Origin of the sequence: Mesorhizobium sp. B2-4-19 (assembly GCF_006441315.1) — a bacterium.
In the GTDB taxonomy this organism is placed as follows: domain Bacteria; phylum Pseudomonadota; class Alphaproteobacteria; order Rhizobiales; family Rhizobiaceae; genus Mesorhizobium.
Map to the genome: position 1 here is coordinate 1 of NZ_VFUV01000018.1, position 57,671 is coordinate 57,671.

The window sequence follows — 57,671 nt, forward strand, 5'->3', positions numbered from 1 at the left end:
GCAACTGGCGATACGGGTGCCACAGGTTCGACTGGAGCAACAGGTTCAACTGGGGCTACAGGCTCAACTGGCGCGACCGGCGATACAGGCGCAACGGGCTCGACCGGAGCAACTGGAGCCACAGGTGCGACCGGTGCCACAGGTGCAACTGGCGATACCGGAGCAACAGGTTCGACTGGAGCAACCGGCGCCACCGGAGCGACTGGCGATACGGGTGCCACCGGAACGACCGGTGCCACTGGTGCAACCGGTGATACCGGAGCTACGGGCTCGACTGGAGCCACAGGTTCGACCGGAGCTACCGGCGCCACTGGCGATACGGGCGCCACTGGTTCAACCGGAGCCACAGGTGCGACTGGCGATACGGGCGCCACCGGTTCGACCGGAGCAACCGGTGCTACGGGTGCGACTGGCGATACGGGTGCCACGGGTTCGACTGGGGCAACCGGTGATACGGGCGCCACGGGTTCCACCGGTGCAACGGGCTCGACCGGAGCTACCGGCGATACAGGCGCAACTGGCTCTACTGGAGCTACAGGTTCCACTGGCGCAACCGGTGATACCGGCGCCATGGGTTCCACCGGCGCAACGGGCTCGACCGGAGCTACCGGCGCCACAGGTGCGACTGGCGGTACGGGCGCCACTGGTTCAACCGGCGCGACTGGCTCGACCGGTACAACCGGAGCCACTGGCGCAACCGGTGATACCGGAGCCGCGGGCTCGACCGGAGCAACTGGAGCCACAGGTGCGACCGGCGCTACAGGTGCAACCGGCGGAACCGGGGCAACGGGCTCGACCGGTACAACCGGCGCTACAGGTTCGACTGGTGCAGCCGGCCCGACCGGCGCAACCGGAGCCTCGGGCTCGACAGGAGCAACAGGCGCGACCGGCTCAACCGGCGGAACCGGGGCAACGGGCTCGACCGGTGCCACAGGTTCGACCGGACCTAAGGGCGAAACTGGACCGAAGGGCGCGACAGGTGCCACCGGCGCCACGGGCTCAACCGGTTCGACCGGACCGAAGGGCGACACCGGACCCAAGGGCGCGACAGGTGCCACTGGCGCAACCGGCTCGACCGGAGCAACCGGACCGAAGGGCGATACCGGACCGAAGGGTGCCACGGGTGCAACCGGCGCCACGGGCTCGACTGGCGCCACTGGTTCAACCGGAGCAACCGGACCGAAGGGCGATACTGGGCCGAAGGGCGCCACGGGTCCGACCGGCGCAACCGGTCCAACCGGACCCTCGAGCGGTCACAACGACTCGATCGTTCCGTCGACCACAACCCTGGTGACGACCACCCAGAAGACCGCCAATGTCACGTCCGGCTCGCTCGGTCTCAAGGATAGCTGGCAATTCCTGCAGCCGGGCTCGACCGGCAATGGCGGCCAGCCGTCGCTACACCACCTGATCGGCCTGGCGGCCGGATCAGTGACCACCGATCTCCTGAATATCCTCAATACGATCAAGGGATTTGGTCACCAACAGAACCAGCCGTCCGGCGCGAGTACGGACCAGACCTTGGATGCGACCAAGCACGGTACCGGCTACGCCAGCACCGACCACACCGCCAAGACGACCCTGAAGGATCTTCTGAAGCCGCATGAGTGAGCAAGACTGGCGAGAGACCACCGAACGGAAACGCGCGAACGTCGCGGGAGAGCGAAGTTCGCGCGTTAAACATCCCGGGACACGGTTTGGCGGAAGAGTCGCGCGGCCGATCAATTCGGAGTACGATAGTGGCATGATCGAAACCCTCGGCAGAGGCACTTCGGCCCGGGAACTGTCGAGTTCGCTTGCCTGTCGGAAGACAAGTCCATGGTGAACATCCCCGTGAACGCCGAAATCCAAGCGGTCCCGATCCAAGCCGGTTCCGCGCAAGGCGACGCGGCGGGCGGCGAGAGTACTATGGCGCGGATCCCTGGCGGCCCGGCCGAATTCGACAAGATCGGGCCGCGCCTCAAGGCGATGCTGCGAGCCGCCCGCTATCACGGTGTCGAGCTCGACCCGAACGAATTCAGGGCCGCGAGCGCGGCTCCGGTCGCCGCCGATCTGTCGCAGTGGGCGCAGGACGCCGGCATGTGGTCACGCGCCGTGCGCATACGCTGGTCCCACCTTCTGCGCTTCCAGGACGCCGGCCCGGTCGTCCTGTTGTTCAACGATGGCGGCGCGGCTCTCCTCACCGGGGCGAGCGCCGAGCGCAACGTCGTCTTCCTGAAAAGTGCCGATGCACCCGACGATGGTGAGGCCGTCGCCATCGACGAGCTGCGGCTGTCGCAGGTGTGGACGGGCGAGGCACTGCTGCTGCGTGCCACGCGATCCTATGTCGCGGCGGACGCGCCCTTCACCCTTCGCTGGCTCGCCGAACTGGTGCGGCTCGAAAGCCACGCCCTGCGCGATATCACCATCGCCTCGTTCACGCTGAGCGTCCTTACCATCCTGCCGCCGCTCATCGTCATGACGGTGGTCAACAAGGTGCTGCAGTTCAACAGCATCTCGACGCTGGTGCTGTTGTCGGCGGTGATCGCCGTGGTTTTCGCCTACGAGACGCTGCTTGGCCATGCCCGGCGGCTGATCATCAATGTCGTCGGCGCCCGTCTGGACACCAAGCTGCAGCTGCACGTCTTCAGCCGGCTGCTGCGCCTGCCGCTCGACTATTTCGAGCGTCATCCGGCCGGCGAGACGATGTATCATCTCGCCCAGGTCTATCGCATTCGCGAGTTCTTGACCGGAAAACTCCTCAGCACGTTCCTGGATATGATCACGCTGTGCGTGCTGGTGCCGGTCATGTTCTACATCAACGCCGCCCTGGCCTGGATCGTGCTGGCCTGCGCGGTGGTGATCATGCTGATCATCCTCGCCTTCCTCCGGCCGCTGCGCCGCAGATACCAGCGGGTGGTCGACGCCGAGACCTGGAAGTCGGCGGCACTGGGCGAGACTGTCGTCGGCATCAAGACGGTGAAGGCGCTCGGTCTCGAGCCGCAGCGCAAGGCGCTCTGGGACGAGCGGGTGGCCGAAGCGGGAAAGGCGCGTCTCGCCTTCGGACAGCTGGCAAGCTGGCCGCAGACCCTGGTCACGCCGATCGAACGCGTGATGGTGCTCGGCACCATGCTGATCGGCGCCTATCTCGCGATGAACGACCGCACCGGCTACATGGTTGGCGGCTTGTTCGCCTTCATGATGATCGCCCAGCGCGTGGCGCAGCCGCTGGTTGGCCTCGCGCGACTGGTTGAAGACTACGAGGAGGTCGGTGCGGCGATCGGCGAGGCAGCGTCGGTCCTCAACCGGCCGCTGGAGAGCAGTTCGAATTCCACCGGCCTGAGACCCAGGCTGGTCGGCGAGGTCGTGTTCAGCGACCTGACCTTCAGCTATATCGCCACCAAGACGCCGGCGCTCGACCGGGTCAGCTTCCACATTCCGGCCGGCAGCATGTTTGGCATCGTTGGGCGCAGCGGGTCGGGAAAATCGACAATCGCGCGCCTCCTGCAGGGGATCAACCGCGACTACAGTGGTTTCCTCAAGCTTGATGGCGTCGACCTCAAGGAAATCAACCTGCGCCATCTTCGCCAAGGGCTCGGCGTGGTCCTCCAGGACAACTTTCTGTTCCGCGGGTCGATCCGCGACAACATCATCGCCGGGCGCCCAGGCCTGACGCTTTCCGACGCCATGCGCGCCGCGCATCTCGCCGGTGCCCAGGAATTCATCGAGCGGATGCCGAATGGCTACGACACCTACATCGAGGAAGGTTCGCCCAATCTGTCAGGCGGTCAAAAGCAGCGGCTGGCGATCGCGCGCGCGCTCATCCACGATCCGACCATTCTCATCCTCGACGAAGCGACCAGCGCACTCGACCCGGAGAGCGAGGCGGTTGTCAGCGCCAACCTCATGCGCATCGCCAGCGGGCGCACGATGATCATCGTTTCGCACCGGCTCGCCTCGCTGACCGAGTGCGACAACATCCTCGTCATGGATCAGGGCAAGGTCCTCGACGTCGCGCCGCACGCGACCTTGCTCGAACGATGCGCGCTCTATCGCCAGTTGTGGTCGCAGCAGAACCGGCACCTCGACGGCCGCCACGGCCGCCCGGTCGCTGTCCCGCCCCGGTTGGTTTGATCATGTCGCGCGCCTCATATTCGCATCAGGTCCGGTAACCCATGAGCAGCACCTCCCTCACCGCCCCTCCCGCTCGGTGGCACCGGATGGAAACGAAGGATCCGACGACGCCGGCCATACTCGAGTTCCAGTGGCCGTCGACGGCTGTCGCCAATGCGCCTATTCCGCGGGCGGCGCGCGGCATCGTCTGGATCGTTTCCAGCCTGGTCATCGCGCTGATCACCCTGGCGGGACTGATACCGGTCGATCAGGTGGTGACGACCAGAGGGCTGGTGGTCTCGCAATCCCCCAACATAGTCATGCAGCCGCTGGAAACAGCGATTGTCCGCTCGATCGAGGTGCGGGAAGGACAGCGCGTCAAAGCTGGCCAATTGCTTGCCCGCCTCGATGCGACCTTTACCTCAGCCGACCAAACGGCACTGGCGATGCAGGTCTCGACGCTTGAAGCAGAGGTGGCGCGGTTGAAGGCCGAGGCCAGCGGCCAGACGTTCACCTACAAGGGCCTCGACCCGAGTTGGACCCTGCAGGTGTCGATATTCGAGCAACGTAAGGCGGTCTACGACGCCAAGGTGGAGAATTTCGAACGCCAGCGTGACGAACTCAGCGCGGTGATTTCGCGATCGCAAGCGGATGCCGACGGCTACCGCCAGCGGCTCACGGTCGCCGACTCGATCGAGCAGATGCGTAAGCAGCTCGAGGCAAGGCAGGTTGGGAGCCGCCTCAACACGCTCCTGGCCGAGGACAACCGGGCGGAAATGTCCCGGGCACTGGGCAATGCCGAGCAGACCGCGGAAGCAGCCAAGCGCCAACAGGCAGCGGTGGCCGCCGAGCGCGACGGCTACATTCAGGGCTGGCGCGCCGAAGTCTCGCAGAGCCTGTCGGAGGCGAGCTCGCGGATCTCGGACGCCCGCGAACTTCTCAACAAGGCAAAGCTTCGAAACCAGTTGGTCGAGTTGAAGAGCCAATCAGACGCCATCGTTCAATCGGTGGCAAAAGTCTCTGTCGGCTCGGTCATGCAGTCAGGGGAGCGCTTTATCACGCTGGTGCCGGCCGACGCGCCGCTCGAGATCGAGACGAACATCGTTGGCAGGAGCAGCGGTTTCGTGCATGTCGGCGACCCGGTGGTCATCAAGTTCGACACCTTCCCCTATTCGCAATACGGCCTCGCCCATGGAACCGTGCGGGTGCTCAGCCCAGATTCCTTCTCGGCACAAGAGCAAGCGCGCGATCCGAACAGTTCCTTGGCCATGCTGCCTTCCGATGCCGAGCCCTTCTATCGCACGCGGATCTCCATCGACCAGGTCGCCCTCCACGGCGTGCCCGCCGGTTTCGCCGTCAGCCCCGGCATGCCGGTGACCGCAGACGTAAAGGTCGGCCGGCGCACGATACTCAAGTACATTCTCGGCGTCATGCTCCCGATCGGCCAGGAGGCGATGCGGGAGCCTTAGAGTACCGGAGGAATCAGAGGCTCGGATCGATGACAATCCTGGATCGGCTGACTGGTCTGGCCTTCCCGTCGGCGGTGTTGCGTCGGGCGATCCAGCTTGCTGACAGCGGCAAGGCCGCTGAAGCCTTTCCGCTTATGGCGAAGGCGGCGCGCGCGGGGATCGTTGACGCCGAGTACCGGGTCGCGCGTTGCTATCTGGAAGGCGCCGGTGTGCCACCGAGCCGTATGGAAGGCGCGCGATGGCTGCTGCGGGCAGCCAACCACGGGAGCGCGGATGCGCAGGCGCTCCTCGCCGCGCTCTACGTCACCGGGCTGGTGACGACGGAAGCCGACGGCAAGGGGCCCTCGGAGCACTTGTTTAAACCTGATGCCCCGGGAAAACCAGACTTCACGGCCGCTTTCGACTTTGCCACCAAGGCGGCCGAGGCAGGCTCGGCCACGGGACAGGCGATCCTCGGTTATATCCTTACCAGCGGCCCCCCATCGATGCGCGATCCCGATGCAGCACACCGGTGGTACGAGAAGTCGGCTTCTGCCGGCTGCGCCGAAGGGTGCCTTGGCTTTGCGCTGTCGCTGGCTCGCCGCGGCAAACGCGAAAACAGGGTTCGGATTGCGGAAGAGGTAAGGCGTGCAGCCGACGCCGGCCTGCCGACCGCGACCTATCTTCTTGCGGTCCTTACCGAGCACGGGCTCGGCGTAGCACGCGACATGGCAGCAGCCGCTCAACTCTATCAGGCTGCGGCAGAGAAGGGTCTGCCCTCCGCCCAGTTCCGATTGGGATTGGCACTGATTGACGGTGCGCTCGTCGGCCAAGATGTCGCTGCCGGGGAGGCGTGGATGCGGCGTGCAGCCTTGGCCGGCAATATCGAGGCGGCCTATATGCTGGGCGATCGCTATGCGAAGACGCAGCGGCCGGATTTTGCAGAAGCCGCGAATTGGTATCGGCGGGCGGCCGAAGCGGGCCACCAAGACGCCGCCCGCGCTTTGGCCTCGCTCTATTTGACGGGAAATGGTGTGGCTGAGGATGTCGAGGAAGGAGCACGCTGGCTGCGCTCTTCCGCAAATGGCGGCAATCAGCAGGCACAGACAGACCTCGCCAATCTTATCCTCGGCGGAGCCGGCGAGCCGGATGACGGTGCAAGCGTTGCCGGATGGTTCGAGGCGGCCGTATCATCGGGCGACCTCATCGCGGCATTCAACCTTGGGCTCTGCTTCGCCAAGGGCGTCGGCGTTCGCCAGGACGAAGGGCAAGCGGCACACTGGCTGCGGCGCGCTGCCGAAGGCGTCGCCGAGGCGCAATATATGTATGCCCGCCTCCTCCAGGATGGACGCGGCGTGGCGGCCGACCCAACTCAGGCCCGTGCGTGGTTTGCGCGGGCGGCCGACGCCGGCGTGCTCGACGCACGCGTGGCCCTCGCCGAGATGCTACTCAATGGGCGCGGCGGCATGCCCGAGCCCGAGGCTGCAATGCAGCTATTTGAGCAGGCCGCCGACGACGGTCACGCCGGGGCGATGTTTGCGATTGGCGCGCTGTACGGAGCCGGCCACGGCCTGCCGGTCGATCACGCAGCAGCGCAGAAATGGTACGCCGCCGCTGCCGGACGCGGGCATGGCCAAGCCCAATTCATGCTCGGACGTTATCTCTTGAAAGGCCTCGCCGGGGAGCGCGACCCGGTGGCAGGTCGCCTTTGGCTCGAACGTGCGGCTGCGCACGGTATCGGTGAAGCGGCAGAGGAACTCGCCAAGTTCGCCTCTCCACGCTAAAACGGCTATTTCGCCGAATTTATCAGGTTTCACCATACTCCCACTCAATTGTTTTTAGCCCATCTAGGTTATTGATCTGGCTGGACTTTTTCTTGGCTACCGCGCCGAAAGAGCGATTTTGTCGGAGCAAGCCCAAAGAGAAAGCGGTAGTTTGGGCCCGAGATCGCTCTTGGGCGAGGATTGCATTCTCCAGGGGACGGTGGACGAATGAGGTAGGGGCAACCTTTCGGGTCGCGAACCCCAAGGCCAACGCGGTCCCGGGCTCATTGATGATGATGGATCGCACGGAGCGGGCAGATCAAACAGCCAATCTTAGGATGCGACGAAATCACGGTACATCGACTTGGGTGAGCGCTACCGGTTTCCGACGAGAAGACGTCTCGTGCCGCATGAGAAAGCGTTCAATGACGCGGACAATCGCGATCAGTAGCAGGTTGATCACCAGGTAGAGTACCCCGGCAATGGCGAATATCTCGAAGATCGCGAAGGTCTGGCTCATCAGCCGCTTGGCGTAGCCGGTGATTTCGAGCACCGTGATCGTCGAGGCGAGGCTGGTGCCTTTGACGACAAGGATCAGCTCGTTGCCATAGGCCGGCAGCGCTTGGCGGATGGCGAGCGGGAACTCGATGCGGCGGAACCGCAGCATGCGCGACATGCCGCACGCCTGGGCCGCTTCGACGAGACCGACCGGAACCGACATCAATCCGCCGCGCAGGATTTCTGACGTGTAGGCGGCCGTATTCAATGCAAGCGCCAGCACGGCGCAGCGCGCGCCGTCGCTGATCACCCACCACAAAGCCGCATTGTCCTTGATCAGCGAAAGCTGGCCAAGCCCGTAGTAGAACAGGAATATCTGCACCAGCAGCGGAGTCCCGCGAAAAACATTGCTGTAATATTTGGCGAAAACTGACAACAGCCAGTTCGACGACAGCCGCATCAGTGCCAGACCGAGGCCCAGATTGAAGCCGATCAGCACCGAAACGAAGGTCAGCGCCGCCGTGACCCATAGGCCCTTCAGCAGAACGGGAACCGCAAGTTGGATGAGGTCTATCATACTGCTTTTCTCGTCCGCAGCCTGAGCAGGCGTTCGATCCCATCGAAGCCGGCCTGGCTTACCAGGGTGATGAGCAGATAAACGGCCGCCGCGATCAGGTAGAAAATAAATGGATGGCGCGTGGAATTCGCGCCGATGAAGGAAACGCGCATCAACTCCTGAAGACCGACTACGGAAACCAGGGCGGTATCCTTGATCGTCGTCTGCCAGACATTGTTGATGCCGGGAACCGCGATGCGCAGCATCTGCGGTGCGATGATGCGGCGAAAGATCCGCCAACCTGACAGTCCCAGCGCGCGAGCGGCCTCGATATGCCCATCGGGGATCGCGCTGAGCGCCCCGCGCACGACCTCGGTCGAATAGGCGCCGGAGATCGCGCCGATGGCGATGACCGCGATGACGAACGCATAACCGCTCTCCGCGACACCCGCATAGCCGAACGCTGTCACGACCTTGGTCACGAATTCAACCGAACTGAAGAACAAGAGATAGATAATGAGCAATTCGGGCACGCCACGCACCAGCGATGTATAGGCATCGACCAACAGTGAAAGCGGAAATATCCGGGCCCATTTGATGAGACCGCAGACGATCCCGATCACCAGACCGGCCGCCATGCTGACGAGACCGACGAGGATCGTTGTCGACGCGCCGCGCAGGATGGCGGTGACCCAACCCGCTTCCCAAACCTGCCAGAGACCGAATTCCATCTGAGTTGCCCTAAATGTGCTGCGTGAATGACGCATGCGCCCGGCAGCCCGGACGCATGCGAGCTTTTCGGCGTTTATTTGCAGGGCCGGGAGATGTCGGTCTTGAACCATTTCTGGCTGGCCTTGCCGACCGAGCCGTCGGCGATCAACTCGCAAAGCGCCTTGTCGATCTTGGCCTTGAGTTCGGTGTTTTCCTGCGCGATGCCGACGCCAATGCCTTCGCCGAGCGTCGGATCGAAGGTGCTCTTGATCTCGACGCCGACCAGCTGAAAGTTCTTCCCATCGGGCTTGTCCAGGAAGTCCTGCAAGGCGGATTGATCGGCGAAAGCGGTATCGATGCGGCCGCTCGCCAGGTCGATCTGCATCTGGTCGAGCGTGTCATAGGTCTTGAGATCGGCATTCGGTGCGCGCTTCTCGAGGAAATGTGCGTGGGTTGTGCCCGCCTGCACGCCCACCTTCTTGCCGTCCAGCGATTTCAACAGCGTGTCGACATCAGTGATGGCGGCGAGATCCGAACCCTTGGCGGCCACGAACATGTTGGCCAGTTCGGCATAGCCGACGCTGAAATTGATCTCTTTCTTGCGGTCGGCGGTGATCGACATGCCCGAGATGATGACATCGAAGCGCTTGGCCTTCAGTGCCGGGATCAACCCGTCGAACGCCTGCACGACGAAATGGCACTTCACTTCAAGCTTGGTGCAGAGCAAGGCGCCGACATCGGCGTCGAAGCCGGTGACATTGCCGTTGGCGTCGGACATGCTCCATGGCGGGTAGGCGCCTTCCGTGCCGATGGACAGCTCGCCTTCGGCCGCCAATGCGCTGCCCATGGTTCCCGTGAGAAAGGCGAGCAGCGTCAAGACTTTCAGTTTCATGTCAGTTCCCCTTGTTGTTGGTCTTCATTGCAGTTGTCCGATCTGAACCGGACGCTTCGAGGATGCGGCTTCCTCACAGTGTCCGGGCCAGGAATTGGCGCAGACGCTCCGAGCGCGGACTGCCGAACAGCTCCGCTGGCGCACCCTCTTCCTCCACCTTTCCCTGGTGGAGAAACAGAACCTTGTGGGAGACCTCGCGCGCGAACTGCATCTCATGCGTCACGAGGATCATGGTGTTGCCTTCCTCCGCCAGCTGGCGAATCACCCGCAGCACCTCGCCGACCAGTTCAGGATCGAGCGCCGAAGTCGGCTCGTCGAAGAGGATGACCTTGGGCCGCATCGCCAGCGTGCGGGCGATCGCCGCCCGCTGCTGCTGGCCGCCGGACAACTGACCGGGATAATGGGCATGCTTGTCAGCGAGCCCGACCTTCTTCAGCAAGGCGTGCGCGTGTTCGATGGCTTTCTCGCGCGGTTCTTTCAACACGTGCCGTGGTGCCTCGATGATATTCTCCACCACCGTCATATGCGGCCATAGATTGAAGTTCTGAAACACCATGCCGACGCGCGCGCGGATACGCTCGACCTGCGCCATGTCGGCCGGGCCAAGACGGCCGCTCGACAGCGGCTTCATCTTGATTACCTCGCCGTCGATGGCGACCTTTCCGCCATCGGGCTGTTCCAGAAGATTGATGCAGCGCAGGAATGTGCTCTTGCCCGAGCCTGACGAGCCGATCATGGAAATCACTTCGCCGGCGTGAGCGGTAAGATTGACGCCCTTCAACACCAGAAGCGAGCCGAAGCTCTTGTGAAGCTCGTCGATCTGCACGGCCGGCGTCGTGATTTTCGCTTCGTCAGCGGGCGCCGGATCGGCAAGCTCAGCGCGAACGGTGGGCGACGGTTGGCCTTTGATGGCTTCGTCCTGATCCAGCTCGACAGCCTTCAGGTCCGCCAGCGCGCGGTCGAAATGGCGCAGACTGGTGGACAGGCAGGCGCGCTGCCAATCCGGATCATCCGGAATGAAGGCCGAGCGCAGCGTCTCCCGGATCCGCTTGCCGAGCGGCGAATCGAGCTTGCCGAACAGATGCAGCCAGTTGTCGGCCTGCACCGCTTCCATGACGGCCGGCCCTTCCAGGGTGCCGCATTCGACGACAAGCGGCAGCACGCACGCGTTTGGCATTGCCTTGCGCACGGCGTCCGAGACATAGCCGGTCGCCGTTGCCGCGATGCCGGTGCCTGTCTTGGCGCCCGGGCCTGTCAGCACGGTCGTCAGCGCTGGCCCGAAGATGGATTTGCCCCAGGCAAGACCGGCATGCTCGGAACTCGCCACCGAAAGCAGCGCCGGATAGCCGTAGGGCCCGGCACCCGTGTGCAGGTCGAAGACGATGACCTGACGCGCTGCGCCCGCAAAAGTCCTCAGGATCTCGTTCAGCGTCCGGTTCGACCAGACAGGGCCGCCGCCGCCATAGAACATCCCGTCGGCGAACTCATATTGCCCTGCCTCGACAATCGCCGCCAGCCCGGCGTGCCCAAGCCTCTTGCGCGCCGCGGCGAGCTTCTCGTCAGCCGCTATTCGATCCGGCCCTTCCCACTCGCGGTATGCCAAGGCGTCGTGGAGACCGGCATAGCCGTTGTTGACCGGAGCACTCGCCGACCAGTCGATGAAGTTGCGGTTGAGGTCGACATTGTCTTCGTTGACGCGCCGCGACCACGCCGTGCCCCAGGGATTGATGAGATGGATGGCAAGGATCGCGGTGTCGTCAGGCAAACGCCGCAGGTTCTTCTGGCCGAGCCACGCGGTCTGGCAGGTAGAGCCGAATGGCCCCTCGACACCATGCGTTCCGGAGATGAGCACGATCAGTTTCGGCGCATCGCGGCGGCCCAGCAGCGCCACATCGGTCGCCAGAGCCTCGCCATCGGGTCCGTTCAGCGGATGAATATATTCGGACAGTTCCGCGCCCGCCCGTTTGGCCGCTTCGCGAAATCCCCGGCGCAAGCGGGCGAAATCCGAGGCATAGGGCGCCGGCTCTTCATGGCGTACCATTGGTCCCGCCGGGCGACTGGCAGCTGCGGTTAATCCGTTCATTCCCTGTCGTTCCGCCGTGGGGCTATTCATCGTTGAGATCGCTCGCGTTCTTAAGGGGCAATCGGCGCTCGCTGCCGGAAGGGAGTGGCCTGGAGGACCGGACGAACCAGGCATCGCAGGCAAGCACCTTGTCGGGGTTCATGATCGACTGATCGTCCAGGGCTCTTTTCACCCGCTCCATCGCGGCGAGCTTCGTCGGGTCGGCTGTCGCCAGCAGGGAATGGATGCGCTTCGACCCAACGCCATGCTCGGCGGAAAAGGAACCGCCAATCTCCCGAAGCTGTTGATACAGGACGTCCTCGACCGCCTTCGCCATGTGAGGAGCGAGCGGACCCTGGCGGTTGAGCACGATATGCAGGTTCCCATCGGCCAGATGCCCGAAGACATAGGGCGCGAGACCCGATTCGATCGCGGCAAGGCCGGGTACGATCCTTTCGAGATAAGCTGAAATCTCCGACAATGGCACCGATACGTCGAAGGAAGGCGCATTGGGATGAGCGCGGTAAAGCACGCCGGTGTCCTCGCGCAGCCGCCACAAATCATCCTCCTGCCGGCGTGAGCCGGCAATGATGCCGGTCGCTTCGGGATGACACTCCATCGCTTCCGAATAAATCCGCTCGAAATCCTCGCGAAGCGCATCCTCGCGGGCCCCGCCAAGCGACAGCAGCAGAAACAGGGGCTGCTCGGGCGCCACGCCGGCTTCGGACCATCCATGCGTGGCGGCGGCCAGCCTGAAATACGAATTCCACATCGCCTCCGCCGCGCGGAGATGCCCGACATCCGATTCCAGTGCCATGCGGATGATCTGCAAAGCTGCCTCGACCGACGGCAGGCCGAAAAGCGCGGTGGCGGTCGCTCGCGGCGAAGGATCGAGCTTGACGACCACGCGGGTGACGATGCCGAGCGTGCCCTCGGCGCCGATGAAGAGATGCTTCAGGTCGTAGCCGGCGGAATTCTTCACCACCCGGGTCAGATCGAAATAGATCGATCCGTCTGCCAGCACGGCCTCGAGGCCAAGCACACGATGGCGCATGACGCCGTTGCGAAAAGCCATTACCCCACCGGCATTGGTGGACACCATGCCGCCGATCGTCGCCGAGCCGCGCGCGGCAAGATCTATGCCCGGTTCCAGCCGATGTTCGAGCGCGGCCTCCTGCAGGGCTTCCAGGGTGACGCCGGCGCCAACCACCGCCACGCGTTCGACCGGATCGAGCCGCTCGATGCGGTTCATGCGTGCCGTCGAGAGGACGATCTCGCCCGGCCGCGAAATACTGCCACCGACCAGGCCGGTCCGTCCGCCTTGCGGCACGATGGGAATCTCGTTCAGGCGGCAGATGCGCACCACCGCCGCGACCTCCTCCGTCGATGAAGGCGTGACAACAATGCCGGCGCCGCAATCCATACCGTCCGACCCAAGGTCGATCGCCCCGGCATCATCGCCGGTCCGCACGTTCGAGTCGCCGACGACACCGCGGATGCTGTCGACGACAGGCAATGGCACCGCCTGGTGGGTCCAGTTCGTTTGCCCTGGGGAAGCGAGCCCGGTCATTGTCCCACCAATTCCTGAAGTGCCGCGATCAGCCGGTCGTTGTCCGCCGGAGAGCCGATGGTGACGCGCAAAAAGCGCTCATAGCCGGCCTCACGCCACGCCTTGACGACAATCCCCTGCTTTAGGAGACCAGCGGCAAGGCTCGAACTGTCGCCCTTGCCGTCGAAGAACAGGAAGTTCGTTTGCGACCGCGCAACCTGGAGGCCAAGGCCGGCAAGTGCTGCGGCTGTGCGGATACGCTCGGCTCTGATGCGCGCCACCGACGCCGTCATCCAATCTGCGTCGGCAAGGGCAGCGACAGCGGCGGTCTGCGCCGCGGCGTTGACGTTGAACGGCGTCTTCGCGACGGCAATCACTCTCGCCAGTTCGAGGTCGGAACAGACGGCGTAACCCACGCGCAGTCCCGCCAGGCCATAAGCCTTTGAAAACGTTCGCAGCACGACATAGTCGATAGAACTGTCGCGCAGAATCTCGATGCCGTCCGGCGCGCCGGGATCGGCAAACTCGAAATACGCCTCGTCAAGGACGAGAAGCGTGCCGGGCCGAACGGCGCCGATCAGCCTTTGCAAGCTGGAACGGTCGAGACCCGGGCCGACCGGGTTCCAAGGCGAGGATATGAAGACCACCCGCGGCCCGGCGGCGATCACCTTTTCGAGCGCGGCAAGGTCGAAGCCCATCTCCGGCGTCATGGCAATCTTGACTACATTCGCACCGACCGCCAGCGGTTCGATCTCGTGCAGCCCGAAGCTCGGCACCGTCGTCACCACCGAGGCGCCCGGAACCAAGACGGCGCGCGAGACGGCAGCGATCATCTCCTCGGAGCCATTACCGACAACGATCAGGCTAGGATCGACCGTCAATCTCTCGCCAAGTGCCGCCCGCAACGCCGTGCAAGCCGGATCGGCATAGCGCCATGGCTCGAAGGATGAGGAGGCCAGTACGGCCATGACGGCAGGAGAACAACCGTCAGGGTTTTCGTTGCTGGCAAGCCGGGCGATGTCGTTGCGGCCACTCAGCGCCCGCGCCATCGCGATGTTCATGCCGGCATTATAGGGCGGCAATGCCGCGATATGCGGATTGAGAGGCAGGCTCGACATTGGTTTGACCGGCTGTTCCAAATCCCGACTTCCGTTTCCCCGCCCACGCGCGACACGACGATCTTGTCAAATATCCAGGACGACTGATCCGCTCGGCCTGGAGCAGCACAGCAGCACTTCGCCTGCTCCCAGCTCGTCCAGCGGTTCTTCGAAATAGGCGACTTCACCCGAAACCAGCCGCGACTTGCATGTGCCGCAGATGCCGGACCGGCAGCTAAATTCCGGCGCCAAACCCTGGTCCTCGGCAAAGTCGAGCAGTGATGCCGCTTTGCCATCCCAGACCGCTGTCAAGCCCGATTTTCGGAACTCCACAGTGGCCACCTCGCCCGCCGGCTTGATCCGTGCCGGCTGCGCCAGCGCGGCAGAGGCTCGGGCGGCATCAGGCTCCAGCACTGTTGCCGGGCCGAAAAATTCGTAGGCGATGCGATGCTTCGGCACACCAAGCTTGCGCAGCAGGGCGTAGATCGCCTGCATGAAAGGCGGCGGGCCGCAAAGGTAGAAATCATAGTCGTCGATCGGCAGCAGACGCTGCAACACATCCTTTGAAATCATGCCTTCGCTGTGGAAGTGCCCGTCGGCCCTGTCGCGCTCCGACGGGGATCGGTAACAATAGTGGGCGCTCAGGCCAGGCCGTGTCGCGAGAAGGCCCGCGACCTCATCGCGCAAGGCATGTACGTCGCCGTTCTCGCAGGCGTGAACGAAGACAGCACGGCGATCCGGCATGGCCGCCAGCGCATGCAGCATCGACACCATCGGCGTCAGCCCGACGCCGCCGCTGAGCAACACCACCGGACGGCTGCTGGCCTTGTCGAGCACGAAATCGCCGCGTGGCCCTTCGGCCTGGAGTACATCGCCAACGTCGATCCGGTCATGCAGGAAGCACGAGCTTATCCCGTCGCGAAGCCCCGGCGCGGGTGCGACTTCGCGCTTGACGCTGATGCGGTAACGGCCCTCGCTGGCCGGCGAACAGGAGACGCTGTAATTGCGCAGCACATATCCCCGTTCGCCGGCGCCACTCCCCGGCGCCGGAATGCGGAACACCAGGAACTGGCCCGGCTCGAATGCGCGCCAGTCCCGTGGGTTGACCGGTTCGATATGGAACGACGTGATGACAGCGCTTTCCTTCACCTTCGCGACCACCTTCAGGTCACGAAACCCGCTGCTTGCGATAGTGTCGCGGGCGGTGAATGCGTTCATTCGGCGGCCGCCAATTCTTGGCTCTCGCTGGCGATAAGCTTGGCGAGGTTGCGGCGGAAGCGCAGCGGACCGACATCGATCTTGAGATCGAGATTGGGCGTGCGCTTGTTGGCCATGCCCTTGTGCACGGCATTGAGCACGACGCGATCCTCGTCGAATGCGCCACGCACGGATGTGGCGAACTGGCGCGAAACTTCCAGATCGTCGGGTGCGAAATTGCGCATCTGGAACCAGTAGTATTTCGTCTGGTTCTCATCGACCGGCGTCATGAAATTGTAGCTGTCCATGAGGAACACGTCCTCGTGCAGCGGCTTGCCCTCGCCGCCCGTGCGAGCTGGCACGAAGATCGCCTTGATGATCGCGTTGGAGGGGTAACGCACCTCATAGTGCTGCTTGCGGTCGCAATTGCCGGAGAACTTTAGGAAAGGCGCATAGAAGGGCGCTGGCGCGGCATCGACGACCCAGCGCCATACGGTCACACCGTCCGCGCCGACGGTGGTTTCGAGCGGCGCATCCTCCATGGCCTGGACGCCGCCGAAGGAGGATTGGTGGACCCACGACACATGCGAGGGATCGAGCAGGTTATCGGTCATGTAGAGGTAATTGCAATCCAGCGACATCGACTCGCCGCGGTTGACGCCCCACGCCGGATCTCCCCAGTGGTCGACCTCGAAAATCAAGGCGGGATCGGCCTTGGCCGCCTCGCCCATCCATATCCAAAGCAGTCCGTAGCGTTCGGCGATCGGATAGGAGCGGACGCACGCGACATGCGGTATCTTTTCCGCGCCCGGCACCCGCGTGCAGGTTCCCGAGCTGTCGAAGGTCAGGCCGTGATAGCCGCATTCGACCGTGTCACCCTTGATGCGGCCCATGGACAGCGGCAGCTTGCGATGCGGACATGCGTCTTCGAGCGCCGCCACCATGCCGTCGGAGCGGCGGTAGAGGACAATGTCCTCGCCAAGAATCCGCGTCGGCACCAGCCGGTCGGCAATCTCATGGTCCCATGCGGCAACGTACCAGCAGTTTCGAAGAAACATGGCGTCCTCCCGGGCTTGTGAACGCCCAAACGAATATCTTGCGGACCGGGGACGACATAGGGCTTGCATCTGCGTTCTATTTTAGAAAAACTAAATCAAGCCGACCCAGGATGGTTGCCCAGGTGAACAAGACGCCCCCGCTGCGTGCGATACAGGCCTTTGAGGCGTTTGGCAGGCGTGGCAGCGTGACGGCCGCGGCAAACGAGCTCGGTGTATCCGTCGGCGCTGTCAGCCAGCAGATTCGCAAGGCCGAGGATGCCTTGGACGCACGGCTTCTGGAACGTCGCGGCAGGAGCGTCGCCCTTACAGCGCTGGGCCGCGTCTACCACGCGGCGGTTTCCATCGGCTTCGAAAAGATACGCGAGGCCCAGGATGTCATCGAACGGGCCCGTTTTGCCGACACTTTGACCATCTCCTGCCTGCCGTCGCTCGCCAGCAAATGGATCGGGCCGCAGCTTCTGGATTGGCAGATCGGCCATCCCGGCGCCACCGTGCGGCTGGTCGGCGCCGAGACAGAGCCAAGGCTGAGCGCCGAACAGGTCGACTTCCGCATTTCCTACGGCACCAAATATCTTGATTTCGAGCACTACACAGAGTTGTTCACCGACTGGGTGGTGCCGGCCTGCTCGCCCGCGCTGCTGGCGAAACATCCGGTCCGCAAGCCCGCCGATATTCTCGATCTGCCACTTCTCAGTATCGAATGGGCGCGCGACCATCGCTCGCCGCCTACATGGGCGGAATGGGCGGCAAGCATCGGCGCGGTGCACCGCAAGACATCAGGTGAAGTCGCCTTTTCCCTGTCGAGCGCCGCGATCGATGCTGCGGCCAACGGCAGGGGCTTCGTGCTGGCACAACTGTCGATGGCCGCCGACGACATCGCCTCGGGCAGGCTTGTGGCGCCGTTCGACAAGCGTATCAGGCTGCCGGAGCCCTATTTCCTGGCCTGGGACCGGGCGATGCTGGAAAAACCTTTTGGGCCGGAGCTGCGAACCTGGATTGTTTCAATTTCCAAGCGGCTTGGCGCAACCTTGGCAGGTTAGCCGAGCGCTGATCTCGGGACGCACATTCCGTTCTGTTCTCACGAAGACCGAAGGTCGGATGGTCGGCTGACCGAATGTCTGAAAGGCCCAAGTGGTCGGAAAAGGCCGGTCGCGCATCCGCCCTTCGCGATCGGTTTAGCCGACGCTCGACCTCGGCCAGCAGCCTGAAGCCTGAAGCCGCGCCGCCGTGTCCGTTCTCGCCACATCAATTCAACCTCGATGATCCACGACAAGGGCAACGGACGAACATCGGCAACGTCTTGACGCTCGCTGCCGCCGTCGTCGCCTTCAACCCGCTGTGCGCCTGTCCGATCCCGAACGCGTCCCGACCGGCTGCTCAGGCGCATTAAAGACTGACGTCGTGAGCAGGACAGCGGCAGCGAGGACCCCGTAGTACCGGGCGTCGAATCCGAAGAATTTGAAAACAAACGGGGCGATGATAGACACCACTCCGACGGCCGATTGATCCAAAGTCGAATAACAACCTACCCGAGAGTTTGGCTTGCCAGGGCATAGCTCTTCGGTCTGGTCGCACCGCCGACGGCAAAATCGGTTAGGCGTTTGCCCAGCGACATGGTCAGCACCGTGTCGAAGACCGGCATTCCAGCGTGCGAAAGAAAGGTGGCGAACTCGCCAGTCTCCATGTGGGTGTCGATCCGCAGGAATGACCCTAAATGGTCATGGACGTGCGGCCGGACGATCGCCACGGCATCGGCATCGCTTTCCGCCACGACCGGCCCCACGACGTACCCCCTCCCGAATGGCCGGCAGAGCGCGAATGCGCTCAGCCGGCCATCCTTGAAAAGACCACTGCCGGCCGAGTTTGCGAAAAGCCTTTCGATGAGCGCCGCCCGCCTCACGCCAAATCCTGCCGCGTCGAGCGCGATCGCTGCGGGAATATCACCTGGGTCCAAGGTCCTGACGTGGCGCATGTCCGTCGGGCCATCTGTCGTCTCCAGGCGGGCGATGCCCTGGCATTGATAGACGGTCTTCTCCGGCTGGAAGTCGAGCGAGAGATAGAGCCGCCTTGCCGCGCGCGTTGCATTGAGACGCAGATCGCAGCCGACGACGTTCTCGAAAACCCGCTTCATCAGCCATTGCCCCGCCCCCAGCGTCTGAAGTCGCGGCGAGGTGATCACCATGCCCACGGTCGCGAAATCGGTACCATGCGCGAACCACATGGCCGAACCAAGAACCCGGCCGATCTCATCGAGCGCCACGAACCCGTGTCCCGACTGCCGCAGGAATTGCCAGTCTTCAGCGCGATGCGGCCATCCCACGGAGAGCGAGAGTGCGTGCAAGCGGTCCAGCTCAACGCCTTCGATGTCGCCAATCCGCATCGAGAAGGTATCGATTTTCAAGCTTCCGGACGGCTTCAATTCCATGCCCCTGAAAGATTATCGTACTAGAAGGCGACGCGTCGCTGGCTACCTTCCGGCTGCCAACGCTAAACAAGCAGACCGATACGATTTGCTCGAAAGCCATGCGGCAACGCTAGATTCAACTGAAACACTTCCGCTTTCGGCACGCAATCGCGAAAGAACGCGCACATCCTCTGCCGAAACCGAGTAGCCGACGGCATCGATCCCGGCAAACCCCGAAATGCCAAACCCGAAATGCTTTGAGGGCTGGAATGGACGTCTTCGACATCCTGGACCGTCTTGTCGCCTTTGCGTCGATCGCCGGCAAGCCGAACGGCGATATCGCCGGCTGGATCGAGGCCTATCTCGCAGAGCACGGGACGCAGGCTACCCTGCTTCGAGGGCCGGAAGGCGACCGGTCCAATCTGTTCGCGACGATCGGCCCCGCCAACGTCCCTGGCTATATTCTGTCCGGCCACATGGACGTCGTCCCCGCCAGCGAGCCGCAATGGAATTCTAGCCCTTTCGCGCTGCGCAAGGAGGGCGAACGGCTCTATGGACGCGGCACCACTGATATGAAGGGGTTTCTTGCCGCGGTGCTCGCGACGGTGCCTGGCTTGGCGAAAATGCACCTTGCCAGGCCGATCCATCTCGCCTTCTCCTATGACGAGGAGGTGGGGTGCCGCGGCGTGCCGCATTTGATCGCCCGCCTTCCCGGACTTTGCGCGAAGCCGCTCGGCATTATCGTCGGCGAGCCGAGCGGCATGCGCGCCGTGCGCGGCCACAAGGGCAAGGCGGCCGCCCGCGTGATCATCAACGGGCGCTCCGGCCATTCCTCCCGACCCGATCTTGGGCTCAACGCCATCCATGCCATGGCCGATGCGCTGAGCGCGGCCGTGACCGAGGCCGAACGGCTGACGCACGGTCCGTTCGACCCTGCCTTCGACCCGCCCTACTCCTCGCTGCAAGCGGGCGTGGTGTCTGGCGGACACCAGGTCAACATCATCCCCGACACCTGTACGCTGGACCTCGAGGCGCGCGCCATACCCGGCGTCGACCCCGCCAGCCTGCTGGCGCCGGTAAGGGCGCGAGCAGAGGCCCTTGCGGCCCATGGCTTTCGCATTGAGTGGACACCGATGAGCGCCTATCCTGCGATGTCGCTGCCGCCAGACGCGCCACTTGCGGGACTGCTGCACGCCTTGACCGGCGAGGTGCCGCTTGCCGCCGTTAGCTACGGTACGGAGGCCGGGCTTTACCAGGCCGCAGGTTTCGATGCGATCATCTGCGGCCCCGGCGACATTGACCGCGCCCACAAGCCGGACGAGTACATTTTCACCAGCGAGCTCGCCGCCTGCCAGCGATTGATCGAGGCGCTGGGCGCCCGCTGCGCGACGTGAAGGGGAGCCGGAATGACATTCCTGTTCAATTCTGATGCGCGCCGCGGGGCGATCTTCGCCGATGCCTTCGCCAAGGAGCTGCCGGACGTCCCCTTCACGATGGATGCCGCAACGGTCGATCCCGACGCCGTGCGCTATCTCATTACTTGGACCGCGCCAGAAGACCTCGCCCGCTACAGGAACCTGGAGATCCTGTTTTCCATTGGCGCCGGGGTCGACCAGTTCCGCCTCGATAGCGTACCGGAGCAGGTGAAGATCGTGCGCATGGTCGAGGAAGGCATCATGCGCATGATGCAGGAATACGTGACGCTTGCCGTGCTCGCGCTGCATCGCAACCTGCCCGGATATCTGGCGCAGCAGCGCGCCGGTGAATGGGCCGATATCACGCAGCCGCAGGCCGGATCGCGCCGAGTCGGCGTGCTCGGCCTCGGGCAGCTTGGCCAGGCAGTACTCGACCGCCTGAAGCCCTTCGGCTTCCCGCTCGCCGGATGGAGCCGCTCGCCGCGACGGATCGCGGGCGTGACCTGTCATCATGGTGAGCTCGGGCTGGACGAGATGCTCGCGGTCAGCGACATATTGATCTGCCTGCTGCCGCTGACCGAGGGGACGCGTGGTTTGCTCGATGCCGGCCTGTTTGGGAAACTGCCTGAAGGGGCGGCGCTGGTCCACACGGGGCGGGGGCCACAGCTCGACCACGAAGCGCTTGTCGCCGCACTCGACGGCGGCCATCTTTCGGCGGCGATGATCGACGTCACCGACCCCGAACCACTGCCTGCGAGCCATCGGTTCTGGTCGCATCCGAAGGTTATCCTGACCCCGCATGTCGCCAGCGTTACCCAGCCCGCGACGGCCGCACAGGCCGTTGTCGAAAACATCAGGCGCTACCGCGCCGGTCTTGACCCCATCGGGCTCGTCGACTGGTTGCGCGGCTATTGAATTTCAACATGGAAGGCCATCCCTTGTCCCTGCTCAAGACCGTCGATACCAACCCTGTTGCCCAGCCACGCGAATCCAGCGCGCTGCCCGAACGGCTGATTGCCGGCAACCCCGCCTTCAAGACCTGGGCGCAGGACGTCGCCAAGGACGACCTCGTCCATACCGGTGTCTGGGAGGCGACGCCGGGGGAAACGCGCTCAATCAAGGGCGACACTTTCGAATTCTGCCACATCCTTTCCGGCGTGATTCAAATCACACCCGACGCCGGCGAAGCGATGACTTACCGCGCCGGCGACAGCTTCGTGATGAAGCCCGGCTTCACCGGCGTCTGGAAGACCATCGAGACGGTGCGCAAGATCTACGTGACGGTCGGATAACGGAACCCGCGTGACGTGCTTGGCCTGCGCCGAAGATTTTGCCGTCTCTTGCCTCGAGCACACAACATTCATCGGCAACGGATCACCAAACAGCGCATGCTGCCTGGCGGTACGCGCTACGCTCCAGTCAATGCTGGAAGGTGGTCACCCTATGAACCTGAGCCTCGATATGAGCCTGAGCTTCGATCCGGATACGGTTCCCCTCCCGATTGGCCATTTCATCGGCGCAGAGCTTATCTCGGGCGACGGTGCGATCGAGATGCGCCGTCCGTCCGACGGCAGGGTCTATGCCGATTGTCCCGTGGCTGACGCGGATATCGTCGACCGCGCTGTGGAAAACGCCAAGGCGGCGCTGAAGGCCAGCAACTGGGGGGGCGTCAGGCCGCGCGAGCGCACAAGGGCGCTTCACGCCTGGGCCGACCTGATCGAGGCGGAAGCGGCAACGCTGGCTCGGATCGAGGCGCTGTGCTCGACCCGGCCCGTCGGCCAGCTCATCGCCGGCGACATCGCCGTCACCGCCGAGCAGATCCGCTTCTTCGCTGAGTTCGCCGACAAGGAAGGCAGTGAGCTGGTGCCTACCGACGACACCACTCTCGGCATGATCATGAGCGAGCCCTACGGCGTGGTCGGTGCGATAACGCCGTGGAATTTCCCCATCTCGATGGCCGGCTGGAAGCTCGGCCCGGCGCTGGCCGCAGGCAACGCGGTCGTGCTGAAGCCCTCCGAGATGACGCCGTTTTCCGCTGTCTGTTTGGCGCAACTCGCGGTGAAGGCAGGCCTGCCGGCGGGGCTCGTCAACGTGGTGCTCGGCGACGGGCCGACCACCGGCACGGCGCTGACCGGCCATGCCGAAATCGCCAAGATCTCCTTTACCGGCTCTACCCGCGCCGGCTCAGCCATCATGGAGAACGTCGCCCGCACCGGCGTCAAGCCGATGACGCTGGAACTGGGCGGCAAGAGCCCGCAGATCGTCTTTGCCGATGCCGATCTCGGCAAGGCGGCGACGGCGATCGCCGGCAGCGTCACCTTCAACGCCGGCCAGGCCTGCGTGGCCGGCACCCGCCTGATCGTCGAGAAGAGCGTGGCCGAGGGGCTGACGGCCGCCATACTGAAGCGGATGAAAGCGGTGCGGCCCGGACCGACCTGGGAACAGGCGACGCAGTATTCGCCTGTTATCTCTGAACGGCAGCGGGCGCGTATCGACGCCATCGTGCGGGCGGCGGTCGAGGCTGGCGGCGAGTGCCTGACCGGCGGATCGGCCATCGATAGTCCCGGCTATTTCTACAAGCCGACGCTAATCGCCAATGTCGACCAGACCAATCCTGCAATCTTCGAGGAAATCTTCGGCCCGGTGCTGACCATCCAGACCTTCGAGACAGAAGAGGAGGCGCTGGCGCTGTCCAGCCATCCGACCTATGGGCTGGCTTCCGGCCTGTTCACCTCGGACCTGTCCCGCACGATCCGGTTCGCACGCAAACTCGAAGCAGGCACCGTCTGGGTCAACCGCTACAGCCGCTCGCGAGACCATATTCTGCCCACCGGCGGCTACAAGCGCTCCGGCATCGGCAAGGACCTTGGCCGCGAAGCCTATCTCGCCAACCGCAGGACCAAGAGCGTCCTGATCAGCCTGTAAAGAGATGCCGATGAAGTCCTATTCGATCGCCCTGATCCCCGGTGACGGCGTCGGCCGCGATGTGACCGCAGCCGCCTGGTCCGTGCTGGAGACAGCGGCCGGGCAGGCCGGCTTTGCCTTGACCGGAACCGAGTTCCCCTGGTCCTGCAAATTCTACAAGGAAACCGGCCGCATGATGCCCGAGGACGGCATTGAGACTTTGCTGAGCTTCGACGCCATCCTGCTAGGCGCGGTTGGCTGGCCGGCGGAAGTGCCGGATTCCGTTTCGCTGCACGGCCTGCTGCTGCCGATCCGCAAGACATTCGTGCAATACGCCAACATCAGGCCGCACCGCCTGCTGCCAGGCGTGGCAGGCCCGCTGCGTGCCGAAAGCTTCGACATATTGTGCATCCGCGAGAATACCGAAGGCGAATATTCGGGTGCGGGCGGGCGCGTGCATCAAGGCACTCTGGACGAGGTCGCCGTGGAGACCTCGATCTTCACCCGTGCCGGCGTCGAGCGCATCCTGCGTTTCGGCTTCGAGCAGGCGCGGACACGGCGCGGCAAACTCGCCTCGGTCACCAAATCCAACGCGCAGAAATACTCAATGGTGTTCTGGGACGAGATCGCGCGCAAGCTGGCCGCGGAATACTCTGACGTAACCGTGACCAGCTATCATGTCGACGCGCTCGCCGCGCGCATGATCATGGCGCCGGAGAGCCTTGACGTGGTCGTCGCCTCCAACCTGTTCGGCGACATCCTCACCGACATCGGTGCGACGATCCAGGGCGGGCTCGGCTACGCCGCCTCCGCCAACATCAACCCCGACCGTTCGGCGCCGTCCATGTTCGAGCCGGTGCACGGCTCCGCGCCCGATATCGCCCATCTCGGCATCGCCAATCCGATCGCCACCATATGGTCCGGCGCCATGATGCTCGATCATCTCGGCGAAAAGGCCGCGGCCGACCGCGTCATGAAAGCGATCGAAGCCACCACCGCTCGAGGCATTGGAACCACCGCCGGCAAGGATAGTACGGACGCCATCACAGCCGCCGTCGTCTCGGCGCTTAACTGATTGCAAGGTCGTTTTCGATGAAAAGCCTGAAAGACAAAAGTCTCTTCCGTGAAGCCGGCCTGATCGGCGGCAATTGGGTTGCCGCCGGCTCCGGCAGAGCGGTCGACGTCGTCAACCCTGCGACGCAGACCGCGATCGGCACCGTGCCCGACATGGCCGGTCCGGAGACCCGCGCGGCCATAAAGGCCGCGGCTTCCGCCTATGGTGACTGGAAGAAAAAGACCAATGCCGAACGCGCGGCCCTGCTGGAGGCCTGGCATGGCCTGATGCTTGCGCATCTGGACGATCTCGCGCTGATCCTGACGACGGAACAAGGCAAGCCGCTGGACGAGGCCAGGGGCGAGATCCGCTATGGCGCCTCCTTCGTTAAATGGTTCGCGGAGGAGGCCCGCCGCATCAACGGCCACACCATCCCCTCGCCGACGCCAGACCGCCGCATTATCGTGCTGAAGGAACCGGTCGGGGTATGCGGCATCATCACGCCGTGGAATTTTCCCAACGCGATGATCACCCGCAAGGTCGCGCCGGCATTGGCTGCCGGCTGCACGGTGGTGATCAAGCCGTCCGAGTTCACGCCCTATTCGGCGCTGGCGCTTGGCGTGCTTGCCGAACGGGCCGGCATTCCCGCCGGCGTCATCAACATCGTCACCGGCATGCCGGCCGAGATCGGCAACGAGATCATGGCGAACGAGACCGTGCGCAAAATCTCCTTCACCGGCTCGACGCGGGTCGGTTCGCTGCTGATGCGCGGTGCGGCCGACAGCGTGAAACGCTTGAGCCTCGAACTCGGTGGCAACGCGCCCTTTATCGTCTTCGACGACGCCGATCTCGACCTCGCCGTCGAGGGCGCGCTGGTGTCAAAATTCCGCAATGGCGGCCAGACCTGCGTCTGCGCCAACCGCATCCTCGTCCAGGCCGATGTCTATGAATCCTTCGCTGCGAAGCTTTCCTCGCGCGTCAACGCCATGACGGTGGGGCCGGGCACCCAGCCGGGCGTCGCCATCGGGCCGATGATCAACATGGCGGCGGTCGAGAAGATAAACCGCCATGTCGAGGACGCACTCGAAAAGGGTGCAACGATCATCACCGAGAGGCCGGCATTGCCGGACGGCCCTCAATATGTCGCGCCGCTGGTGCTGACCGGCGCGACAAAGGACATGCAGCTCGCCGGTGAGGAAACGTTCGGCCCGGTCGCGCCGCTTTTCCGGTTCGAGACGGAAGAAGAAGCGATCACGCTGGCCAACGGCACGCCCTATGGGCTTGCCTCCTATTTTTACACCGAAAACCTCAAACGCGCCTGGCGCGTCGGCGAGGCGCTGGAGTTCGGCATGGTGGGGCTCAACACCGGCTCGGTTTCGATGGAAGTGGCCCCCTTCGGCGGCGTCAAGCAATCCGGTCTCGGGCGCGAGGGAGCTCAGGCCGGCATCGAAGAATATCTCGAGATGAAGAGTTTTCACATGGGAATAAGCAGTAGGTAATAATAGGCCTACTGCCTACTGCCTACTGCCTACTGCCTATTGCCTACCTCACCCGGTCGAGCGCCTTGTAGTAGAGGCCGACCATTGGCAGGAACCAGGGCTTGCCGGAATAGCCGGGAATGGAAGGCCACTCGAACCCCTTCATCGGATTGCGATCTTCGCGGCCGAGCATGGCATCGGCCATGATCATGCCGAGATGGGTGGAAAGCTGCGCGCCATGGCCGGAATAGCCCATCGCGTACCAGACGCCGTCATGGTAGCCGGCGCGTGGGAAGCGGTCCTTGGTCATGTCGACCAGCCCGCCCCAGCAGTAATCGATCTCGACCTTGGCGAGTTGTGGGAAGATCGCCGCGAGGCCTACCTGCAGTATCTGTCCGCTCCTGGCGTCGGAGCGCTGGTCTGATGTCGCCGAAAAGCGCGCGCGGCCGCCGAAGATCAGGCGCCTGTCGGGCGAAAGCCGGAAATAGTTGCCGACGTTCATCGAGGTCACGCATGTCCGGTTGCCCGGCATGGTCGCAGCAATCTCGACGTCACTCAACGGCCGCGTGGCGATGATGAAGCTGCCGACGGAAATGATCCTGCGGCGGAAATAGCCGAAGTCAGGCGTGGTGTAGGCGCCGGTCGCCACCAGTACATTGTTGGCGCTGACGCGGCCACGCGAGGTGGTCAGCTCGTGCTTGCCGCCGGCCTGCTTGCGATTGGTGACCGCCGCATCCTCGTGGATCACGGCGCCGTGGCGGGCGGCCGAAGTGGCGAGGCCCGCCACATAGCGGCCCATATGCATCATAGCGCTCTTCTTCGACAGCATCGCGCCATGGAAGGGTGAGCCGATCTCGGACTTGAGATCCGCCGCCGACAGCAGCGCCGTATCCGGGTCCACCTCGGCGTGAAGGGCCTCGAAATTGCGGGCGATTGATGCAAAATGCTGCGGCTTCGAGGCGAGCTTCAGCTTGCCGGCGCGGCGAAAATTGCAGTCGATGCCTTCCTCGGCGACCAGCGCCTCTATGGTGTCGACGGAGTCGTCCAGAGCCCGGTAGAGGGCGATTGCGCGATCCTTACCGAGCTCCGCCTTGGCGGAGAGGTAGCTGTGGGCGAGGCCGTTGTTGAGGTGCCCACCATTGCGGCCGGATGCGCCCCAGCCGACCCGCTCCGCCTCCAGTACGATCACCTTAGCGCCGGCCTTCGCCAATTGGCGCGCGGCGGCGAGACCAGTGAAGCCGCCGCCGATGACGGCGGCATCGTAGTGCCCGTCGACCGGGCCTTGCGCCCCGCCGGAAAAGATAGGGGCCGTGTCGTGCCAGTAGGAGACGAACTTCATTGGCAATCCGCCCGTTTCAGAGACCGACGACGCCTGCAAGACCCGAAATGTCCGATATCTCGACATAGCCGTAATACGGGTTGGCCGGTTCGTGGCCGCGATTGACCCAGACCTTGTTCTTGATGCCGAGATCGTGCGCCGACATCAGGTCGTAGCGGAAAGAGGACGAGCAGTGAAGAACATCCTCCGGGCCGCAACCAAGCCTGTCGAACATGTATTCGAAGGCCCTGAAACGGGGCTTGTAGGCCTGCGCCTGCTCGGCTGTGTAGACGGCATGGAACGGCGCGCCGAGCTTTTCGACATTGGACATGATCTGCGCATTCATCGCGTTGGACAGGATGACCAGTGGAATTTCCTTGGCGACCTTCGCCAGGCCGGCCGGAACGTCGGCGTGAGGTCCCCAGGTCGGCACCCGCTCATAGACCATCCTGGCGTCGTCCGGGCTGAAGGCGACGCCGTTGCGCTTGCAGGCGCGCTCGAGCGCATTATGGACCACGTCGGCATAAGGCTTCCAGTCGCCCAGAATCTCGTCCAGGCGGTACGCCGCGAAATTCCTGATGAACTCCTGCATGCGCGGCTCGTCGAGCCGGCTGCCATAGAGGTCGCGCGCCGCTTCCGCCATCTGGAAAAAGGTCAACGTGCCGTAGCAGTCGAAGGTGATGTATTTGGGCCTGAAGGAAGCCATGTCCGTCGATCTCCGGTGGAAGCACATCCGCGCTGGGATGTATTTCATCATAGAGCGGCAGGCGGCGACCCACCTGACCGAAATCGCTCTTCCGAAAGCAGAAAGTTCCGTATCCGCCATCCGCTTTGGCACGCTGTAGCATCTGGCATGCCGATTGCTGCGCCGCGCGCGGCGTGAAGCGCCCCCGCCGCGGACGACGCCAGCACAAGATGCGGCACACCCCTCGCGCTACGGCGAAAGATACTGTCCAAGCCAAAGCCTTCAGATGATCTGCGGCACGCCGATGGCCGAAACTTGTCGTCAGACGGAAGGATACCTCATGCCGCAGGGCGACATCGAACTCCGAGCCTTCGGGCCCGACCATATCGAGGGAGCCGTAGTGCTTTCCCGCCAGGAGAACTGGCCACATCGCCCGCAGGATTGGCAGATGGCGCTGCAGCTCTCGAACGGTGCGGTCGCGCTCGACGAGCAGGGCCGCGTCACTGGAACAATCCTGGTTACCCCCTATGGCGATGATTGCGCCATGATCAACATGGTGATCGTCGACAAGAACGCGCGCGGCAAGGGGCTTGGGCGCCGGCTTATGGATCAGGCCTTCGCCTTGGCCGGGGACCGTCCGCTGCGGCTCGTCGCGACGGCGGACGGCATGCCTCTCTATGAGAAACTGGGGTTCGTGCCCTCCGGCACCATTCTGCAGCATCAAGGCAAGGTCACGGAGCTTGGCGAGCCCGACGGCGTAGAGGCAGCAAGCGTCAGCGATCTGCCTGAAATCAAGGCGCTGGACCGCGACGCCTATGGCGCCGACCGTGAAGCACTGATCGATGCACTGGCCGAGCGCGGTCAATTCGCCGTCATCCGACGCGACGGCGCCATCGCAGCTTATGCCGCGATCCGGCCGTTCGGACGCGGCGAGGTGGTTGGTCCGGTCATCGCGGGAAGTATCGACGAGGCGAAGGCCCTGATCGGCTTCTTCGCCGCCCCGCGCGCCGGCGCCTTCCTGCGCGTGGATACCGGCAGCGGGACCGGCATCGCCGGCTGGCTCGAGGAAATCGGCCTCACCCATGTCGGCGGCGGCGTAGCCATGGACCGTCCGCCCAAGACGGTTGCGGAGCAGGCCAGGCCAAAAGTTTACGCCCTCGCCAACCAGGCGCTGGGATAGTCGGAGGACAACAATGCTCGCCAATTCCTTGATCGAACTCGATCGCGCCCATCTCATCCACCCTGTCTCTTCATACCGTGGTCATGAGGCGCACGGCGTGCGCGTGTTGAAATCGGCGAAGGGCGCGACCGTGACCGATGCGTCCGGCCGGCAACTTCTCGACGGTTTCGCGGGGCTGTGGTGTGTCAATGCCGGCTACGGTCATGACAGCATCGTCGAGGCAGCGGCCAGGCAGATGCGAGAGCTTCCCTACGCCACCGCCTATTTCGACCTCGGCTCGGAGCCGGCCATCCGCCTCGCCTCGGAGCTGGCCGAGCGCGCGCCAGGGGACCTCAATCACGTCTTTTTCACGCTTGGGGGGTCGGACGCGGTCGACAGCACGATCCGGTTCGTCCGCTACTACTGGAATGCCAGGGGCGAGCCGAAACGCGATCAGTTCATTTCCATCGAGCAGGGTTATCACGGCTCGTCCGTGGTCGGTGCGGGCCTGACCGCCCTGCCCGCCTTTCACGCCGGTTTCGGCATTCCCTTTGAATGGCAGCACAAGATCCCCTCCCCCTATCCCTACCGCAACCCGGTCGGCGAGGACGGCAACGCGATCATCGCCGCATCGCTCGCCGCGCTGAAGGTCAGGATCGAGGAGATCGGGCCGGAGCGGGTCGCCGCCTTCTATGCCGAGCCGATCCAGGGTTCGGGTGGCGTCATCGTTCCACCGAAAGGCTGGATCAAGGCCATACGCGAACTCTGCCGGGAGTACCGCATCCTGTTCATCGCCGATGAGGTGATCACCGGTTTCGGCCGCACGGGGCCCTTGTTCGCCTGCATCGACGAGGACATCGTTCCCGATTTCATGACGACTGCGAAGGGTCTGACCTCGGGTTATGTTCCCATGGGCGCCGTGTTCATGGCCGATCATGTCTACGACGTCATCGCCGATGGTGCGGGCGCCTCGGCCGTCGGTCACGGCTACACCTATTCCGCCCATCCCGTCAGCGCCGCCGTCGCGCTCGAGGTGCTGAAGCTCTACGAAGACGGCCTTCTGGAGAATGGCATCAAGGCCGGCGCCCGCCTGATGGCAGGACTGGCAAGCCTGAGCGACCACCCCCTCGTCGGCGACGTGCGCGGCCGCGGCATGCTTGCCGCGATCGAATTGACGGTCGACAAAGAGAAGAAGACGCCGCTTCCGGCATCGGCCATGCCGGCGCGGCGCGTCTTCGACAGGGCGTGGGACAATGGCCTCATCATCCGTGCCTTTGCGCATGGGGTTATCGGCTATGCACCGCCGCTCTGCTGCACCGACGCCGAAATCGATGCGATCATCGAGCGCACGCGCCGGACGCTCGACCAGACGCTGGACGACCCAGACGTCCGCCAGGCCCTGGCATGATGGCGTTGAAATATGTCGTGTCTCGAAATATCGCCGGGGCAGACGATTTCGCAATTTTGTGCCGCCCCCTCACGCCTTTTCGGCGAATCCAGCGCGGGGGAAGTGCCAGACTGCTCATAAGACAAGGCCAGAAAGCCCGGATTTCCGGGCCTTCAAAAAGGGCCGACGCCCCCGACAGCACGGAATTTTGTTCTGTTCAACACATGCAATTCGGCCGTACGCAGAGGAGAGCCAGTCTTGGCCAGGGGCTTTAGCGAATTCAAATACATGACCTTCGATGTGGTCGGCACGCTGATCGACTTCGAAGGCGGAATCACGACCTGCCTGGCGGGAATTGCCGTCGAGGCCGGCGTTTCGATCGATGGCGAGGAGGCGCTGGCTCTCTACCGGCGGGCCCGCTACATGCCCGATGCGAGCCTGTTTCCCGACGATCTCGTGCGTGTCTACACGGTCATCGCTCCGCGTCTCGGCCTCCCTCCCGAGGAGAAATACGGTGTGCGGCTGCGGGACTCCGCCAGTGCCTGGCAAGGCTTTCCCGACAGCGCGGCGGCATTGGCTGACCTTGCGAAGTCGCACAGATTGATCGCCATGACCAATGCAAGGCGCTGGGCACTCGATCATTTCGAGAAGCAGCTCGGTTCGCCCTTTTTCGCCACCTTCACTGTCGATGATACCGGCACGGAGAAACCGGACCCGGCCTTCTTCCAGAAGGTTTTCGATTTCGTGGCCTCCCGGGGCGACAGCAAGGACGACATCCTCCACGTGGCGCAAAGCCAGTACCACGACATCGGCATATCCCGGGCGCTTGGCATGACCAATTGCTGGATCGAGCGCCGGCATGCCCGGAAGGGTTACGGCGGCACGATCGAGCCCGAGCGTTTCACCGCGCCTGATTACCACTTCACGTCAATGGCGACCCTTGCCGCCGCCGTGCGGGAAAGCCTGAAGCAACGAACCTGAGCCCAAGCCCGGAAAGCCGCAGCAAGACGAGCAACCCGGGAAAACAACCAGAAAGGGGAATGATATGACCGACAAAATCACGAACTGGACCAGCGCAGACGATGCCATGGTCGAAAATGCCATTCGGCGCGGCGCAAGCCGCCGCGAACTCCTCAAGATGCTGCTGGCCGGCGGCGCCGCGATCGCCGCGGGCAGCGTGGTGCTTGGCCGTGCCACCAATGCCGTCGCCGCCACGCCGGTTTCCGGCGGGAGTTTCAAGGCCGCCGGCTGGTCGTCCTCGACCGCCGACACGCTCGATCCGGCAAAGGCGTCGTTGTCGACCGACTATGTCCGCTGCTGCTCGCTCTACAACCGCCTGACTTTCCTCGACAAGGATGGCGTCACGCAGATGGAGCTGGCCGAGAGCTTCGACAGCAAGGACGCCAAGATCTGGACCGTGAAGTTGCGCAAGGGCGTCACCTTCCACGACGGCAAGGATCTAACGGCCGACGACGTCGTCTTCTCGATGAAGCGCCATCTCGATCCGGCGGTCGGCTCCAAGGTCGCCAAGATCGCCGCGCAGATGATCGGCTTCAAGGCGGTCGACAAGTCGACCGTCGAAATCACGCTCGCCGATCCGAATGCCGACCTTCCGACCATCCTGGCGCTGCATCACTTCATGATCGTCGCGGATGGCACCACCGACTTCTCCAAGGGCAATGGCACCGGCGCCTTCGTGCTGCAAACGTTCGAACCGGGCGTGCGGTCGGTCGTCACCAAGAACAAGAATTACTGGAAATCCGGCAAGCCCTACCTCGATTCGTTCGAATTCATCGCCATCAGTGACGACAGCGCCCGCGTGAACGCCCTGCTTTCCGGTGACGTCAACTTCGCCGCGTCGATCAATCCGCGCGCGATGAAGCTCATCGGCGGCCAGCAGGGCTTCGAACTGTCGAAGACCACCTCGGGCAACTATACGGACCTCAACATCCGGCTCGACATGGATCCGGGCAACAAGGCCGACTTCGTCGCCGGCATGAAATACCTCGTCAACCGCGAGCAGATCGTCAAATCGGCATTGCGCGGCCTCGGCGAAGTCGGCAACGACCAGCCTGTCTCGCCGGCGAACATCTTCCACAACGCCGACCTCAAGCCGAAGGCGTTCAACCCGGACAAGGCCAAGTTCCACTTCCAGAAGTCTGGCCTGCTCGGCCAGTCCATCCCGGTAGTCGCCTCCGATGCCGCGACGTCGTCGATCGACATGGCGGTGATCATCCAGGCCGCCGGTGCCGATATCGGCATGAAGCTCGACGTCCAGCGCGTGCCGTCCGACGGCTACTGGGACAATTACTGGCTCAAGGCGCCGATCCATTTCGGCAACATTAATCCGCGCCCGACGCCCGACATCCTGTTCTCGCTCCTCTACGCCTCCAACGCGCCCTGGAACGAAAGCCAGTACAAGTCCGAGAAGTTCGACAAGCTGCTGGTCGAGGCGCGCGGCTCGCTCGACCAGGCCAAGCGCAAGGAAATCTACGGCCAGATGCAGACCATGGTCTCCGAGGAGGCCGGCACCATCATCCCGGCCTACATTTCCAACGTGGATGCTCTCTCCAGCAAGGTGAAAGGTTTGGAGGCGAACCCGCTCGGTGGCATGATGGGCTACGCAATGGCGGAATATCTCTGGCTCGAAGCCTGAGAGGCGCCTGCCAGGGACCGGACAGCTGGTCCCTGGCACCCATTGCGCAACATGGCTTGGCCGAACGCAACCGCAGGAGCGCTTCCATGACGTCTGGGGTTCTAAACCTCGTGTTGAAGCGGCTGGCAATCGCGGTCGTTACACTTCTGATCGTCCTGTTCGCCGTGTTTTTCGCCACCAGCATGCTGCCTGGCGACACAGCGTCGATCCTGCTTGGCCAGGCGGCTACCCCGGAGGCGGTCGCCGGCCTGCGCGAGGCCATGCATCTCAACGATCCGGCAATCCTGCGCTTCCTGCGCTGGCTTTTCGGCCTGCTCCACGGCGATCTCGGCACTTCCTATGCCAACGAGATGCCGGTCGCGGCGCTGATCGGCGGGCGCTTCGTCAACACCATGGAGCTCGCCGGCATCACCACGCTGCTCTCGGTGCCCCTGGCGCTGACGCTCGGCATCACAGCCGCCATGTTGCGCGGCTCCCTCTACGACCGCACCGTCACCATTCTTGCGATCGGCGTCATCTCGGTGCCGGAATTCATGGTCGCGACTCTCGCGGTCCTGCTTTTCGCCGTTTATCTCAAATGGCTGCCGGCACTGTCCTCGGTCAATGAGGCGCATACGCTGACCGATCTCGTGCGCATCTATGCCATGCCGGTGATCACGCTGACCTCCGTCATCTCGGCTCAGATGATCCGCATGACCCGCGCCGCGGTGATCGAAACGCTGTCCACGCCTTATGTCGAGATGGCGCTGCTCAAAGGCGCCTCACGCGGCCGCATGGTGCTCAAGCACGCACTTCCCAATGCGCTCGGGCCGATCGTCAACGCGGTTGCGCTGTCGCTGTCCTATCTGGTCGGCGGCGTCATCATCGTGGAGACGATCTTCAATTATCCCGGCATCGCCAAGCTGATGGTCGATGCGGTCGCGACCCGCGACCTGCCGCTGATCCAGAGCTGCGCAATGATCTTCTGCCTCGGCTATCTCCTGCTCATCACCGTCGCCGACATCATCGCCATAATGTCCAACCCGAGGCTGAGGTGACGATGGCACGCGTGGCAGCTTCCCGACGGTCCTTGCTGGGCCACAGCTACAATCTCGTGGGCGTCGTCGCCTCGCTGGTCATTCTGGCGTGGACGCTGATCGCGATCTTCGCACCCGCCATCATTCCCCATTCGATCGGCGACATCGTCGACGACGATTATTTCGGCCCGATGCGTCAGGGCCTATGGCTCGGCTCGGACTATCTGGGGCGAGACATGCTCTCGCGGGTGCTGATGGGTGCGCGCTACACCGTCGGCATATCGCTCGCCGCCGTCTGTATCGCCTGCTTTTCCGGCGTCGTGCTGGGAATGATCGCGGCCGTCACCGGCGGCTGGCTCGACACCTGCCTCAGCCGCTTCCTCGACGCCATGAACTCCATTCCCAGCAAGCTGTTCGGCCTTGTGGTGGTAGCCGCGGTCGGCTCGTCGATCCCGGCGCTGATCCTGACGCTCGCCGTCATCTACATACCGGGCGCCTACCGCTTCGCGCGGGCGCTCGCCGTCAACATCAACACCATGGACTTCATGACCGTCGCTCGCGTCCGCGGCGAAAGCACCGCCTATCTCATCGGGTCCGAGATCCTGCCCAATATCATGCGCCCGGTGCTGGCCGACTTCGGACTGCGCTTCGTCTTCATCGTGCTCTTGCTGTCCGGCCTGTCCTTCCTCGGGCTCGGCCTGCAACCGCCGCTCGCCGACTGGGGCGCGCTAGTGCGCGAGAACATAGGCGGCCTGCCCTTCGCGGCTCCCGCCGTCATCGTTCCCTCGCTGGCCATCGCCAGCCTCACCATCAGCGTCAACCTGCTGATCGACAACCTGCCGCAGAAGATCAGGGACAGGGACGCATGACCAATCTCGTCGAGGTCAGGAACCTGAGGATCGAGGCGACGACCGACGCCGGACGCGTGGTCGAAATCATCAAGGGCGTCAGCCTCGACATCGCCGACGGCGAGATCGTCGCCCTGATCGGCGAGAGCGGCTCCGGCAAGACGACGATCGCGCTCTCCCTCATGGGCTATGCGCGGCCCGGCTGCCGGATCACCGGCGGCGAGATCAATGTGAACGGCAAGAACATGGCCGCGCTTGCCGAAAAGCAGCGCGCCAAATTGCGCGGCACCGACATCGCCTATGTTCCGCAAAGTGCCGCCGCCTCCTTCAACCCTTCGTCCACCATCATGGAGCAGGTGATCGAGGTTACACGCATCCACGGGCTGATGCCTCCCGAGCAGGCACGAAAGCGCGCGGTCGAGCTGTTCCGGGCGTTGTCGCTGCCGGACGCGGAAGGGATCGGCGCCCGTTATCCGCACCAGGTTTCGGGCGGGCAGCTGCAGCGGCTGTCGGCGGCGATGGCGCTGATCGGCGATCCCAGGCTGATGATCTTCGACGAGCCGACGACGGCACTCGACGTGACGACGCAGATCGACGTGCTGAAGGCATTCAAGTCGGTCATGCGGGCCGGTGGGATAGCGGGTGTCTACGTTTCCCACGACCTCGCCGTCGTCGCCCAGATCGCCGATCGCATCGTTGTGCTGAAGGGCGGCGAAGTGCAGGAGGCCGGCACCACGGCTCAGATCCTTTCGGCTGCCCAGCACCCCTACACGCGCGAACTGCTGGCTGCCTTCGAGCCGAAACCGCGGCAAGCACATGCGGACGCGGACGCCGGCACGAAGCCGTTGTTGCGTATCGACAATGTGACCGCCGGCTATGGCTCGTTGCGGGCCGACGGGCTGCCGCTTATCCGCGCTGTCAATTCCGTCAGCCTGGTCGTCGAAAAGGGGCGCAACCTTGGCGTCATCGGCGAATCCGGCTGCGGAAAATCGACGCTGGCGCGCGTCATCGCCGGCATCCATCCGGCGGCGGCCGGCGACATCGTCTTCGACGGCAGGCAATTGGAGCGCGCCGCAGGCAAACGCAGCCAGGACGAACTGCGCGAGATGCAGATCGTGTTCCAGTATGCCGATACCGCGCTCAATCCGGCCAAGCCTGTGGAGGACATCATCTCCCGGCCGCTGGCCTTTTATCATGGACTCGACCGGCAGGCGCGCTCGAAGCGCGTCGACGAACTGCTCGACATGGTTCGCCTGCCCAGGACGCTGCGCTACCGTCGCCCGTCGGAGCTCTCGGGAGGCCAGAAGCAGCGCGTGAACTTCGCGCGCGCTCTGGCGGCCAGGCCCAAGCTCATCATCTGCGACGAAATCACCTCAGCGCTCGACACGGTGGTGGCGGCCGCCGTGATCGAACTGCTCAAGGAGCTGCAGCGCGAGTTGGGTCTTTCCTACATTTTCATCAGCCACGACCTCTCCGTCGTCGAAGCGATCTGCGACGAAATCATGGTCATGTACAATGGCGAGCGGGTGGAGCAGATCACGCCCGACAGGCTGAAGGCGCCCACCCACCCCTATTCGAAACTTCTGTTCTCCTCCGTGCCGAAGCTCGATCCGACGTGGCTCGATGGCCTCGTCCGCGACCCCGAGCTGGTCAGCCAGTACGGCCACCGCTAAGGCATGCCGCCCAGAAGTGTGCAGCGGTTCTGGGGCAAGGACAGGCATCAAAGCAAAAACTATAGGCGGCAGTGCCTCACCTTGGAAACAGGCTGGGCAGCGGCATGTGCGCCTTGACGATGGGAGATTTCAGCACCACGAAGCTGAAACACACTTGTCGATGCCGATATCCATCTCGATGAGCCGCTCCACGATCGCCTGATATTCGGCAATACCACCCGTGACGAATTTCAAGAGGTAGTCGTAGCGGGCGGAAACGCGGTGGCATTCGACGGCCGCATCAACCTTATCGACGGCGGCAAGGAAACGCGCGAAGTCGATCTGACGATGGTTCTTCAGCGTAATTTCAGTGAAGACGGTGAGCGTCCGTCCCAGCTTGACGATGTCGATCTGCGCCGAATAACGCACGATATAGCCTTCAGCCTTCAGCTTCTTCACCCGCATCAGACATGGGCTGGGGGAGAGATTGACCAATTCCGCCAGCTCTACATTTGCGATGCGGCCGTTCTTCTGCAGCTCATACAGAATCTTGATGTCAATCCGATCGAGCTTCATTGACTAACGTGCTTTCTGTCAGGGCAAATCAGCTTGCCGCAGCCGGCTTTCACCCTGTCTACAATTGCGAGCAGAGCCGGTAGGCCTCGTAGATCGACGAATAGATGTCCCTGCTGGCGACTGCGTCTCCAATGCGATGCAGGACGAACGATCCGGCAGCCTGGAGACCATTGTCCGCTTTCGATTCGGTTCCGGTCATGAGTGCTATGTCGGTGACGCCGTTGTTGGCGGAGCGGACACGCAATTCCTGGTAGGCATCCTCCATGGGTACCGTACCGCGCTCGACAATGAGTTGGGCCGCGGTCATTTCGGTTTCCGCACCGGTGAGTTCGTGCCGGAACGTGGCGGCGATTCCGTTGCCCTGGCGCGCTGCCTTGACCAGACGCACATCGCTGACGACGCGGATGCCGCGTTCCGAGGCGCGTTTGCGGAAACTCACCCGGTCCGGATAAGGCGTCTCGACCGCCAGCGTGTCGTCCGCCATGGCCATGCTGACCACGCGCCCCGGACGTGCAAGATGTAGGGCGCAGGAGACTGCCGCCTGGCGTCCAGTCTCATCGTAGATCAGCACGTCGTCCTTCGCCGGCACGACCCCGGTCAGGACATCCCAGACGCTGTCGCAATGCTCAGCGCCCTCCAGCCGTTCCATATCGGGAACGCCGCCGGTGGCGATGATGACCGCGTCCGGTTGCTCGGCAAGGACGATTTCCGCGTCCGCATAGGTGTTGAGACGGACTTCCACGCCCAGGCGAGCGAGCTCGTCGGTACGCCAGTCGACTATGCCGATGAGATCCTTGCGATCGGACGCCGAGGCCGCGACGAGCAACTGCCCACCAAGTCGCGCCCCGGCTTCGAGCAGGCTCACTCTGTGGCCGCGCTCGGCGGCGACCCTTGCCGCTTCCATCCCGCCCGGACCACCGCCGACCACGACCACACGTTTCAGCGTTTCAGCCCGCACGATGGTATGGCTGATGATCGTTTCATGGCCGCTGGCCGGGTTGTGAATGCATTGCACCTTCTTGTACAGGCAGTAGGATGCGCCGACGCACGGGCGAATGCGTTCTTCTTCGCCGCGCATCACCTTGTTGACGATATGCGGGTCGGCAATATGCGCCCGGGTCATGCCGACCAGGTCGACAAGGTTCTCGCGGATAGCATGCCGCGCAGTCGCTATGTCCCTGATGCCTGCGGCGTGAATCACGGGCAACCTGGTTTCCCGTTTGAATAGCCCGACCAACGGCAGAAACGGCGCGCTTGCGCTGAACATGCCGGGCATGTTCTGCTCAGCCAGGGACAGGTCGGTGTCCATGCGGCCAAAGATGCAATTGAAGAAATCGACATGGCCTTCCCGCTCGAACAGCCTGGCGAAGGCAAGGCATTCCTCGAAATCCGAGCCGTCTTCGACCGCCTCGTCGATCACCAACCGGATGCCGACAGCAAAGTCGTCGCCCACCGCGCGGCGTATCGCCTCGTGAACCATCAGGCCGAAGCGCGCGCGGTTTTCGAGTGAACCGCCGAAATCGTCTGTGCGTCTGTTGGTTCTGCGCGAGAGGAATTGCCCGATCAGATGGCCGCCGGTGACGGTTTCGACGCCGTCCAGACCGCCGTCCACGCAGCACCTTGCTGCACTGGCGTAGTCCCTGACAATCCTGTCGATGTCCGCCGCGTCCATCTCTTTCGGAAAATTCCGGTTTCGCGTCTCGCGAACGCGTGACGGCGCCACGGGCGGCAGCCAGTTCCCGGCATAGGCGGTGGCGCGCCGGCCAAGATGCGAGACCTGGCACATGACGACGGCGCCGTGGCGGTGGATGCGCTGCGACAGCGACTGGAGATGAGGGACGATGCGATCGCTCGAAAGGTCCAGCTGACCGCCGCCCCAACTGGAGTCGGGCGAGGTCATGGCGGAGCCGCCCACCATGGTCATAGCCAGGCCGCCATGCGCCTTCTCCTCGTGATAGCGCTGGTAACGCTCGAGCGGCAAGCCTCCATCGTCCAGCATCGAGGCGTGACTGGTGCTCACAACACGGTTGCGCAGCGTCAGACCCTTCAGCCGAAACGGCTGAAGCAGAGGATCGCTGGATATGCTGCCTGCTTGAGATCCCGCTACCTTCACGTTCTGCTCCGCCCATTCATCAGAGTTATACTTCGCCATTTCCCGGATCGTGGAAAGCTTGTAAATTATTGGGGTCGCTATACGCTGGGCGTATGGCTAGCTTTGCTAAACTCATTCCCTCCGCGCGCGGACTGCTAGTCTTCGAAGCTGCTGTCCGGTCGGGTAGCTTCACGGCTGCGGCGCGCGAGTTCAACGTCACGCAACCATCGATCAGCCGCAGCATTGCGCAGCTCGAGGCCGATTTCGGTGTTCCTCTTTTCACCCGGGGCCCAACGGGATTGGCTCCGACTGCAGAAGGACGTGCCCTCTATTCGGCTGTGCGGGAGGGATTTGACGGCATCGCCGAGGTGATCCGGAGGATCAAGCAGAACAGCGTTGCAAAGCCGGTGGTGACCCTTTCACTTTCGAGTTCCCTGGCAACCTATTGGTTCGTTCCGAGACTGGGAGCGTTCAACGCGCGGTTTCCTGACGTCGACCTGAGGTTCGAACTGATCGCGGGCGTTCTGCGAGGACCAGCCGAGAATGTCGACCTTGCCACGAGAATCCTGGCGGATGACGACACCCACTATCACCACTGGGCCTTCTCGCCGGAAATCATCGTTCCGGTATGCAGCCCATCCTATTTGTTGGCCCACGGTCGGTTGATCCATGCCGGAACCGGGCAAGGTCATGTCCTGCTTCACCTGACGGACGCCAGGGAGCAGTGGCTGGACACATGGGGCAGTGTGGCGGACCGCAAGACCAGCACGGCAAAGTGGCTCGAATTCTCGGACTACGCGGTCGTGCTTCAGGCCGCGATGAACGGGGAAGGCGTGGCGCTCGGCTGGCTTAGCAACGTTTCAAGAGCGTTGCTTCAGGGAACCCTTGTCCCGGCCTCGGACAGGCAGATCAAGACGGGCCGGATCCATCAGCTGATTGCACCGCGCTCAAGGCCGGTACGGCCTGTCGTCAACGACATCCGCGCGTGGATGATCGCCGAGATGCAAGCCGAATTGAAAGCACTGCACCCGATATTGCGGCCGGGCATCTTGTAGCGGGCTGCAGGCGACAAGCAGCGCGGTCGCCGTTGACTACCTCGGAAACAGGCTGGGCAGCGGCATGTGCGCCTTGACGATCGGGGACTTCAGCACCACGAAGCTGAAATACTTGTCGATGCCGATATCCATGTCGGTCAGCCGTTCCATGATGGTCTGGTACTCGGCGATGCCGGCGGTCACGAATTTCATCAAATAGTCGTAGCCGCCCGACACGAGGTGGCATTCGATGACCTGGTCGATCTTCTCCACAACGGCGAGAAAGCGGGCGAAGTCGACCTGGCGATGGTTCTTCAAGGTGATTTCGGTGAACACGGTCAGCGTCTGGCCGAGCTTGCCGATATTGACCTGCGCGGAATAGCCTTCGATGTAGCCTTCCGACTGCAATTTCTTCACCCGCATCAAGCACGGGCTCGGCGACAGATGCACCAGATCAGCCAGTTCCACATTGGTGATGCGGCCGTTCTTCTGCAATTCGTGTAGAATTTTGATGTCGATCCGATCCAGTTTCATGGCCGTCTCCGCAGAACGCATGCCACAGCACAAAATGCTGCCTCGCTCGTAGGCATTGACACTACCACAGCCCGTTGGCCTGTCCATCCAAGTGGACAGCGCTTTGAAACGCAGTGGCTCCCGATTTCGACCGGGCTGCCGGAATAAAATTCTGCTTCAGCTTCAACTGCGGCAGCGGCTGCCTGCACAACACGGTAGATTGGCGCGTCAAGGCAGAGAGACCATGCGCGCACCACTGCAGCAAATCGAGACATCTGGCGAACCGCCGCGGACCGCGGACGCGGTGGTGATCGGCGGCGGCATCGTCGGCATCTTCGCGGCCTATTATCTGGCACGGCGCGGCCTGAAGGTCGCGCTTGTCGAAAAGGGCCGCATTGGCGCCGAGCAGTCCTCGAGGAACTGGGGATGGTGCCGCCAGCAGAACCGCGACGCCCGCGAACTGCCGATGGCGACCCGAAGCCTCGAGTTGTGGGACAGCTTCGCGACGGAAAGCGGCCAAGACACCGGCTTCCGCCGCTGCGGCCTGCTCTATCTCAGCAATGACGATGCGGAACTGGCCGGCTGGGTGCGTTGGCGTGACTTCGCCAGGACGGCCGGCGTCACCACGCACATGCTCGACAGCGCCGAGGCCAGCGAGCGGGGTCGCGCCACTGGCCGGACCTGGAAGGGCGGTGTCTTCTCGCCGACCGACGGCACCGCCGATCCGTCGCGGGCCGCGCCCGCGGTCGCCCGCGCCATCCTCCAGCTCGGCGGCTCCGTGCACCAGAATTGCGCCGCGCGTGGCATCGAGACCGAGGGCGGACGCCTGAGCGGCGTGATCACCGAAAGCGGGACGATCCGGACCAAGATGGCGGTGCTGGCCGGCGGCGCCTGGGCATCCTCCTTTTGCCGGCAGTTCGGTTTCCGCTTTCCGCAGGCGTCGATCCGCTCCTCCATTCTGTCGGTCTCGCCCGGCGCGGCGGGTCTGCCGGATGCGCTACACACGGCAAGGATTTCGGCGACACGACGCGGCGACGGCGGCTACACGCTCGCCATAAGTGGACGCGGCCGCGTGGACGTGACGCCGCAGCAGCTGCGCTTCTCCTCGCAGTTCCTGCCCATGTTCCTGAAGCGCTGGCGCAGCCTCGCGCCCGGCGGCCTGCAGGGCATGTGCTCCGGCCACGAAACGCTCCGCCGCTGGCGGCTCGACCAGCCGACGCCGATGGAGCGGATGCGCATCCTCGATCCGACCCCGGACCAGGCGACGATCCGCCTGATCCATGCCCGGGCACTCGAACTTCTGCCCGACCTTCGAAAGACCAGGATCAGCGCGACCTGGGCCGGCTACATCGACAGCACACCGGATGGCGTGCCCGTTATCGGCGAGATTGATACCGTTCCGGGTTTCTTCCTGGCTGCCGGGTTCTCGGGACACGGCTTCGGCATCGGGCCCGGCGCCGGGCACCTCGTCGCCGATCTGATGACCGGGTCGCAACCGATCGTCGATCCGCAATCCTATGATCCCAGGCGCTTCGACACTTCGGTCTGGGGGAAGGTTGCCGACTTCTAACCCAAAGCTCGCCATGTTCCGGCAGCCTCCAGAAATCGCTTTGAAACCGCATCAGCCGTCCCGCACAAAAGCGCCGATAGGCGCCGGGCGGACAGGCGCTTGCCCGCGCAACCGGCCGACAGCACCGGGCGTGCAGCCGGTCTGCGCCGCGATGAGCTCGACGGCGGCCAACTGACAATAGCGTCCCTGGCATCGCCCCATGCCGACGCGCGACAGCGATTTCACCCTGTTCGCTTCGCCGCCGCCGAAATCCACACTTTCGCGTATATCTCCGGCGGTCACATTCTCGCAGCGGCAGACGACCGCGTCATCGGGGAGTGCCCGCGCCATTGCCGCCGGCCAGGGAAAGGCGCAAACCAGGCCGCGGGCAAAGCGCTCGAGCTGCGCAAGCTCCCGCAGATCGGCCGCGCAGGAGGGCGCTGGAAATCCAAGATCGGCAAGGCACGCCGCTGCCGCCAGACGCCCCGCGATCTCCGCAGCGTCTGCTCCCAGAAGACGAGATCCATCGCCCGCCAGATAAACGCCGTTGCCAGCGCGCCCCATCTGGTCGGTCTTCGGCAGCCATTGCCGCCACCGCTCGTCATAGATGAAGGTGCATCCCGCCAGGTCGGCCAGGTGCGTCTCCGCCCGCAGGTGCCAGCCCATGCCTATCGTGTCGCATGGCGTGAGGTGCTGCCTTCCGCCGGCGTCGCGCCAGCGCATCGCTGAGACACCGTTGCCGTCGACCTCGATCCGTTCGGGCGTCACGCCCGCATGGTAGCGGCCGCCGAGCCGCGCCCGCAGGGCCAGACCGCGCAGCGCCACCAACGGCCGGGCGGCAAGCTTCCAGAGCCCCCGCATCTGCTGGCGCCAGGAAGAGGTATCCAACACCGCCGCCACATCCGCTCCAGCCTTGACAAGCTGGGCGCCGACCAACGTCAGCAAGGGTCCCGATCCGATCAGGACGATCCGCTGCCCCAGCGCCACGCCCTGCGCCTTGAGCGCGATCTGCGCCGCGCCAAGGCTGTAGACGCCGGCGCTCTGCCAGCCGGGGATCGCAGCGACACGGTCGGATGCACCGGTCGCAAGGATCAGGCGGTCATGGAAGATCACCTGCACGCCGCCCTCCCCCAGCACATGCAGCCTACCCTCCTGCACGGCGATGACCGAGCTTCCCGCGCAATGGGTAAGCCGCCCCTCTTCGGCCAGCCGGTCGAAGAGCTGATGCAGTGCGCTGGCCTTCGCCGCCTCCGATCCGTAGAGTTGTTTCGCGGTGCGGGCGAATCCGGCAGGCGGACGACGATAGATCTGCCCGCCCGCGCGCTGCCCTTCGTCGATCACCACCGGATGGAGCCCGGCCTCGACCAGCATGGCTGCGGCCCTTATGCCGGCAGGGCCGGCGCCGACGATCGCGATCCGAGGCGGCGTCGTCTCGCTCATGGCCAGCTCTCCGGCGCCGTCGTGCGTAACCGCAGGCCTTCCACGATAAGGGCCGAGCACGCCCGCAGACGCGGGCCCTCGTCCTGCCACACCCAGCAATCCTGGCAGGCTCCCATCAGGCAGAACCCGGCGCGCCACTCGGGTCCGAACTCGGATTTTCGCAGCACGTGGCCCGAAGCCAGCATGGCGGTCAGTACTGTGTCGCCCGCCAATGCACTGCACATCTGCCCGTCGAGATAGAAATGCACCTCTGCCCGGTCGAACTCGGCCAGCCTGACGATGCGGCCGGCGGTGATCATTCCGCCGCCTCTCGCACCGTGCCAGGACGCGGCAGTTCGGGGAAGCGTTCGCAGACAGCATCGAAGGCCGCCTGGACGCCCTCCGGTCCCCAGCGCCCCTTCATGCGGCGGAAAATCTCCGTCTTGGTGAAGAACCGCCAATGGATCGGCAAATCAATTAATATGGCAGTGAGCCGGTCATAGGCGTCCGGCGTCCACTGCGCTTCGTAGCCGTCGCGCTCCGGACCGAAATGGAAATGGCCGGCGGCCGGCTCCTGCCGTGCGCGCAGTTGCCCCGTTGCCTGCTCGTCGATCTCGCCGCCGCGGATGACGACGCCATAGTCGTGCTCGGCAGCTGTCGTCGAGACATAGCCGCGCCGCACATCCTGTGCGACCCGCCAGGGTTCGCGCTGATGCGGATTCCCGCGCCCGCCGCCTCCGGCGGAGCGGATCTCGAGCACGTCGCCAGGCTGCAGGACGGTGGTGTCGATGTTGCCGAGCGGTCGCTCGTGCTCGGTCCCCGGATTGACGACCATGTCCGACAGGCCGGCCGCCTTGCCGCCCAGTACGCCCCAGGGGCGGAAGAAGCTGCGGTCGCGGTTGCGGGCCGTGATCCTGGAATCAGGGGCGAAGACGCGGAAGGCCATCTCAGTCGCCAGGCCGCCGCGCCAACGCCCCGCGCCGCCGCTGTCCCTGGCGAGCCCGTATTTCACGAATTCGACCGGAGTTTCGGTCTCGGTGATCTCGATCGGCGTGTTCTTGAGATAGGCAGCATCGGCGCCCGATCCGTTGGTCCCATCGCGATGCGGCATCGCGCCGCCGCCGCCGACCACGGGGTTCACCGCCGTGATGACAGTCCGGCTGGTGCGCTCGTCCGTGGTCATGACATTGACGATGCAGTTGTTGCCGGCCGGCGCCGCGGGCAGGCGCTCGGGCATCACCTGCGAGAAGGCACCGAAGATGACAGACCGCAGTCGGGCGCAAGTGAGCGAGCGCATGCCGACAGCGGCGGGATGGACCGGGTTCAGCACCGAACCTTGAGGCGTGATGCAGGTGAACGGCCGGGTCAGGCCGGTGTTGAGAAGGATCTTCGGGTTGAGCGTGTAGAGCACGTAGTAGACACCCACCAACAGCATGGTGTGGCGCGGGTCGCCGCCCGAAGGCACGTTGAGCGATGAGCCGAGCTGCGGATCGGAGCCGGTGAAGTCGAGCACCGCCGCATCGCCCTTGATCGTCAGCGTCAGCTTCAGCCGGCACGGATTGGCCTCGACGGAATCCTCGTCGGCATAGTCGGCGAATTCCCATGTGCCGTCGGGCATGGCGCGCAGCACGTCGCGCGCCTGCGCTTCCGCCTGGTCGAGAAGCGCTGCAACGCCTTCGACGAAGCCGGTCTTGCCGAATTTTTTCACCATTGCCTGGATCTTGCGCTCGCCGGTGTTGAGCGCGCCGACCAGCGCCTTGATGTCGCCGACGTTGAGGTCGGGCTTGCGAACATTGGTGCTCATGATCCGCAGGATCGACTCGTCAAAGATGCCCTCCCTCACCAGTTTCATGGGCGGAAAGCGAATGCCTTCCTGATGGATTTCAGTCAGCGCCCGGCTGAGCGAAGCCGGCACCGCGCCACCCATGTCGGTGTTGTGGATATGGCCACCGGTCCAGGCGACGATGTCGCCGTCGACGAAGACCGGCTTCCACAGATGCGTGTCTGGCGCGTGCGTGGCGACGTGGCCGGAATAGGGATCGTTGGTGAAGGCGACATCGCCCGGCCGATAGTCGTCGACCATCGCGATCGCGCGGTGATACGAAAGCCCCGGATACCAGGTGGCGCCGAGTTCCATCGGCACCGCGAAGGTCGCGCCTGAACGGTCCATCAGCATCACCGTGAAATCCTGCGTCTCCTTGACGAAAGCGGAGTGCGCGGTGCGGTGCAGCGTGTGCGCCATGTTCTCGGCGGCCGCGCGGGCATGGTTCGCCAGAACCTGAAGGTTTGTCCGGTCAAACATGGCGTCACTCCGCGAAGGTCAGCAGAAGGTTGAAATGGCGGTCGACCCTTGCCTGCGCTCCGGCAGGAATGGCGAAGGTGGTGTCTTCCTGAACGACCACGGCAGGGCCATGAAACGTGCTGCCCGACACCAGGGTCTGCCGGTTGTGGAGGTCGACGGTTTCGACGCTCAAGCCGGTATAGACCGGGAGCCGGCGCGCCGGGATGGCCGCAACGTCCACTTCATCGGTCTCCGGGAGAGAGAGTTTCGGCCCGACGCCGACGGCGGACAGCCGGACGTTGACAAGCTCGATCTCGCCGTCCGGGTCGTGGAAATCGTAGAGCTGCTGATGGGTGAGATGGAAGGCCTGCGCGATGGCGGCCGCATCACCATCTGCCAACCATTGCGGCGACAGGACAACCTCGATCTCATAGCTCTGCCCGACATAGCGCATGTCGCAGGAGAAAGTGAGGTCCGCGGCCGCGTCGTGCCCCTGCGCCGCAAGCCAGTCGCGCCCCTCTTGCGCCAGTGCCTCGAAGGCCTCGCGAATTCCGGCGAGCGACACGCCCGAGAGCGGGGTGAAGATGGTGCGAATGAAATCCCCGCGCAAATCCGCCACCAGTCCGCCGAGCGCCGACACCACGCCGGGGCGGCGCGGCGCCATCACACGCTTCATGCCGAGTTCGCGGGCAAGAAAAGCGCCGAGCATGGGCCCGCCACCGCCGAAGGGCATCAGCGTGAAGTCGCGCAAGTCAACGCCGGCGCGCGAGGCGAGCTTCTCGACCTCTACGAACATCTCCGACACCGCGATGTCGAGGATCGCCTGCGCGGTCTGCTCGATGGGGCGGCCGAGCCGGGTGGCAAGCGCGCCGACCGCGCGATGCGCCAGGCCGGTATCGATTCTGAGCTGGCCATAGGCCATCTCGCTGTGACCGAGCCATCCGCACACCACCATGGCGTCCGTCACCGTCGGCTTCTCGCCGCCACGGGCGTAGCAGGCCGGTCCCGGCGTCGAACCGGCCGATTCCGGTCCGACCCGCAGCACCCCCTGCGCATCGACACTGGCGATCGAGCCGCCGCCGACACCGATCGAACTGACCGACACGGAGGGGATATGGAGCGGAAATTCGCCGATCAGCTCGCCGGTGCCGAACTGCGCCTCGCCGCCGATGATGAGCGCGAAGTCGGCCGAGGTGCCGCCGATGTCGAGGGTAAGAACGTTGTCTTCGCCTGCCTGACGCGCCAGCCACGAGGCGCCGATGACACCGGAGGCCGTTCCGGACAAAAGCATGTTCACGCAGGCGCGCTTGCCCTCGGCAGCGTTCATCAGTCCGCCATTCGACTTCGTCAGCATCGGACGCGCCGGCACGCCACGGCTTTTCAACCGCTGTTCCAGCGCCGTCAGATAGCCGGAGACGCGCGGATGGACATAGCCGTTGAGGATGGCGGTCGAGCTGCGCTCGTATTCGCGGATGACCGGCCAGACCTCGGCCGAGGGGAAGACGAAGAGGTCGGGCGCAAGACGCGCGATCGTCGCCTTCACTGAAACTTCCTGGGCGGCACTGCGCCAGGAATGGAGGAAGGACACGATGATGCCTTGCGCCCCGTTCGCTTTTGCCACTGCCACCGCGCTTTCCACCGCCGCCATGTCCGGCGCCCGGGATTCGCTCCCATCGGCACGCATGCGGGCCGGAATGCCGAAAACCATGTCGCGCGAGATCAACGGATCCGGCCGCGCGCAGAACAGCGAATACATGTCCGGCATGCGCAGCCGCGCCAGTTCGATGACGTCCTCGAAGCCGGCATTGGTGAACAGCGCGAGCGGCGCACCCTTGCGCTGGATGATCGTATTGATGCCAACCGTCGTACCGTGCACGAAGCGCGTCATACGGGCAGGATCAAAGCCTTCGCGTTCGGCCAGAAGCGTGAGGCCCGTCATCAGCTCGGCGCCCGGATCCTCCGGCGTCGTCAGCACTTTCAGCGAGGCGACGCGACCGGAGCGGGCTTCCAGCGCGCAGAAATCAATGAATGTGCCGCCGATATCGACGCCGACCTTCCAGTCGGTTTCGTCCCGCGCCTCGTTGGCCGCGATGACACCATCCATGATACGTCCCTTCCTGTCTGCCAACCAAAGCTGACACGACAGGATGGCCAGGGTCCAAGACGTATGAAGAGGAATGATATAAGTCTTGCTTATGCCCTGGCACCGCCCAGCACGACGGAACAGGCGGTGCGGATCTGGTCGCGCATTATCTCATCCGCCCGCGACAGAGCCCGTGTGCGCGAGCTGAGCAGCGCGAGCGGAAATTCCGGCCCATTCGCGAGCGGCCTGACGGCAAGCCCGGCAAACTGGTGCCAGGGCAGCAGCGCGTCGACCACGGCGATACCCAGGCCGGCCTGAACAAAGCCGACCGCCGAGATGGAGACATCGATCTCAAGCGACGGCGAAAACGCCACACCTTGCGCGCGGGCCGCGTGGGCCAACTCGTCGGCGGGGCGGGTGTTTGCGCGATAGGATATCAACTCTTCCGCGGCGAGATCGACGAGGCTCAACTCGGTTCTCCTGGCCAATGCATGCCCGGCGGGCAGCAGGCAGGCGAAGCCGACGCTGCCGATCACCTCTGCATCGATGTCGGGAGGCAGCCGGTCGTCCAACGCCACGCCGAGGCTGGCATCGCCGGCACGCAGCATGTCGACGATCGCGGCGATCGGCGCGCTATGGGAACGCAGCAAAATATCGGGATGCTGCGCCCGGAAGCTGGTGAATGCGCGCGGCAAGATAGCCATGGCCGGCGGCGGCGAGGCCGCGACCCGCACCAGCCCCGTCCGGCCCAAACGCAGGTCGGTGGTCTTGCGGCGCAAGCCCTCCAGCCCCGCCGACAGCCTCTCGGCATCGGCGAAGATCTCGAGTGCCTCCGGGGTCGGCCGCAGGCGGCGCTTCACCCGCTCGAACAGCGTGAAGCCGAGTTCGTCCTCGGTGTGGAGCAGGATCTGGCTGAGCGCAGGCTGGGAGATGTTCAGCATCCGCGCCGCAGCGGTCACGGTGCCCGCGCGCATGACGGCGATGAACACTTCGAGCTGACGGGCACGCATTGCCACTCCATAGGCTAAGCTTATGGCTGTTGTCCAAACCCATCTTTGACGCAATGAAGCGGTGCCGACAAGATCGGCGCCTTCAGGGATTGTCCGCTCCGCGCTAAATGAAGATGACATTTGGTCGAATAGCCATCACCCAGCTCTTTGTTGGAACATGATCTCCTGGACAAACGGAAACCGTTTGTCCGAGAAAACCGGTTCCCGCTTTTTTGGGATCATACTCTAGGGAATAGCCATGGATGTGATCGTGCTGGGCGGCGGACTGATGGGGACGGCTTCGGCCTATTTCCTTGCCCGGCGCGGCGCGCGCGTGACGCTGATCGAGCGTAATCGGGTCGGCACCGGAGCCACAGTCGCCTCCTTTGGCAACATCCGGCGCACGGGACGCCATCTGTCCCAGCTTCCACTGGCCCACCGCTCGCTCCGACTGTGGGGCGAAGCCGAAAAGATGCTTGGCCGCGACGTCGAATTCCGCGCCACCGGCCATGTCCGGCTGATCTTCGATGAAGGAAGCCTTGCCGACATGCGGGCCTATGCCCAAGCCGCGCAGCCCTGGGGCCTCGAGCTGGAAGAACTCGGCCCACGCGAGATTAGCGCCCGCTTTCCCGGCCTCGGCGCCGACGCGATCGCCGCGTCATTTTCTCCGCATGACGGCAGCGGCAATCCGCGGCTGATCGCGCCGGCCTTTGCCGCGGCGGCCCGCAGACTGGGGGCGCAAATCATCGAGGGAGCCGAGGTCGAGAAGATCACCTATACGGGCTCCGGTTTCCTTATTACCAGTTCGAAGGGCTCATTCGCCTCCGAGTGCCTGCTCAACACCGCCGGAGCCTGGGGCGCGCGCATCGCCGCTGGGTTCGGCGAAGAAGTCCCGCTCGACGCCCGCGGCCCGCAAATGGGCGTGACCGAACCGCTGCCGCATCGGATCCTGCCGGTGGTCGGCATCTGGACGCGCGACAAAGACCATGGCGCCTATCTACGCCAGGTCGAACGGGGCAACATCGTCTTCGGCGGAGCGGCCGAACGGGTCGCGGTTGACCTCGATCCGGGTCATGCCAGCGCCGACCCCATGCGCCTGCCGACGCAGTTGCGGGCAGTGGCGCGGCTGCTGCCGGCGATCGCAAAGGTCGCGGTCATCCGCACCTGGTCCGGCTGCGAGGGTTATGTCAGGGACATGCAGCCGGTGATGGGACGCTCGGCGACGACGCCAGGGCTGTTCCACGCCTTCGGCTTCAGCGGACATGGCTTCCAGCTCGGTCCGGGCGTGGGCGACGCCATGGCCGAGCTCATCACGACCGACCGATGCGAGACGCCTCTCGACGATTTCAGGGTCGATCGCTTCGGCCACCGCCTGAATTGACGAGAGCGTCTTTGCCCGATCGACGTCGCGCTCCGGAGAACGGCCGAGATGGGCCGGTTGATCTCGGTGGTCGAGGAGCAGGCGCTGACCCTGCTGCGCACGGCGTTCTCGACCTCGGTGCGCGAATCCGGCGACCTGTCTGGGGGCGTGTTCGATCCGCGCTCGCATCCGCAGAAAGCGATCAGAGTCTCACTCTTCTCGGCGCCTTCCCATGTCGTGAGCGTACCATTTGTAGCACAATAGGTAGCACAATAGTTTCAAAACGAGGCGAGAGCCTCGCCAAAAAATCGGAATTTATAAAGCATAGTCAATGACTTAACAGTGAAAGCCGATGGTACCGTTGGCTGGGATCGAACCAGCGACCTCCGGATCCACAATCCGGCGCTCTAACCAGCTGAGCTACAACGGCACATTTGCCTGAGCGGAATCTCTTCGGGAACTCGTCTCAAGCGATCCGCTCTGTCGTTCGGCGATGCGTCCATACGGGCTTATGGATTTTAATTCAAGGCTTTTGCGAAGCAAAGGCCACTTCCCCACATGTCGCCGCAACAGCGGCGGTTTCGCCGGGCAAAGAAAAAGGCCGGCGGGAGGAGGTGCCGGCCTTTTCCTGTTACGAGCCAGCGGGAGGAGGAGCTGGCTGGTCACCCCGGGGAGCAGAGGGAGGAGGTTCCACTCGCCGGGTATTTCTTGATGGCTATCAACATACGCCTGACCGCTTTTAAGAAAATGCGACCTTTTGTTGCATCTTCAGATTATGCGCAAATATTAGGCAGCCTTAATGTCCTTGATCGCCTTCTCGAAGGCGGTCTTGATCGGCTTGGAGACGTCTTCCGCCGCCTTGGAGGCAACGGCCTGGAAGTCCTTGGCCTGCTCGACCGTCAACTCGACGCGCTTGCGCAGGAAAGCGGTCTGCAGCTCGACGACTTCCGACAGCGACTTGGCGCCGATCAGGGCTTCGAGATGCGAGAAGCCGGCTTCGGCATTGGCGCGCAGCGCCGCGATGGTCTTGAGCGACAGGTCGCTGGAAACAGTCTTGGCGGTCTCGTAGCTCGACTCCAGAGCCTTCTGGGTTTCCTCGGCGCCGGTCTTGAGCTTGGCATAGGCCTCCTTCGACTGCTCAACGCCCTTTTCGGCGAAAGCGCGCATCTGGTCGGTGGCCTTGGAAGCGTCGAAGCTCGGGAATTCAACGTTTTCAATCGTCTCGGCAGTTTTGGTCCTGGACATTTTCCATCCTTTTCAGCAGCAGCGGCTTTGACGGAAAGCCGTCTCGTTCAGTTATGATGGCAATATAAAGGCAAATTTTGTGCATTGCAATATCTTTGTTGCAGTGCACCATAAATTTCTTTCCGGCCGTTAACCAAAAGCCCAGAAACCAGCCTTTGCACGTTCTGGCTTGTGGACCTTCGCGCCTGCGGCTTTTATTAACAAAGCGTTAACTGCAAATTTCGCCGCTCCGTGAGGGTTCGCCAAGCGCATGCCGTCCGAATATTCCTTCCTCGACGTCGCCGTGCTCGACGCGGTGCGCCAGCGCTTTGCCGCCGGCGACGCGATCGCGATCCTGTCGGTCGACCTGGAGCAGGTGATCTGGGCCAATGGGCCGGGCGCCGCAGTGTTCGGCTATCCCGACATCGAAGCGATCATCGGCGCCTCGGCACAGCTGCCGCTGATTGCCCGCCGCCAGATCATGGCGACCAGCGGCTTCCCCGAGATCGGCAGCGATCGCGGCATCACCGTCAGGCTGGCGACCGGCATGACCAGCAGGACCGTCGGCTTCCAGGCGAGTGCCGTGACGCTGCCCGACGGCGAGAAGGCGATCATGCTGGCGGTGCCGGCGGCGCAGACGGGCTCGCGTGATGCCGCCGAAATCGCTAGCCGGGCGATCAGCGGCTTCACCGAAGACGGCCATTTCATCGCCTTCATCGATGCCGGGGGCAATGTCGAGGCCGCGTCGGACGGCTTTTCGAAGCTCGGCATCCAGCCCGCGACGCTGGCTGCCCTGGTCGCCGATGTGGCCGCCGATGTGGCCGCCGAGGGCGAACGCATCGTCAAGCGTCTCGTTCCGGGCGGCAACACCTCCTACCCCGCCGGGCTCGCGCGGCTGACGCCGGAGCGGCATCTCCTGGTTGTGATCGATGAGGATCAGCTCGAGGACAATGCGTCTGTCTCAGAGGCTTCGGCAGAACCCGCTCATAAAGTAACGGAAAGCACCGCCGCACAATCCGGTCCTCATCAGGACAATCAGCCAACGGCGGATGCTTCGCAGGCGGAGGCCGTCGAACGGTCACCTGGCCCTGCCGAGATCGAGCCCGCCCCTTCCAAGCCGGTGCCTGAAGATATGCCGGAACGGGCCACGCAAGAGATTTCGGAGCCAACCGGACCGACACCGGTTGCCGCCGACAAAGATCGGCCGGCAGCGGGCGGCACGCCGGCACAGCACGATCACTGGTACTTCAATGTCGGCGAGGATGACGCGCGACCCGCGCCTGCCGCGCCGGAAGCGAAAAATGTGGTCCAGGCGACCGGCGACGAGGCTCCGGTGGACAGCGCGAAGGAGAGCAAGCCCGCCTCCCCGGCAGCCCAGACCACGTCCCCAGCTCGGACAATAGACCGCTCGGCAGCGCCGCTGCGCTTCGTCTGGCGCACCGACGCCGAAGGCAAGTTCAGCACGCTGTCGCCGGAATTCGCCGACATTGTCGGCAAGCCGGCAGCCGACGTGATCGGCCGGCGCTTCAGGGATGTCGCGGCGGCCTTCGGCCTTGACCCGTCCGGCGAGATCGCCGGCCTGCTGGAGCGGCGCGATACCTGGTCCGGCCGCTCCGTGCTGTGGCCTGTCGTTGGCACCGACCTGAAGATCCCCGTCGACCTGGCGGCTTTGCCCGTCTATAGCCGCAGCCGCGCCTTCGAAGGTTTTCGCGGCTTCGGCGTTGCCCGGACTGGCGATGCGATCGTCGATCCGGAAGCGATCGGCATGGCCCTGTTGCCCAATGGCGAGCGGCCGACGACGCCGGAACCGAAAACCGTGGAACCTCGGGCTGAAGAGCCGACGGCGGACGAGTCGAAGGCCGAGGAACCAAATGCGGCGGATCCATTCAAGGGCGAGGTGCCGGCGCTGACCATCGTGCCGAAACAAGAGCGGCGCTTTGCCGACAAGGTCATCCGCCTGGCCGAACACCGGCAGCCGGCCAACGACAAAGGGCTGTCGACACTGGAACGCAGCGCCTTCCGTGAGATCGGCGAGCGGCTGAAGAAGGACAGTGCACCCACCGAGCCGCCAGAAGCCGACAAGCCCGGCATCGAAAGCACGACGAAACCGGAGCCCAGCACACCGGCTGAGCCAGCGGCTGAAACAACCGTGGAGGCCCCGGCCGCCAAGACGGAAACTCCGATCGAGGCCGTCGCCGATGGTGCGTCGACGCCTGAAGCCGTCTCGGGTCAAGAGCCGGCAGAGACCGGCGAAATCCCGGTGGCGGAACCGGAGAGCGACGCGGTGCTGGCCGAACCATCCGAGACCGATGCCGAGGACGAGGCGGATCTCGCACGGCTTGATGGCGGTCATCCGGACGACGTGAACGATGCCGAACCCGCCGACACCTTGCCTGGCGTGGGCGGCTCCTTGCTCAACTACGCCGACCGGAATGACGAATCCGGTCCTGTCGCGGACAATGACGAGCCCCCGGTTTCAGAAGCCGTAGCGGCGAAACCGGAGGTTACGGAACCCCACGCGACGGGCGAAGGAGCTGATACAAAAGCAGCCATACATAATGCCGTCGACGATGATGACAACATGACGTCGGCCGATTTTCGCGATGCCGAGGACAGTGAGGACTGGGGCGACGGCGCGGAAACCGCTGGCGAGCAGCCCGCGACGTTTGGCGGTGAAGCCGCAAGCGGCGGCGTCGAGAGCCCGGCCGAACGGCCACGCCTGAAAGTGCCGCCGCTCAAGACCGAAGGGATCGTGCCGTCGGCCTTTTCCGTCGGCGACGAAAGCAAGGCTCCAGACACCTCGCTGCTCGGCAAGCTGCCGGTGCCGCTGCTCATCCATTCGGGCGATCAGTTGCATTATGCCAATGAGGAGTTCCTCGACCTGACCGGCTATGACACGCTCGAGGATCTCGAGGACGCCGGCGGCCTGGGTGCGCTGTTCGCCGATCCTTACGCCGATGACGGCACCTCCGACGGCAGCGACCGGGCACTGCGGCTGAAAACGCGCGATGGCCAGGAATTCCCGATCGACGCGATCCTGCGCTCCGTTCCCTGGCGCGACGGCAAGGCGCTGATGCTGGTCGTGCGCCGTTCCGGCGATGATGACGCGCCCGCAGCCCTGCACTTGGTCGGCGAAGAGCCGACACAACCCGACATTTCCGAGCTCAAAGCCCGCATCGCAGAGATGCGCACCATCATCGACACCGCTACCGACGGCGTCGTGCTGATCGGCAGCGACGGCACCATCCGCTCGATCAGCCGCCCGGCCGAAGCGCTGTTCGGTTTCGACAGCGACGAGGTGACCGGCAAGCCCTTCGCCTCGCTGTTTGCCATCGAAAGCCAGCGCGCGGCGCGCGACTATCTCACCGGGCTTTCCGAACCCGGCGTGGCGAGCGTCATGAATGACGGCCGCGAGGTGATCGGGCGCGAGGCGCAGGGGCGCTTCATCCCGCTGTTCATGACCATCGGCCGGCTGCCCAATGACAGCGGCTTCTGCGCTGTCGTGCGCGACATCACGCAGTGGAAGCGAGCCGAGGAAGATCTCACCCAGGCGCGCGCGGTGGCCGAACGGGCGTCCTCGCAGAAGACCGATTTCCTTGCCCGCATCAGCCACGAGATCCGCACGCCGCTCAATGCCATCATCGGCTTTTCCGAATTGATGGTCGACGAGAAGTTCGGGCCGGTCGCCAATGACCGCTACCGCGACTATCTGCGCGATATCAATCGCTCGGGCAACCATGTGCTCGACCTGGTCAACGACCTGCTCGACATCTCGAAGATCGAGGCCGGCCAGCAGGAAATGGCCTATGAGGCGGTCTCGCTCAACGACACGCTGGCCGAGACCGTGGCTATGATGCAGCCGCAGGCCAACCGCGAACGCGTCATCATCCGCTCCAGCTTCGCCTCGCGGCTGCCGGAAGTGGTGGCCGACCTGCGCTCCGTGCGCCAGATCGCGCTCAACATCCTGTCCAACGCCATTCGCTACACCCAGGCCGGCGGCCAGGTGATCGTCTCGACCGCCTACGAGACTTCAGGCGACGTCGTCATGCGGGTGCGCGACACCGGAATTGGCATGAGCCAGGCCGAGATCGAACAGGCGCTGAAGCCGTTCAAGCAGATCAACGCGCTGAAGCGCGGCCGCGGTGACGGCACCGGCCTTGGCCTGCCGCTGACCAAGGCGATGGTGGAAGCAAACCGCGCCCGCTTCACCATCAATTCGACGCCTGGCGAAGGCACACTGGTCGAGGTCGCGTTTCCTTCGACCCGGGTGCTGGCGGAATAGCGAGTCCAAAAGAAAAGGCGCCCTGGAGGACGCCTTAAGAGATGGGATTGCTGTCACAACGGGGGCTTGAGCGAATTCAGATCCTCCGGGGGCTGAGGAACGGGATTTCTCCCTCAAGTTACATGCGACTATCGGGGCCGGGCCTTAACAAGTCCTTACCGGCTCGCTGAAAAATTTACGAATGTGTACCACTCGTGAAATCTAGGTAAATTCCCGCGACATGGTTCGTTAACCATGCTGATCGGCATCACTCGGCAAGCTGCGGCAGGTTCCTGAACAGCTCCAGCGCTTCCGGGTTGGCGAGCGCTTCCTTGTTCTTGATGGCGCGGCCATGCACGACGTCGCGCACGGCGAGTTCGGTGATCTTGCCTGACTTGGTGCGCGGAATATCCGTGACCGCGACGATCCTGGCCGGGACATGGCGGGGGCTCGCGCCGCTGCGTATCTTGGCACGAATGCGTTTTTCCAGATCCTCGTCCAATTGGACGCCCGCGGCCAGCCGCACGAACAGCACGACACGCACGTCATTGTCGAAATCCTGGCCGATGCACAGCGCTTCCAGGATTTCCGGCATCTGTTCGACCTGATTGTAGATCTCCGCCGTGCCGATGCGCACCCCGCCCGGGTTGAGCGTGGCATCCGAGCGGCCATGGATGATCATGCCGCCGTGCACCGTCCACTCAGCGAAATCGCCATGGCACCAGACATTGTCGAAGCGTTCGAAATAGGCCGCCTGGTATTTCTTGCCGTCGGGGTCGTTCCAGAAGCCGATCGGCATCGACGGAAAGGCCTTGGTGCAGACCAGTTCGCCCTTTTCCTGCCGGATCGGCCTGCCGTCGTCGTCCCAGACATCGACGGCCAGGCCGAGGCCCGGTCCCTGTATCTCGCCGGTCCACACCGGCTGGGTGGGCACGCCGAGCACGAAGCAGGAGACGATGTCGGTGCCGCCGGAAACCGAGGCGAGATGCACGTCCTGCTTGATGCCTTCGTAGACGAAGCGGAAATCCTCGGGCGACAGCGGCGAACCGGTGGAGGAGATCGCCCGCACGGTCGACAAATCATGGCTGCGGATCGGCCTAAGGCCGGCCTTGCGCACGGAATCGATGAACTTGGCCGAGGTGCCGAAGAAGGTCATCTTCTCGGCATCGGCGAAGTCGAACAGCGCATTGCCGTCGGGGTAGAAGGGCGAACCGTCATAGAGCAGCAGCGTCGCCCCGCAAGCCAGGCCCGACACCAGCCAGTTCCACATCATCCAGCCGCAGGTGGTGAAGTAGAAGAAGCGGTCGCCGTCGACGAGGCCGGCATGCAGCCGGTGTTCCTTGACATGCTGGATCAGCGTCCCGCCGGCCGAGTGGACAATGCATTTGGGG

43 protein-coding genes, 1 tRNA gene and 2 pseudogenes (1 of these 46 running past the window's edge) are annotated in these 57,671 nt (G+C 63.9%); 24 read left to right on the forward strand and 22 right to left on the reverse strand.

Annotation, left to right across the window (positions count from 1 at the left end; translation table 11 throughout):
• Positions 1-570: 570 nt before the first annotated feature.
• The 4 genes from FJ546_RS31935 to FJ546_RS24800 all read left to right on the forward strand — a co-directional run bounded on the left by FJ546_RS31935 (position 571) and on the right by FJ546_RS24800 (position 7,324).
• Positions 571-1,611 (forward strand): hypothetical protein, encoded by a 1,041-nt coding sequence (locus FJ546_RS31935; RefSeq protein WP_281405660.1) that lies wholly within the window; start codon positions 571-573, stop codon positions 1,609-1,611.
• 297 nt (positions 1,612-1,908) lie between these two features.
• Positions 1,909-4,113 carry a peptidase domain-containing ABC transporter gene (locus FJ546_RS24790; RefSeq protein ID WP_140891719.1) on the forward strand — a complete coding sequence of 735 codons (2,205 nt, stop codon included), beginning with the start codon at positions 1,909-1,911 and terminating at the stop codon, positions 4,111-4,113.
• Between the two features lie 86 nt (positions 4,114-4,199).
• Positions 4,200-5,561: an HlyD family type I secretion periplasmic adaptor subunit gene (locus FJ546_RS24795; protein ID WP_181168074.1), complete on the forward strand. Its 1,362-nt coding sequence runs from the start codon at positions 4,200-4,202 to the stop codon at positions 5,559-5,561.
• Between the two features lie 29 nt (positions 5,562-5,590).
• A complete protein-coding gene (locus FJ546_RS24800) occupies positions 5,591-7,324 on the forward strand; it encodes an SEL1-like repeat protein (protein WP_140891721.1) in 1,734 nt (577 codons plus the stop codon).
• Between the two features lie 328 nt (positions 7,325-7,652).
• On the opposite strand, the gene FJ546_RS24805 is transcribed toward FJ546_RS24800, so the two are convergent.
• From FJ546_RS24805 to FJ546_RS24840, 8 genes are all read right to left on the reverse strand, one after another.
• Positions 7,653-8,378, reverse strand: a complete 726-nt coding sequence (locus FJ546_RS24805; RefSeq protein WP_140891722.1) for an ABC transporter permease — start codon at positions 8,376-8,378, stop codon at positions 7,653-7,655.
• Positions 8,375-9,088, reverse strand: coding sequence for an ABC transporter permease subunit (locus tag FJ546_RS24810; RefSeq protein WP_140891723.1), 714 nt, complete (start codon positions 9,086-9,088; stop codon positions 8,375-8,377). Before FJ546_RS24810 ends, FJ546_RS24805 begins: the two co-directional genes overlap by 4 nt.
• A 74-nt stretch (positions 9,089-9,162) precedes the next feature.
• Positions 9,163-9,960, reverse strand: a complete 798-nt coding sequence (locus FJ546_RS24815) for a transporter substrate-binding domain-containing protein (protein ID WP_140891724.1) — start codon at positions 9,958-9,960, stop codon at positions 9,163-9,165.
• A 73-nt stretch (positions 9,961-10,033) separates the two neighbouring features.
• Positions 10,034-12,001, reverse strand: coding sequence for a DUF2817 domain-containing protein (locus FJ546_RS31940; protein WP_281405661.1), 1,968 nt, complete (start codon positions 11,999-12,001; stop codon positions 10,034-10,036).
• A gap of 64 nt (positions 12,002-12,065) precedes the next feature.
• Positions 12,066-13,592 (reverse strand): FAD-binding oxidoreductase, encoded by a 1,527-nt coding sequence (locus FJ546_RS24825; RefSeq protein ID WP_140891726.1) that lies wholly within the window; start codon positions 13,590-13,592, stop codon positions 12,066-12,068.
• The gene (hisC, locus tag FJ546_RS24830; RefSeq protein ID WP_181168075.1) at positions 13,589-14,689 is read right to left on the reverse strand and encodes a histidinol-phosphate transaminase; all 1,101 of its coding nucleotides are present in this window, start codon (positions 14,687-14,689) and stop codon (positions 13,589-13,591) included. Before hisC ends, FJ546_RS24825 begins: the two co-directional genes overlap by 4 nt.
• Positions 14,690-14,755: 66 nt before the next feature.
• Complete coding sequence (locus FJ546_RS24835) at positions 14,756-15,886, reverse strand: 2Fe-2S iron-sulfur cluster-binding protein (RefSeq protein WP_140891728.1); 1,131 nt, start codon at positions 15,884-15,886, stop codon at positions 14,756-14,758.
• A complete protein-coding gene (locus tag FJ546_RS24840) occupies positions 15,883-16,923 on the reverse strand; it encodes an aromatic ring-hydroxylating dioxygenase subunit alpha (RefSeq protein WP_140891729.1) in 1,041 nt (346 codons plus the stop codon). Before FJ546_RS24840 ends, FJ546_RS24835 begins: the two co-directional genes overlap by 4 nt.
• Positions 16,924-17,033: 110 nt before the next feature.
• Between FJ546_RS24840 and FJ546_RS24845 the strand changes: the two genes are divergently transcribed.
• Positions 17,034-17,963 carry a LysR substrate-binding domain-containing protein gene (locus FJ546_RS24845; RefSeq protein WP_181168076.1) on the forward strand — a complete coding sequence of 310 codons (930 nt, stop codon included), beginning with the start codon at positions 17,034-17,036 and terminating at the stop codon, positions 17,961-17,963.
• A 485-nt stretch (positions 17,964-18,448) separates the two neighbouring features.
• Here the strand turns inward: FJ546_RS24845 and FJ546_RS24855 are convergent, their stop codons facing one another.
• A complete protein-coding gene (locus FJ546_RS24855; protein WP_140891731.1) occupies positions 18,449-19,348 on the reverse strand; it encodes a GNAT family N-acetyltransferase in 900 nt (299 codons plus the stop codon).
• 248 nt (positions 19,349-19,596) lie between these two features.
• Here FJ546_RS24855 and argE point away from each other — a divergent pair, with 248 nt between their 5' ends.
• The 6 genes from argE (at position 19,597) to FJ546_RS24885 (ending at position 26,199) form a co-directional block, all read left to right on the forward strand.
• Complete coding sequence (argE, locus tag FJ546_RS24860) at positions 19,597-20,721, forward strand: acetylornithine deacetylase (RefSeq protein ID WP_140891732.1); 1,125 nt, start codon at positions 19,597-19,599, stop codon at positions 20,719-20,721.
• 12 nt (positions 20,722-20,733) lie between these two features.
• Positions 20,734-21,657 carry a glyoxylate/hydroxypyruvate reductase A gene (locus tag FJ546_RS24865; protein ID WP_140891733.1) on the forward strand — a complete coding sequence of 308 codons (924 nt, stop codon included), beginning with the start codon at positions 20,734-20,736 and terminating at the stop codon, positions 21,655-21,657.
• A 23-nt stretch (positions 21,658-21,680) separates the two neighbouring features.
• Positions 21,681-22,034 carry a cupin domain-containing protein gene (locus FJ546_RS24870; protein ID WP_140891814.1) on the forward strand — a complete coding sequence of 118 codons (354 nt, stop codon included), beginning with the start codon at positions 21,681-21,683 and terminating at the stop codon, positions 22,032-22,034.
• 169 nt (positions 22,035-22,203) lie between these two features.
• Positions 22,204-23,667, forward strand: coding sequence for an aldehyde dehydrogenase family protein (locus FJ546_RS24875; RefSeq protein ID WP_140891815.1), 1,464 nt, complete (start codon positions 22,204-22,206; stop codon positions 23,665-23,667).
• A gap of 10 nt (positions 23,668-23,677) precedes the next feature.
• Positions 23,678-24,721: a tartrate dehydrogenase gene (locus FJ546_RS24880; protein ID WP_140891734.1), complete on the forward strand. Its 1,044-nt coding sequence runs from the start codon at positions 23,678-23,680 to the stop codon at positions 24,719-24,721.
• Positions 24,722-24,738: 17 nt separating this feature from the next.
• Entirely contained in the window at positions 24,739-26,199 is a 1,461-nt protein-coding gene (locus FJ546_RS24885; protein ID WP_140891735.1) for an NAD-dependent succinate-semialdehyde dehydrogenase, read from the forward strand.
• Positions 26,200-26,242: 43 nt separating this feature from the next.
• Here the strand turns inward: FJ546_RS24885 and FJ546_RS24890 are convergent, their stop codons facing one another.
• Complete coding sequence (locus FJ546_RS24890) at positions 26,243-27,517, reverse strand: FAD-binding oxidoreductase (protein ID WP_140891736.1); 1,275 nt, start codon at positions 27,515-27,517, stop codon at positions 26,243-26,245.
• 16 nt (positions 27,518-27,533) lie between these two features.
• Positions 27,534-28,202 (reverse strand): haloacid dehalogenase type II, encoded by a 669-nt coding sequence (locus FJ546_RS24895; protein WP_140891737.1) that lies wholly within the window; start codon positions 28,200-28,202, stop codon positions 27,534-27,536.
• Here FJ546_RS24895 and FJ546_RS31340 point away from each other — a divergent pair.
• The 8 genes from FJ546_RS31340 (at position 28,201) to FJ546_RS24930 (ending at position 36,920) form a co-directional block, all read left to right on the forward strand.
• Positions 28,201-28,341, forward strand: coding sequence for a hypothetical protein (locus FJ546_RS31340; RefSeq protein WP_179296112.1), 141 nt, complete (start codon positions 28,201-28,203; stop codon positions 28,339-28,341). The two genes, FJ546_RS24895 and FJ546_RS31340, sit on opposite strands and share 2 nt — an antisense overlap.
• Before the next feature lie 180 nt (positions 28,342-28,521).
• A complete protein-coding gene (locus tag FJ546_RS24900; protein ID WP_140891816.1) occupies positions 28,522-29,361 on the forward strand; it encodes a GNAT family N-acetyltransferase in 840 nt (279 codons plus the stop codon).
• 13 nt (positions 29,362-29,374) lie between these two features.
• Positions 29,375-30,748 carry an aspartate aminotransferase family protein gene (locus FJ546_RS24905; protein ID WP_140891738.1) on the forward strand — a complete coding sequence of 458 codons (1,374 nt, stop codon included), beginning with the start codon at positions 29,375-29,377 and terminating at the stop codon, positions 30,746-30,748.
• 237 nt (positions 30,749-30,985) lie between these two features.
• Positions 30,986-31,708: an HAD-IA family hydrolase gene (locus FJ546_RS24910; protein ID WP_140891739.1), complete on the forward strand. Its 723-nt coding sequence runs from the start codon at positions 30,986-30,988 to the stop codon at positions 31,706-31,708.
• A gap of 64 nt (positions 31,709-31,772) precedes the next feature.
• On the forward strand, positions 31,773-33,383 hold the full coding sequence (locus tag FJ546_RS24915) for an ABC transporter substrate-binding protein (RefSeq protein ID WP_140891740.1): 1,611 nt from the start codon (positions 31,773-31,775) through the stop codon (positions 33,381-33,383).
• An 86-nt stretch (positions 33,384-33,469) separates the two neighbouring features.
• Positions 33,470-34,420: an ABC transporter permease gene (locus tag FJ546_RS24920; protein ID WP_140891741.1), complete on the forward strand. Its 951-nt coding sequence runs from the start codon at positions 33,470-33,472 to the stop codon at positions 34,418-34,420.
• A gap of 2 nt (positions 34,421-34,422) precedes the next feature.
• Positions 34,423-35,268 (forward strand): ABC transporter permease, encoded by an 846-nt coding sequence (locus FJ546_RS24925; RefSeq protein ID WP_140748540.1) that lies wholly within the window; start codon positions 34,423-34,425, stop codon positions 35,266-35,268.
• Positions 35,265-36,920, forward strand: coding sequence for an ABC transporter ATP-binding protein (locus FJ546_RS24930; RefSeq protein ID WP_140891742.1), 1,656 nt, complete (start codon positions 35,265-35,267; stop codon positions 36,918-36,920). Before FJ546_RS24925 ends, FJ546_RS24930 begins: the two co-directional genes overlap by 4 nt.
• A gap of 76 nt (positions 36,921-36,996) precedes the next feature.
• Here the strand turns inward: FJ546_RS24930 and FJ546_RS24935 are convergent.
• Positions 36,997-37,475 (reverse strand): annotated as a pseudogene (locus FJ546_RS24935) (Lrp/AsnC family transcriptional regulator).
• Between the two features lie 58 nt (positions 37,476-37,533).
• Positions 37,534-39,627 carry an NADH:flavin oxidoreductase gene (locus FJ546_RS24940; RefSeq protein ID WP_246686947.1) on the reverse strand — a complete coding sequence of 698 codons (2,094 nt, stop codon included), beginning with the start codon at positions 39,625-39,627 and terminating at the stop codon, positions 37,534-37,536.
• 53 nt (positions 39,628-39,680) lie between these two features.
• Here FJ546_RS24940 and FJ546_RS24945 point away from each other — a divergent pair, with 53 nt between their 5' ends.
• Positions 39,681-40,622, forward strand: a complete 942-nt coding sequence (locus FJ546_RS24945) for a LysR substrate-binding domain-containing protein (protein ID WP_140891743.1) — start codon at positions 39,681-39,683, stop codon at positions 40,620-40,622.
• Between the two features lie 36 nt (positions 40,623-40,658).
• Here FJ546_RS24945 and FJ546_RS24950 read toward each other — a convergent pair whose 3' ends face one another.
• Positions 40,659-41,135: an Lrp/AsnC family transcriptional regulator gene (locus FJ546_RS24950; protein WP_038644676.1), complete on the reverse strand. Its 477-nt coding sequence runs from the start codon at positions 41,133-41,135 to the stop codon at positions 40,659-40,661.
• 223 nt (positions 41,136-41,358) lie between these two features.
• Here FJ546_RS24950 and FJ546_RS24955 point away from each other — a divergent pair, with 223 nt between their 5' ends.
• Positions 41,359-42,684: an FAD-binding oxidoreductase gene (locus tag FJ546_RS24955; protein ID WP_140891744.1), complete on the forward strand. Its 1,326-nt coding sequence runs from the start codon at positions 41,359-41,361 to the stop codon at positions 42,682-42,684.
• 51 nt (positions 42,685-42,735) lie between these two features.
• Here FJ546_RS24955 and FJ546_RS24960 read toward each other — a convergent pair whose 3' ends face one another.
• The 5 genes from FJ546_RS24960 to FJ546_RS24980 all read right to left on the reverse strand — a co-directional run bounded on the left by FJ546_RS24960 (position 42,736) and on the right by FJ546_RS24980 (position 49,456).
• Complete coding sequence (locus FJ546_RS24960) at positions 42,736-44,103, reverse strand: FAD/NAD(P)-binding oxidoreductase (protein ID WP_140891745.1); 1,368 nt, start codon at positions 44,101-44,103, stop codon at positions 42,736-42,738.
• Positions 44,100-44,402, reverse strand: a complete 303-nt coding sequence (locus FJ546_RS24965; RefSeq protein ID WP_140891746.1) for a (2Fe-2S)-binding protein — start codon at positions 44,400-44,402, stop codon at positions 44,100-44,102. The genes FJ546_RS24960 and FJ546_RS24965 overlap by 4 nt, the downstream gene beginning before the upstream one ends.
• Positions 44,399-46,384: a hydantoinase B/oxoprolinase family protein gene (locus FJ546_RS24970; protein ID WP_140891747.1), complete on the reverse strand. Its 1,986-nt coding sequence runs from the start codon at positions 46,382-46,384 to the stop codon at positions 44,399-44,401. Before FJ546_RS24970 ends, FJ546_RS24965 begins: the two co-directional genes overlap by 4 nt.
• A 4-nt stretch (positions 46,385-46,388) precedes the next feature.
• A complete protein-coding gene (locus FJ546_RS24975; protein WP_140891748.1) occupies positions 46,389-48,467 on the reverse strand; it encodes a hydantoinase/oxoprolinase family protein in 2,079 nt (692 codons plus the stop codon).
• A gap of 89 nt (positions 48,468-48,556) precedes the next feature.
• The gene (locus FJ546_RS24980) at positions 48,557-49,456 is read right to left on the reverse strand and encodes a LysR family transcriptional regulator (RefSeq protein WP_140891749.1); all 900 of its coding nucleotides are present in this window, start codon (positions 49,454-49,456) and stop codon (positions 48,557-48,559) included.
• Between the two features lie 238 nt (positions 49,457-49,694).
• Here FJ546_RS24980 and FJ546_RS24985 point away from each other — a divergent pair, with 238 nt between their 5' ends.
• Entirely contained in the window at positions 49,695-50,816 is a 1,122-nt protein-coding gene (locus tag FJ546_RS24985) for an FAD-binding oxidoreductase (protein WP_140891750.1), read from the forward strand.
• A gap of 48 nt (positions 50,817-50,864) precedes the next feature.
• Positions 50,865-50,972: pseudogene (locus tag FJ546_RS24990) on the forward strand (hydantoinase B/oxoprolinase family protein); the annotation flags it as partial.
• 176 nt (positions 50,973-51,148) lie between these two features.
• On the opposite strand, the gene FJ546_RS24995 reads toward FJ546_RS24990, so the two are convergent.
• Both FJ546_RS24995 and FJ546_RS25000 read right to left on the reverse strand, forming a co-directional pair.
• A tRNA-His gene (locus FJ546_RS24995) sits at positions 51,149-51,225 on the reverse strand.
• A 356-nt stretch (positions 51,226-51,581) separates the two neighbouring features.
• Positions 51,582-52,040: a phasin gene (locus FJ546_RS25000; RefSeq protein WP_140891751.1), complete on the reverse strand. Its 459-nt coding sequence runs from the start codon at positions 52,038-52,040 to the stop codon at positions 51,582-51,584.
• 250 nt (positions 52,041-52,290) lie between these two features.
• Between FJ546_RS25000 and FJ546_RS25005 the strand changes: the two genes are divergently transcribed.
• Positions 52,291-56,301: a PAS domain S-box protein gene (locus FJ546_RS25005; RefSeq protein ID WP_140891752.1), complete on the forward strand. Its 4,011-nt coding sequence runs from the start codon at positions 52,291-52,293 to the stop codon at positions 56,299-56,301.
• Between the two features lie 247 nt (positions 56,302-56,548).
• Here FJ546_RS25005 and FJ546_RS25010 read toward each other — a convergent pair whose 3' ends face one another.
• Positions 56,549-57,671, reverse strand: the 3' portion of a protein-coding gene (locus FJ546_RS25010; protein WP_140891753.1) for an acetoacetate--CoA ligase. The gene runs 836 nt beyond the window's last position; the window shows 1,123 of its 1,959 coding nt (coding positions 837-1,959); its start codon lies off the right edge, out of view; its stop codon occupies positions 56,549-56,551.

Bases quoted from the DNA above. Each gene is read 5' to 3' on its own strand.
- FJ546_RS31935 (WP_281405660.1), top strand. From the start codon at position 571: ATGGGTTCCACCGGCGCAACGGGCTCGACCGGAGCTACCGGCGCCACA.
- FJ546_RS24790 (WP_140891719.1), top strand. From the start codon at position 1,909: ATGGCGCGGATCCCTGGCGGCCCGGCCGAATTCGACAAGATCGGGCCG.
- FJ546_RS24795 (WP_181168074.1), top strand. From the start codon at position 4,200: ATGGAAACGAAGGATCCGACGACGCCGGCCATACTCGAGTTCCAGTGG.
- FJ546_RS24800 (WP_140891721.1), top strand. From the start codon at position 5,591: ATGACAATCCTGGATCGGCTGACTGGTCTGGCCTTCCCGTCGGCGGTG.
- FJ546_RS24805 (WP_140891722.1), bottom strand. From the start codon at position 8,378: ATGATAGACCTCATCCAACTTGCGGTTCCCGTTCTGCTGAAGGGCCTA.
- FJ546_RS24810 (WP_140891723.1), bottom strand. From the start codon at position 9,088: ATGGAATTCGGTCTCTGGCAGGTTTGGGAAGCGGGTTGGGTCACCGCC.
- FJ546_RS24815 (WP_140891724.1), bottom strand. From the start codon at position 9,960: ATGAAACTGAAAGTCTTGACGCTGCTCGCCTTTCTCACGGGAACCATG.
- FJ546_RS31940 (WP_281405661.1), bottom strand. From the start codon at position 12,001: ATGGTACGCCATGAAGAGCCGGCGCCCTATGCCTCGGATTTCGCCCGC.
- FJ546_RS24825 (WP_140891726.1), bottom strand. From the start codon at position 13,592: ATGACCGGGCTCGCTTCCCCAGGGCAAACGAACTGGACCCACCAGGCG.
- hisC (WP_181168075.1), bottom strand. From the start codon at position 14,689: ATGTCGAGCCTGCCTCTCAATCCGCATATCGCGGCATTGCCGCCCTAT.
- FJ546_RS24835 (WP_140891728.1), bottom strand. From the start codon at position 15,886: ATGAACGCATTCACCGCCCGCGACACTATCGCAAGCAGCGGGTTTCGT.
- FJ546_RS24840 (WP_140891729.1), bottom strand. From the start codon at position 16,923: ATGTTTCTTCGAAACTGCTGGTACGTTGCCGCATGGGACCATGAGATT.
- FJ546_RS24845 (WP_181168076.1), top strand. From the start codon at position 17,034: ATGGTTGCCCAGGTGAACAAGACGCCCCCGCTGCGTGCGATACAGGCC.
- FJ546_RS24855 (WP_140891731.1), bottom strand. From the start codon at position 19,348: ATGGAATTGAAGCCGTCCGGAAGCTTGAAAATCGATACCTTCTCGATG.
- argE (WP_140891732.1), top strand. From the start codon at position 19,597: ATGGACGTCTTCGACATCCTGGACCGTCTTGTCGCCTTTGCGTCGATC.
- FJ546_RS24865 (WP_140891733.1), top strand. From the start codon at position 20,734: ATGACATTCCTGTTCAATTCTGATGCGCGCCGCGGGGCGATCTTCGCC.
- FJ546_RS24875 (WP_140891815.1), top strand. From the start codon at position 22,204: ATGAGCCTGAGCTTCGATCCGGATACGGTTCCCCTCCCGATTGGCCAT.
- FJ546_RS24880 (WP_140891734.1), top strand. From the start codon at position 23,678: ATGAAGTCCTATTCGATCGCCCTGATCCCCGGTGACGGCGTCGGCCGC.
- FJ546_RS24885 (WP_140891735.1), top strand. From the start codon at position 24,739: ATGAAAAGCCTGAAAGACAAAAGTCTCTTCCGTGAAGCCGGCCTGATC.
- FJ546_RS24890 (WP_140891736.1), bottom strand. From the start codon at position 27,517: ATGAAGTTCGTCTCCTACTGGCACGACACGGCCCCTATCTTTTCCGGC.
- FJ546_RS31340 (WP_179296112.1), top strand. From the start codon at position 28,201: ATGTCCGTCGATCTCCGGTGGAAGCACATCCGCGCTGGGATGTATTTC.
- FJ546_RS24895 (WP_140891737.1), bottom strand. From the start codon at position 28,202: ATGGCTTCCTTCAGGCCCAAATACATCACCTTCGACTGCTACGGCACG.
- FJ546_RS24900 (WP_140891816.1), top strand. From the start codon at position 28,522: ATGCCGCAGGGCGACATCGAACTCCGAGCCTTCGGGCCCGACCATATC.
- FJ546_RS24905 (WP_140891738.1), top strand. From the start codon at position 29,375: ATGCTCGCCAATTCCTTGATCGAACTCGATCGCGCCCATCTCATCCAC.
- FJ546_RS24915 (WP_140891740.1), top strand. From the start codon at position 31,773: ATGACCGACAAAATCACGAACTGGACCAGCGCAGACGATGCCATGGTC.
- FJ546_RS24920 (WP_140891741.1), top strand. From the start codon at position 33,470: ATGACGTCTGGGGTTCTAAACCTCGTGTTGAAGCGGCTGGCAATCGCG.
- FJ546_RS24925 (WP_140748540.1), top strand. From the start codon at position 34,423: ATGGCACGCGTGGCAGCTTCCCGACGGTCCTTGCTGGGCCACAGCTAC.
- FJ546_RS24930 (WP_140891742.1), top strand. From the start codon at position 35,265: ATGACCAATCTCGTCGAGGTCAGGAACCTGAGGATCGAGGCGACGACC.
- FJ546_RS24940 (WP_246686947.1), bottom strand. From the start codon at position 39,627: ATGGCGAAGTATAACTCTGATGAATGGGCGGAGCAGAACGTGAAGGTA.
- FJ546_RS24945 (WP_140891743.1), top strand. From the start codon at position 39,681: ATGGCTAGCTTTGCTAAACTCATTCCCTCCGCGCGCGGACTGCTAGTC.
- FJ546_RS24950 (WP_038644676.1), bottom strand. From the start codon at position 41,135: ATGAAACTGGATCGGATCGACATCAAAATTCTACACGAATTGCAGAAG.
- FJ546_RS24955 (WP_140891744.1), top strand. From the start codon at position 41,359: ATGCGCGCACCACTGCAGCAAATCGAGACATCTGGCGAACCGCCGCGG.
- FJ546_RS24960 (WP_140891745.1), bottom strand. From the start codon at position 44,103: ATGAGCGAGACGACGCCGCCTCGGATCGCGATCGTCGGCGCCGGCCCT.
- FJ546_RS24965 (WP_140891746.1), bottom strand. From the start codon at position 44,402: ATGATCACCGCCGGCCGCATCGTCAGGCTGGCCGAGTTCGACCGGGCA.
- FJ546_RS24970 (WP_140891747.1), bottom strand. From the start codon at position 46,384: ATGTTTGACCGGACAAACCTTCAGGTTCTGGCGAACCATGCCCGCGCG.
- FJ546_RS24975 (WP_140891748.1), bottom strand. From the start codon at position 48,467: ATGGATGGTGTCATCGCGGCCAACGAGGCGCGGGACGAAACCGACTGG.
- FJ546_RS24980 (WP_140891749.1), bottom strand. From the start codon at position 49,456: ATGCGTGCCCGTCAGCTCGAAGTGTTCATCGCCGTCATGCGCGCGGGC.
- FJ546_RS24985 (WP_140891750.1), top strand. From the start codon at position 49,695: ATGGATGTGATCGTGCTGGGCGGCGGACTGATGGGGACGGCTTCGGCC.
- FJ546_RS25000 (WP_140891751.1), bottom strand. From the start codon at position 52,040: ATGTCCAGGACCAAAACTGCCGAGACGATTGAAAACGTTGAATTCCCG.
- FJ546_RS25005 (WP_140891752.1), top strand. From the start codon at position 52,291: ATGCCGTCCGAATATTCCTTCCTCGACGTCGCCGTGCTCGACGCGGTG.